This is a genomic window from Kitasatospora sp. NPDC001527, assembly GCF_040298605.1.
Classification (GTDB): domain Bacteria; phylum Actinomycetota; class Actinomycetes; order Streptomycetales; family Streptomycetaceae; genus Kitasatospora.
The window spans coordinates 57,215-113,277 of record NZ_JBEPAM010000017.1; the positions used below are offsets into that span (position 1 = coordinate 57,215).

The following is a 56,063-nucleotide window of genomic DNA, read 5'->3' on the forward strand; positions in this document are numbered from 1 at the left end:
GCGCACCGTGTCGATGCTCGGGTTGGGCTCGACGTAGTCGACGACCCGCACCTCGACCGGCTCCCGGCGCCGGTCCAGCACACCGCGGATCCGCTCCAGGTGGCCGATCGCCACCATGGTGTGGTCGGTGACCACGACGACCCGGTGGGCGCCCGGCATGCTCGCCAGGTACTTGACGGAGTTGCGCTCGAAGAAGATCTTCGGCGGGACCTTGAACCACTGCATGTTGGTGTTGCGCCGCCCGATCCGCTTGATGTTCACCAGGTTCAGCGCCGAGACGTTGCCGGCCACCGAGTTGTGCCCGTAGCTGCCGCAGCCCAGGGTCAGCGAGGGCGTGAAGGCGTTGTAGACGTCGCCGATGCCGCCCTGCGAGCTGGGCGCGTTCCAGATGATCCGGCAGGCCTTGACGGCGTGTCCGAACTCCTCGGTGAACGCCGCGTCCTCGGTGTGCACCGCCGCCGAGTGCCCCAGCCCGTCGAACTCCACCATGGCGGCGGCCAGTTCGACGCCCTCCCGGCGGGAGCCCGCGGTCAGCACGGCGAGTACCGGGCAGAGCTTCTCCCGGGTGAGCGGTTCGGCCGGGCCGACCCGCTCGCAGTCGGCCAGGATCACCGAGGTGTCGGCCGGCACCTCGAAGCCGGCCGCCGTGGCGATCTCGGCGGCGGTGCGGCCCACCACCTCGGCGTTCAGCTTCGCACCCGCGCACGAGGCCCCGTCGCCCACGCCGAACAGGTAGCGCTCCAGCAGCGCCTTCTCCTCGGCGCTCGCGTGGTGCGCCTTCAGCCCGCGGAACTCGGCGAGCGCCGCGTCGCGGATCTCCGCGTCCAGGATCACCGCCTGCTCGGAGGCGCAGATCATGCCGTTGTCGAAGGTCTTCGACAGCACGATGTCGTTGACCGCCCGCCGCAGGTCCGCGCTGCGCTCGACGTACGCCGGCACGTTGCCCGCGCCGACGCCCAGCGCGGGCTTGCCGCAGCTGTAGGCCGCCCGCACCATCGCGTTGCCGCCGGTGGCCAGGATCGTCGCCACCCCCGGATGGCGCATCAGCGCGTCGGTGGCCGCCATCGACGGCTCCTCGATCCACTGGACGCAGTGCGCCGGCGCACCGGCCGCCACCGCCGCGTCGCGCACGATCCGGGCCGCCTCGGCCGAGCAGCGCTGGGCCGCCGGGTGGAAGGCGAAGACGATCGGGTTGCGGGTCTTCAGCGCGAGCAGCGCCTTGAAGATCGTGGTGGAGGTGGGGTTGGTGACCGGGGTGATGCCGGCGACCACGCCGACCGGCTCGGCGATCTCCACGATGCCGTCGATCTCGTCCCGGCGCACCACCCCGACGGTCTTCGTCCTGGCCATCACATGGGTGACGTTCTCGCAGGCGAAGACGTTCTTGACGGCCTTGTCCTCGAACAGGCCCCGCCCGGTCTCCTCCACCGCCAGCACCGCGAGCCCGGTGTGCTGGGCCAGCGCGGCCAGCGAGGCCTTCCTGACGATGTGGTCGACCTGCTCCTGGGTGAAGGAGCCGTACTCCTCCAGGGCGTCGAGGGCGGCGGCGACCAGCCGGTCGACGCTGTCGGGCGGGGCGGGAAGGGCGCTCGTGGTCGACGGCTGCGCGTCGTGCTTCGGGCGGGAGGTCATGCTGGACTGCCTTTCCGGTCGTCGTCCGACATCGGGCGCCTCGGGCGCCTTCGGTTCCAGACTCCTCGCCCGGGGGCCGGCGGGGATCCGCCCAACGGGACCTGTCCGCGGTCCGAAGGTCCCTGCCGCGGCGGGTGGTTGGTCCCGGTGCCAGGAGGGGGCCGAGCGGCGGGCCGCGGCGCTCAGGCGCCCGCGACCAGCGCGCCGAGGGCGGTGCGCCGGTGGGTGACCGAGCGGCCCGTGCGGGTCGTCGTCGCCATGCCCGCTGCCCGCAGCGCCGCCGCGTGGGAGGAGGCCGTCGCGTTGCTGACGCGCAGGGCGCGGGCCAGGGAGGTCGTGGTGTGGGGTTCGGCGAGCAGGCGCAGGGTGTCCAGCCGGGTGCGGCCCAGGACGGCGGCCAGGGACTCGGCGGGGACGACCGGGTGCCCCGCGGCAGGCGGGAGCCCGGGACCGGCCGGGTACGTCAGGACCGCGGGACGGCCCGGGACGTCCTGGAGGAGCGGGCCCGCCGGGTGGTGGAAGGTGGGCAGCAGGACCAGGCCGCGCCCGTCGAGGCGGACCTCGCGGTCCGGCGCCGCGCCGGGCCATTCCCACACGTCCTCGTGGAGCCGGCTGCCGGGGGTCAGGCCGGTCAGTGCGGCGGCCGTGCCGTGCTCGGCGACGGTCAGGGCGTAGCGGGTGAACTCCTCGCGGTGCAGGTCCTGGACGGCGGACCAGACCGGGGCGAGGACCGCCTCGTACGCGGCCCGCTGGGCGCGGCGCAGGGTGCGCCAGGCCGTCCCGTCGCCCGCGTGCAGACCGCGGATCCAGTGCGGGGCGGGCACCGCCCCGTGGACCCGCTCCAGCTCGGAGCGGACGAGAGCGGGGCGGGCGGCGCGGATCTGTTCGAAGCCCTCGGCCATGGTGTCGCCGAGGACGTCGAGGAAGGAGGGCGGGCGGCCGGCCGGGACCAGGTCGGCGAGCGGGTCGGCCGCGGCGGGGAGGGAGCGCAGGACACGGCCGCGCCACGGCGCGAACAGCGGCCCGCCGCGCCGGGTCACGGCCGTCGTCAGGGCGGCGTGCAGCTCCTGGAGCGGCGCCGGGCGGGGGGCGAAGCGGATCCGGGCGAAGTCCCGCGCGGTGAAGTGGATCCGCAGCACCCTCGCAGCTCCTCGTCCCGGGCCGGCCTTTCGGTCAGAGCCTGAACCTTCGCATCGTGACGGCCCCCGCCCCAAGGATGTTCGTATGACTTCTCGACGCGCTCTTCTGAAGGGCACCCTACTCGGAACCGCCGCCGCCCTGCTGCCCACGGCTGCGTCCGCCGCCGCCGGCCCGGTCCTCCGGCTGCCCGCGCCCACCGGCCCCTACCCCGTGGGCCTGCGGACGGTCCATCTGACGGACCCGGCCCGGACCGACCCGTGGGTGGGCGGCGTCCGGGAGCTGATGCTGACCGTCCTGTACCCGGCCCGGTCGGTACGCGGCTTCTCCCGGGCCCCGCAGCTCACCCCGGCCGAGGCCGCGGTGTTCGCCGAGTACGCCCCGGGCCGCCACCCCGGGCTGCCGGAGCCCGGAGCGGTGGACTGGGGCGCGGTCCTCACCCACGGATACGTGGGCGCGCCGCCGCTGCCCGGGCGGCGGCCGGTGCTGGTGTACTCACCGGGCGGCGGTGACTCCCGCACGCTCGGCACGACCCTCGCCGAGGACCTGGCGAGCCACGGCCGGGTGGTCGTCCTCGTCGACCACCCCGGTGACGCCTCCCAGGTGGAACTGCCGACCGGGCTGCGGACGACCGTCCTGATCGGGCCGCCGGACCCGGCGACCTTCCGCACGATGGTGGACACCCGGATCGCGGACCTCCGGCTGGTCCTGGACGGGCTCGGCGACCTGCCGCTCGCACCGGTCGTGGACCCCGGCCGGATCGGTCTGTACGGGCACTCCGCGGGCGGCACGGCGGCGGTGTACGCGGCCCGCGGCGACCACCGGGTCGGTGCGGTGGCGAACCTGGAGGGCTATCTCGACCTGTACCCGGCACCGGCCGAAGCCGGCCGGCCGCTGCTGCTGCTGCGCACCGACGGATTCGAGGGCGCGGCCCGTGTCGAGTCCTCCTGGGCGGGCCTTCCCGGCCGCCGCGTGCTGCTCGCCGACGCGAACCACTGGGCGTTCACCGACTACGGCCCGCTCGTCGCGCGCCTTCAGGCCGCCGGCCTGGTGACGGCGACGACGCGGGCCGCGCTCGTCGGCGCCGGCGACCCGGCGGTGACCCTCGCCGAGGTCCGGCGCCGGGTGGGGGCCTTCTTCGTCCGCCACCTGTCGTAGCCGGACGGCGAGGAGGCGGCCGGTGGTTTCAGTGGTGCGGCACGACGGCGACCGGGGCGTGCGCGTGGTGGAGCACCGACTGGACCACCGGCCCGAGGTGGGGCCCCGTCAGCGGGTGCCGGGCGGTGCGTCGGCCGAGCACCACCAGCGAGGCGCTGCGGGAGGCCTCCACCAGCACCCGGCCCGCGCTCCAGGGGCACACCTCGGCCTCGACCCGGACCTGCGGGAACTTCTCCCGCCAGCGGGCCAGCGCGTCCCGCAGCCGCACCTGCTCGGCGGCGGCCAGCGACTCCCTGATCTCGGCCTGCTCGACCGGGGCCTGCGTGGTGTAGACGTCGTGGGAGGTGGTCCGGCTCTCCACCGCCCGCAGCCGGGCGCCGCGGTCGGCCGCCTGCTGGAAGGCGAACTCCAGGACGGCGTCGCACGGCCGGTCGCCCTCCACACCGACCACGACGTCGCCCGGCGCGTCGATCCGGTCGGCTGCGGCTTCCGCTTCGGTCTCGGCTTCGGTCTCGGCCCGCACCAGCACGACGGGGGAGAGCGACCGGGCGGCGGTCCGCAGCCCGACGGAGCCGACCAGCAGGCCGGTGAATCCGCCGAGGCCGCGCGATCCCAGCACCAGCAGCTCGGCCCGACCGCTCGCCGCGGCCAGGGTGTACGCCGGGTGCCCGGGCTGGACCTCGCAGGTGACGTCCAGTTCGGGCCACCCGGCGGCGATCCCGTCGCAGATCTCGGCCACCCGCCCGGGCAGCGCCCGCCCACCGCCCAGGTCGCGCTCCAGGGCGTCGGCCTCGGTGCCCGCCACGTGGATCATCCGCAGCGCGAGCCCGCGCCGGTGTGCCTCGCGGGCGGCCCACTCGGCCGCCGCCGCGCTCTGCACCGAACCGTCGATGCCCACCGTCACGTTGTGCGTCATGTCCGCGACCTCCCCGGTCCCCGGCGGTCCGCGTCACCGGTGCGCGCGATCCCGTCAGGCCTCAGCCTCCCGCCGGGACGGGGGCCGGCCCCAGGGTCCGAGCAGCCCCATCCGCCTGCCGAAGGTCCCGGGCGCAGAGCGCCTTCCGGGCCGTGCCGCCGCGCGTGCCGGGTGATGGCCGGAGCTGTGAGGCCGCCCTTGCGCATTCACCGCGATCTGTCACAATCGCGCGGGCGGCGGACACGAGGAGAGCTCTGTGAGCAGCGAGACGGTGCGGTCGAGGATCCCGCAGCTTCGGCTGGACGAGTTGCTGGAGGAGTTGCAGGCCCGCATCGACGCGGCCCGCGGCACCCGGGACCGGGTGCACAGTCTGCTGGAGGCGGTGCTGTCGGTCGGCCGCGAGCTGGACCTCACCCAGGTGCTGCGCCGGATCGTCGAGGCCGCCGCCGTCCTGGTCGACGCCCGGTACGCGGCGCTCGGGGTGATCGGAGCCGACGGCGAGACGCTCTCCCAGTTCCTGACGGTCGGTCTGTCGGAGGAGGAGATCGCGCGGATCGGGCCGTACCCGACCGGGCGGGGCCTGCTCGGCGAACTGATCCGCAACCCGGCGGCGCTGCGGCTGGAGGACCTCTCGCAGCACCCCTCCTCGGTGGGCTGCCCCGCCCACCACCCGGTGATGCGGCGCTTCCTGGGCGTCCCGGTGCGGGTGCGCGAGGAGGTCTTCGGGAACCTCTACCTGACCGACAAGCGCAACGGCGAGGAGTTCGACGCCGACGACGAGGCGGTGATCTCCACGCTGGCGGTGGCCGCCGGGGTGGCGATCGACAACGCCCGGCTGTTCGAGGAGGCGCAGCGCCAGCAGCGCTGGCTGAGCGCCAGCGCGGAGATCACCCGCGCCCTGCTGTCCGGCGGCTCCCGCTCGGAGGTGCTGGCGCTGATCGCGCAGCGCTCGCGGGAGATCACCGGCGCGGATCTGGCCGACGTCTGCGTCCCGGTGGACGGGACCGGCACGGTGCGCGTCGAGCTCGCCTCGGGCGGGGACGCCCCGGGCCGGGAGGGCCTGGCGGTCCCGCTGGAGGGGTCGCTGGCCGGCGAGGCCTGCGCCTCGGGGGTGCCGGTCATCACGGCGGACCTCGCGGGCGACCCCCGGCGGGCGGCGGGGACGGGGCGTTTCGCCGGGCTCGGTCCGGCGGTCGCGGTGCCGCTCGGACGGGACACCGGCCGGATCGACGGCGTGCTGATGCTGGCCAGGACGGCCGGTGCGGCGGAGTTCACCGACCGGGAGACCGGCCCGCTGCTGGGCTTCGCCGACCAGGCCGCCCTGGCCCTGGAGGTGGCCGAACGGCGGCGTGACGCCGACCAGTTGGCGATGCTGGAGGACCGCGACCGGATCGCCCGGGACCTGCACGACCTGGCCATTCAGCGGCTGTTCGCCACCGGGATGACCCTGCAGAGCGCCGCCCGGCTGATCGACCATCCGGGCGCCTCGGACCGGGTGCTGCGCGCGGTGGGGGACCTCGACGAGACCATCAAGATCATCAGGTCGACGATCTTCGGCCTGCGGGCCCGCGAGGAGGCCGTCGGCCACGGGCTGCGGGCCCGGGCGGTCAAGGTCGTGGAACAGGCCCAGGCGGTGCTCGGCTTCGCGCCCCGGCTGAGCATGGAGGGGCTGCTGGACACCGACGTACCGGCCGAGGTGGCCGGGCACGTGCTGGCCGTGCTCGGCGAGGCGCTGAGCAATGCCGCCCGCCACGCCGCGGCGAGCCGGGTCGAGGTCGCGCTGCGGGCCGCGGGCGGGCAGGTGGTGCTGACCGTCGCGGACGACGGCGTCGGGGTGCCCGAGCAGGGGCGGCGCAGCGGTCTGCGCAACCTGGCGGAGCGGGCCGGCTCGCTCGGCGGGGCGTTCGCGCTGGAGCGCCCGGCGGAGGGCGGCACCCGGCTGGTCTGGTCGGCGCCGCTGCCGGTCTGAGCCGTCCGCGGGGCGGGCCGTCGCGCGGGCCGGGCCGTCCGGCGGGACGGTCGGACGTCAGCGCGGGGTGTCCGGCAGCAGCCGGCCGGTGACGAGTTCGGGCCGGATCCGGATCGATACCCGGCCCGGGCGGGCGTCCGCCGGGCGGGCGTCCGGGGGCGGGCCGTCCGGGGAGACGTCGGCCCGGCCGAGCACGGTCACGCTCCAGCCGGCCCCGTCGGCCTCGTCGACCTCGCCCGCCTCGAACGCCACCAGCGCGCCGGACACCGCCCGCGCCAGCTCGGAGCGGGCGGCGGCGCTGAGCAGCACGCTGCCGTCCCGCCCGAGCCGGTAGCGGACCGGCAGGACGGCCGGCAGCGCGCCGACCGTGTAGACCACCCGGCCGACCGAGGACCCTGCCAGCAGGCGCCGGCAGTGCCGCTCGTCCAACGGGGCGTGCGCGGTGGGGATGCGGTCGGATTCCATGGGCTCGATGGTCGGCTTCCCCGGGCGCATGGGAGAAGGGTCGTTCGGTCCCCCACCGCCCGGCCGGACGCCCCCCTCGGCAACCGCCAGGGACCCTCGGGACGTCCGCACCGGGACCGGTGGCGCCCGCGAGGGGGTCCTCCGGCCCTGCCCCCGGTGTCCCGGCCCCCGGAGGATCGGTGCCACGAACACGGCGACCAGGTCGGCGTGTTCGGCTCCCGGCGCCTTCAGGAAAGGACGTTCAGATGAACCCGCTGCAGAGCCTCCCGGCCGTCGAGATCAGTGTGACGACCCGTGGTGAGGTCTCCCTGGCCGCGCCCGACTACGCCCGCGCCAAGCTGGAGGCGGTGCTCCGCCGGATCCACGAACCCGTCCTCGCGGTGCGGGTGAAGCTCACCCAGGAGCCGCACCACTCGGTGGTCCGCCCCTCCGTCGCCCAGGCCGTCGTGGACCTGAACGGCCGCCCGGTCCGCGCCCAAGTCGCGGCCGCCACCATGCAGGAGGCCGTCGACCGGCTCCAGGACCGCCTGTCCGCCAAGTGCGCCAAGGTGGGCCGGCGTCACCACACGAGCGCCTGGGTCGAGCGGCACGGCGAGGAGCACAGCCCGCAGCACGTCGAACGGGCGGCCGCGGAGCGGGAGATCGTGCGGCACAAGACCTACGGCCTGGCCCGGCAGAGCGCCTGGGCGGCCGTGCTCGACCTGGAGGCGATGGACTACGCCTTCCACCTGTTCACCGACGCCCGCAGCGCCGCCGACAGCGTGGTCTACCGCGACGACCGCACCGGCGCCCACCGGGTCGCCTCGGCCGGCGCCCCCGCCGAGCCCGTCCCCGGCCTGACCGTGAGCACCGCCGACGTACCGGAACTGACGGTGGGCGGGGCGGTGGAGCGCCTGGACCTCTCGGGCCTGCCGTTCGTCTTCTTCACCGACGCGGCCACCGGGCGCGGCAACGTCCTCTACCACCGCTACGACGGCCACTACGGCCTGATCACCCCCGCCCAGGACTGAGCGGGTCCCCGGCCATGGCGGGCCGGTCACGGAGGCGTGGGGGTACCGTGCCACAGCATGTCCTGCCCGGCCGTACGGGGCCACGGCAGGGCGGCGTCGGGATCGGGGCAGCGGGGGCCGTACGGCACCGCCTGGTGGACCCCGCCGCCCGGCAGCGACGTCCTGGTGGTCTCGGGCGGCATCGGACTCGCCCCCCTGCGGCCGGTGATCGAGGAGGTCCTCGCCCGCCGCGACGCGTACGGCACCGTCACGGTGCTCAGCGGGTACCGCGCTCCGGGTGGGCAGCTGTTCCTCGGGCAGCTCGCCCGCTGGCGCTCGCGCGCCGACGTCCGGGCATCCGGGCCGGGTCCACCGGCTCACCCTGCACCCGGCGCCGCCGGAGCAGCCACTGGACACCGCGACGGCGGTCGGCACGCACGGGCTGGGCCTGGGCCAGGGCACCGCGCTGGCCGCCGAGCTCGGCAGACTGCCCGGGGAACTCGTGGTGGTCGCGGTGGAGGGCGGCGACTTCACCATCGGCCAGGGCCTCGGCCCCGCCGTCGCCGCCGCCGTGCCGAGGGCCGCCGAGGAGGTCCGCGCGGTGCTCGCCGCCCACCGGGACCGCCCGGCGGGGCAGTGACCGGCCGAGCCGCGTGTCCGGCCGGGGTGGGCCGGACGGCCCTGCCCGTGGCCCGCGCGGTGGCGGACCATGGAGGCGGAGGCACCAGATGACCGCACGCAACCGCTTCCCGGTCCGGCACCCGACACGGAGGGCGAAGCCGGGCCCGCCGCCCGCCCCTCCGAAGCCCGCCGGCCGGGAACCGGGACGGCCGCCCGCGGGCCTGCGGCGGTGGCTGCTGCCGGTCGTCGTCGCGGTGCTCCTGATCCTCGTCCTGCTGACCCGGATGCCGTCGGGGACGGCCGACCGGTACTCCTACTCGGACTTCACCGGCCGGGTCGGCGCGGGCCAGGTCAAGACGGTCGAGATCACCGACAAGGGCGCCGTCAGCGGCACGCTGAAGGACGGCACGAAGTTCACCACGCAGATCCCGACCGCGCTGGACAGCAGCGGGCTCACCCGGCAACTGCAGGCGCAGCAGGTCGAGATCACGGCGAAGCCGACCGGCGGCGGCTCGGTGCTGACCACCCTGTTCGTCTTCCTGCCGCTGATCGTCCTGGTGGGGCTGTTCCTCTGGTCGGGGCGGGCGGCGACCAGGGCGATGACCGGCGGCCTCAGCGCGATCGGGCGGTCCCGGGCGAAGATCATCGAGGCCGAGCGGCCGCACACCCGGTTCGCCGACATCGCGGGCTACGAGGGGGTGAAGCAGGAGGTGAGCGAGGTCGTCGAGTACCTGCGCAGCCCCGGGCGGTACGCCGCCGCCGGCGCGAAGGGCCCACGCGGGGTGATCATGGTCGGCCCGCCCGGCACGGGAAAGACCCTGCTGGCGCGTGCGGTCGCCGGTGAGGCCGAGGTGCCGTTCCTCTCGGTGACCGGGTCGGCCTTCGTGGAGATGTTCGTGGGGGTCGGGGCCTCCCGGGTCCGCGACCTGTTCGAGGAGGCGCGCAAGAGGGCGCCGTCGATCATCTTCATCGACGAGATCGACGCCGTCGGCGCCCGGCGCGGCGGGGGAGCGCGCCTCGGCGGGAACGACGAGCGGGAACAGACCCTCAACCAACTGCTCGCCGAGATGGACGGCTTCGACCAGAGCGTCGGCATCGTGGTGCTCGCCGCGACCAACCGTCCCGACGCCCTCGATCCGGCCCTGCTGCGGCCCGGCCGCTTCGACCGGCAGGTCACGGTCCCGCTGCCGAACCAGGCGGAGCGGGCGGCCGTCCTCGCCGTCCACGCGCGGGGCAAGACGCTGGCCGGGGACGTCGACCTGGACCGTACCGCCCGGGCCACACCCGGGTTCTCCGGGGCGGACCTCGCCAACCTGGTGAACGAGGCCGCCATCAACGCCGTGCGCGCCGGCCGCACCGTCATCACGGCACAGGATCTGGACACCGCACGGGACCGGGTCCTGCTCGGCCGCCGGGAGTCCTCCAACGCCCTGCTCCCGGAGGAACGCCGAGCGGTCGCCGTGCACGAGTCCGGCCACGCCCTGATGGCCGCGCTCTGCGAGCACGCCGACCCGGTCGCCAAGGTCACCATCCTGCCGGCCGGCATGGCCCTCGGCGCGACCCAGCAGCTGCCCGAAGCCGAACGGCACCTCTACAGCCAGGGGTACCTGGAGGACCTGCTGGCCGTCCAGCTCGGCGGCCGGGCGGCGGAGCTGGTCGTCCTCGGCGAGGGCTCCAGCGGCGCCGCCGACGACCTCGCCAACGCCACCGTGGTCGCCACCCGCATGGTCCGCGAGTTCGGCCTCTCCGACGCCCTGGGCCCCGTCGGTTATGCCTCCGGCACACCCCAGTACCTCGGCGAGAGCGCCGAGGACCGGCTGCGCCGTCCCTACTCCGAGCAGACCCAGCACGCGGTGGACGAGGAGGTGGCACGACTGCTGCGGCGGGCGGAGCAGCGCGCCGTCGAGCTGCTGCGCGGCCACCGCCGGCAGCTGGACGAACTGGCCGGGCGGCTGATGGCGGAGGAGACGGTCGACGGGAAGGCCGTGCTCGCCATCCTCGGCGCCGAGCAGCCGCCGCCCATGTCGCTCCGCAAGCCGCGGGACCCCGGGGAGCGGGAATGACCACGGCGGGCCGGGGCGGTGTCGTCACCCGTGAGCGGATCGGCCGGGCGGGCACGCGCGTGCTCCGTCCGCCGGTCAGGCGCCGTGGTGGAGGCGGTCGGGGCCCGCCAGGGCGATTCCGTCCAGGGCCGCTTCGGCACGCAGGCCGGGAGTGAAGCCGGCTCCGCTGTAGCAGGCCGGCCGAGCGCGGCTCACGTCCGTGCCGCTCGCGCCGGGGCGCCGGATCGTGCAGGGCCGGTCGGTCCACCGTTCCGGTCCGACCGGGCGGGCCCGGCTCACCCGCTCCGCTCGGCGGCGGCCACGGCCCGCTTCACCGCGGCGAAGCTGTCCGGGCTGACGGAGATCGAGTCGATCCCGGCCGCGACCAGGAAGCGGGTGAAGTCCGGGTCGTTGCTGGGACGCTGTCCGCAGAGGCCGACGTGGTGGCCGGCCGCGTGGGCGGCGGCGATCAGGGACTCGATGCCGCGGGTGACGGCGGGGTCGCGCTCGTCGAAGAGGCGGGCGAGCAGGCCGGAGTCGCGGTCGACCCCGAGGGTGAGCTGGGTGAGGTCGTTGCTGCCGATCGAGAACCCGTCGAACCGCTCGGCGAACCGCTCCGCGAGCAGGATGTTCGCCGGGATCTCGGCCATGACGAAGACACGCAGGCCGTTCGCACCCCGGGTGAGCCCGTTGTCGGCCATCACCGCGAGGACCCTGGTCGGCCTCCCGGGGGTGCGGCAGAACGGGATCATCACCATGACGTTGGTCAGCCCGAGTTCGTCGCGGGCCCGGCGCAGCGCCCGGCACTCCAGGGCGAAGCCCTCGCGGTACCCGGGGTCGTAGTAGCGGCTCGCGCCGCGCCAGCCGATCATCGGGTTGGCCTCGTCCGGTTCGAACGGGCTGCCGCCGATCAGCCGGGCGTACTCGTTCGTCTTGAAGTCGCTGGTGCGCACCACCACCGGGTCCGGCCAGCGGGACGCGGCGATCCTGGCCACGCCGTGGGCGAGCCGGTCCACGAAGTACTCGGTGCGGTCCGGGTAGTCGAACGTCAGCTCGTCGACGCGCCGGCGGTCCCCGGCACAGAGCCGTTCGGGATGGACCAGGGCCATCGGGTGGATCCGCACCTGGTGCGCGACCACGAACTCGGTCCGGGCCAGCCCCACGCCGTCCGCCCCCCGCTGATCCCGTCCTTGGCCCACTCCAGATCCATCGGGCACCGGCGCCCGCGAGGTCGGAGCGGACCATCAGCTGGACGCCGACCGACAGCGCCACGGAGAGGTGGTCGAAGCCCATCCGCTCCCGGTAGTCGATCGCCCGGTCGGTGAACAGCGAGGCGAAGCAGCGCCGGCAGGCGTCCAGCAGCGCTCCGGCGCCCCGGACGTTGAGGAAGGTCTCCTGCCGGCCCGCGAAACTGGCCCCGGGCAGGTCCTCGGCGGTGGCGCTGCTGCGCACGGCGACGTCGGGATCCTCGCGGCCCGCCTCCCGGGCGAGCCGCCGGTACGCCTCGGTGATCTCCTCGGCCGTCTCCGGGGGCAGCGGCGCGGCCAGGACGGCGGACCGGATCGCGGCGCCGGCCTCCGCCAGCGGCACGCCCCGGTGCAGGCGCTCGACCTGCCGCGCGATCACCTCGCGCAGGCCTCCGGCGTCCAGCAGCTCCCGGTAGGCGTCGGCCGTGGTGGCGAAGCCGTCGGGGACCCGTACGCCGAGGGGGCCGAGCGCGGTGATCAGCTCACCGGGCGAGGCGTTCTTGCCTCCCACCACGCCGGTGTCCGCCCGGCGGAGTTCGCGGAAACGGATGACACGGCGCATGGCTGCCCCCGGTGTCTCGCCGAGTGCCCCGGACCGCACGGGGGCTCCGTTCCCTCCACGGTGCGCCACCGGACGGCCCGACGCCAGGGACCGCCGGCCCGGGACCCTGGCCCGCCGGGACCCGCCGCGCAGGGCCGTTCGGCCCCGTGCGCCCCGGCCGCGGGCGCGCCAGGGTGGGGGAGCGGCAGCCCGGTACGCGATGCCGTCGCGCGGGAACCATGGAACGGCGCTCACCACGGGAGGTGGAACATGTCCGCTGCGGGCACGGCGGTGATCGAACTCAGATCGCTGACCAAACGGTACGGCCGGAGCGTCGGCGTCGACGGCCTGGACCTCGACATCGGAGCCGGCGAGGTGTTCGGCCTGCTCGGGCCGAACGGCGCGGGGAAGACCACGACCCTGCGCTGCCTGGTCGGCCTGCTCAAGCCGAGCGCCGGCGCGGTCCGCGTCCTCGGCCGGGACCCGGTGGCCGACCACCGCCGGGTGGCGCCCTCCATCGGCTACCTCCCGGGCGAGCTGCGGCTCTACCCCGAACTCACCGGGCGCCAGACCCTCGACCTGCTGGCGAACCTCCAGGGCGCCCCCGCCCCGCGGCAGGCCGAGCTCTGCGCCCGGCTGAGCCTGTCCCGGGCGGACCTGGACAAGACGGTCGGCGCGTACTCGCGCGGCATGAAGCAGAAGCTGGGCCTCGTCCAGGCCCTGCAGCACCGGCCGGCCCTGACCGTGCTCGACGAACCCACCGAGGGGCTGGACCCGCTGGTCCAGGAGGTGTTCTTCGAACTCCTCGCCGAGGAGACCGGGGCCGGCCGCACGGTGCTGCTCTCCAGCGACGTGCTGCCCGAGGTGCAGCGGGCCTGCGGCCGGGTGGCGATCATCCGCGGCGGGCGGCTGGTGGCCGTCCAGTCGGTCTCCGCGCTGCGCCGGGCCCGCGCCCGGCGGATCCGGCTGGTGCTGGCCGACGGGCTCGGCACGCGGCCGCTCGGCGCGGCGGAGCAGTGGTCGCCGCGCTGGGACGGCGACCGGGTGGAACTCCTGGTGCCCCCGGACGACCTCGTGGCGGCGGTGCGCGACCTGCTCGCCGCCCTGCCGGTCGGGGACCTCACCGTCGAGGAGGCCGGTCTGGACGAGGCGTTCCTCGACCTCTACCGGACCGGCGACGGGGCTTCCCCCGAGTCCGGGGCCAGCTCCGGCGACGGCCACGCCCCGGAGCAGCGGTCATGAGCCGGGCCACCGTCAGCCGACGGCTCCCGTTGCTCTGGCTGGCCCTGCACCGGCGCCGCCGGATGCTGCTCTCGCTGGTGCTCGGCATGGTCGTCTTCGAGGCGCTGATCGTCGTGATCACCGGCACCGTGCCGCCCACGGACCTGTTCGGCGGCACGGCGAACCCGCCCGACGCCTTCAAGGCGTTCAGCGGCTCCAACGGGGACGTCTCCATCGCCAGCTACCCCGGTCTGCTCGGCGCCGGGCTCACCCATCCCTTCTGGATCGCGCTCCAGCTGACCGCCATCGGCGCGCTGGGCGCGGCCGCGGTCGCCGCCGACGTCGAGTCCGGCACCATCGAGCTGCTGATGACCCGTCCGGTCTCCCGCCGCCGGCTGCTCGCCGAGCGGACCGCCGCGCTCGCCGCCGCGTCCGTCCTGCTGAACGCCGCGGCCACCGCCACGGTGGCGCTCGGTGTCGCCCTCTCACCCGACCTGCGGGCCGCCGTCCCGGTCGGCGGGGTGCTCGCCGCCGGGCTGCTGGGCTGCGGCTTCACGCTCTGCCTGACCGGGCCCGTGCTGGCCGTCTCGGCCGTCAGCCGCCGCCGGGCCCATGTGGTCGGCGCCGCGGTCGCCCTCGGCGCGGTCGGCTTCGCGCTCAACTTCGTGGCCCTCGCCTGGGCCCCCGCCGCGCCGCTGCGCTACCTCAGCCCCTTCCACTACTACACGCCCGGCGACGCCCTGGCCCACGGCAGCGTCCCGTGGGCCTCGCTGGCGGTCCTGTGCGCCGTCGGCCTGGCCGGCCTGGCGGCCGCCTTCGCCCTGCTGGAGCGCCGCGACCTGGCGATCTGACGCGACCCGGCGCTCCGGGCGGACGGCGCGGGTGGCGGATCGCCCCGGTGCCGCCCGTGGCCGGCGGCGATCCGCCCGGCGTGCGCGACCAGCTCCGCGGCCGCCCGTTCGCCGACCCCGAGGGCTTCGTCGAGGCGCCGGGCGCTCCAGCCGTGGCGGGCCAGGAGGACGGGCAGGCCGTGGTGTCCTGGCTCCCCGGCGGGGACCGGCACGGGGACCGGCGCCGTCACCGGCGCGGGGCGGTGACGGCGTACGGTGGCGCGGCGCAGCTCGTCCGCACCCCAGACCAGGAAGGGGAACGGTGCCACGGTCAGCAGCTGTGCCGGGGAGAGCGCGGCCGTGCCGAACACCCCGTGCAGTGCGGGCAGGTAGACGATCGCCGCGGCGAAGGCGAGCGAGAAGCCGATGCCGCCCAGCAGCCGGCGGTTGCCGAGCACACCGACCGACCGCAGCGAGGCCCGGTCGGTGCGGGCCGCGAAGGCGGTGCCGATCTGGCAGGCGACGATGCCCAGCCAGGCGACCGTGGTGGCCTGGCGGTAGACCTCGTGCAACGGCGTACCGGGACCGGTCGGGTCGCCGGGGTGCCAGCCGCCGCGGCCCAGGGTCAGCAGGAACCCGCCCATGACGAGGGCGGCGGAGATCAGGCCGAGGAACCCCCAGGCACGGGCGAGCATGCCCGGCCGGATCACCCGCTCCGCGCGGGGCCGCGGCGGCCGGTCCATGAGCCCGGGCTCGGCGCGTTCCCGGCCGAGGGCGAGAGCCGGAAGGGTGTCCGTGCCCAGGTCGACGGCGAGGATCTGCAGGCGCGCGTCCGCCGGGATCCGGTCGCCCTCCTCGACGACCAGCACGTCACCGGGAACCAGGTCGCGGGCCGGCACCCGCCCGCGCCGGCCGTCGCGCACCACCGACGACAGGTCGGGCAGGAACCCGGACAGGGCCTCCACCGCGCGTTCCGCCTGGCGCTCCTGCGCGAAGGCCAGCAGGGCGTTGAGCAGGATCACCGCCGCGATCGCCACCGCCAGGGCGGGGGAGGAGCTGACGGCGGCCAGCGCCAGCAGCACCGCGAGCGGATGGGTGAACTGCTGGACCAGTTCCCCGGGCCACCGCCGCCGCTCGTGCCGGGCGAGGACGTTGGGGCCGTGCACCACCAGACGGTGACCGGCCTCGCGCGCGGTCAGGCCGTCGGGCGACGTCCGGAGGTCCCGCAGGAGCAGGGCGAGGGGTTCCCGGGGATCGGGCGCGGCCCGGTCCTCCGGGGGGCCGGGCCGCGCCGCGGCCGGTGTGCTGCCGGACACGCCGCGTCGGCGCTCAGCCGTCGTCGCGGGGCTCGTTAGCCGCGGCGTCGGTGCGGCCGGCGTGCAGCAACTGCTGCCCGAGGTCGATCAGGGCCCGGGCGGCCGCGTACTCGTCGCCGATCTCCGGCACCGGCGGGTCCTGCGGGTTGCGGTGCGCCTCGGTGCGGCTGTGCAGGGTGGTGTCCCCGGTGTCGAGGACGGCGTGGACCTTGGTCACGTCGCCTTCCTCGAACAGGTCGAGCCGAAGGGCCCAGCGCTTGGTGCGCATCGGCGTCGTGGTGGCGTTGGCGGTCATGGCCGTTCGGTCCTTTCGAACGCGGGGGTGCGGCGGGCGGAGGGCGGGCCGGGGAAGGGACGCGGGCCCGTCGCGCGCCCGGTGGTCGCCGTCAGACGAGGCCGGCGCCCCAGGCGCGGGCGCGGTCCAGTTCGCCCGCGCGCAGCGGGCCGTCGGCGCCCTCGACGACGAAGCCCTCGGGCTCGGCGACGATGTCGTAGTGGTGGTGTTCGAGGCGGTGGGCGATGCCCGGTGCGGCGCCGCCGCTGCCGGTGCCGGCGCCCCGGGTGTCGAAGGCGGCGGCGTAGGTGCCGGGCTCGGTGTCGGGCAGGTGGCGGAACCAGGTGCGCAGGCCCTCGCCCTCGGCGGTGTCGTGGGCCTCCCGGGCGGCTTCCTCGTGGCCTTCCTTCTTCGCCTCCGCACTGGCGGCCATCCGGCGGCTGAGGCCGGAGGACATGCCGCGCATGTGGGTCGGTCCGCCGACCACCAGCAGGTCCGCGGACCGGGCGAGTTCGGCGGAGGCCCGGGCCACCGGCAGGCAGTCGACGGCCGCGCCGGGGTCGGCTTCGTGGACGCCCTCGGCGATCGCCTCGGCGATCTCGCGGGTGTTGCCGTACATGCTCTCGTACACGATCACGGTGTGCATGGCTGTCACCTCTCGTCGGTGTCGCACCGGTCGTCACCTCCAGGCTGGCCCCGTGACCGGTGCCGGGGGTTGGGCCGTTCGGTCCGGAGCGGCCGCCGAACGGCCCGGCTGCGGCGGCCCGGTGGTCAGTCGTACGGGACGACGGCCACCGGGCAGCCGACGTGGTGGACGGCGGCGTGCGCCACCGGCCCCAGGTGCGGGCCGAACGGCCGGCGCCGCACGCGGCGTCCCACCACGACCAGGCCGGCCGTCGCCGAGGCGTCGACCAGGGCGTCGGCGGCCGCGGCGTGCACCAGCTCGGCCGTCGCGTCCACCTGGGGGAATCGGTCGCGCCAGGGGGCCGCCAGGGCGTCCAGCAGGTCCCGGTCGACCGCCGACAGGTCCCGCTCGGTGCCCTCGACCGCCGTGGCGGAGAGGTACTCGCTGCCGAGCGGCGGCTGCCAGCCGTGGACGATCCGCAGCCGGGCCGAGCGCAGGGCGGCGGCCTCGAAGGCGAAGGCGAGGAGTCCGTCGCACGGGTGCGCCAGGCCGACGCCGACGACGACGTCCCGCACGGCCTTCCCGTCAGGTTCGGCCCCGCCGGCGCGCACCAGCACCACCGGGCAGGCGGCCCTGCGCAGCACCTGCTGGCTCACCGAGCCGACCAGGAAGCCGTGCACGGTACCCAGCCCCCGGGAGCCGAGCGCCAGCACGGTGGCGTCCCGCCCGGCCGCCGTGAGGGCCTCGACGGGGTCCTCGGGGACGTGCGCGGAGCCGACCTCGGTCCCGGCGAGTTCGGCCCGCAGCTCCGCCTCGCGGGCCGCGAGCCGCTGCCGGCTCCAGCGGATCGCCTCGTCGGTGCCGAGCACGTCGGTCTTCGGCCAGGGCCAGGCCTGGAGCAGTTCGAGCGGCAACTCGCGCCGCCGCGCCTCGCGCGCCGCCCAGTCGGTGGCGGCCAGGCTCTCGGGCGAGCCGTCGAATCCGACGACGACGGGTCCGTTCACGGTGCTCTCCCAGGAATGATCGGCCAGGGGTCAGCCGGCCTCGTCGGACGGCAGCGGGACGGTGACGACGGGGCAGCGGGCGCGGCGGAGCAGCCCGTGCGGCACGGAGCCCAGCCGCATGCCGGTGAACCCGCCGGAGCCCCGCCGTCCGACCACCACGGCGAGCGCGTGCTCGGACGCCCGTGCCAGTTCCTCGACGGGATGGCCGTGCGGCACCTCGTGGGTGAGGTGCGGTCCGGGGTCCGTCGCCCGCAGGCCCGCGGTGGCCTCGGACAGGAGCCGCCGCGGCTCCGCCTCGGCCTCGTCCGGGGCGGTCCGGCCGCCGAGCGGGCCGCTGCTGCGGACCAGGACGGCGCGCAGATCGGCGCCGCGCCGGTCGGCGAGGCCGTGTGCGAAGCGGACGGCGGCGGCCGAGGTCGGACTGCCGTCCACGCCGACCACGACGTAGGGCCGTTCCTGGGTGACGTGCTCCGGGCCGGGCACCACGACCACCGGGCAGTGGGCCTGGGCGCTCACCGGGACGGTCACCGAGGCGAGGCTCAGCACCTCCTCGACCCGGCTCAGCCGCCGGGTGCCGAGGACGACCAGCGAGGCGTGCGCCGACTCCCGGCACAGCGCCGGCGCCGGCACGTCCTCGGCGACCACGGTGGTGACCGTCAGCCCCGGGTGCCGGGCGCGGGCCGCCGCGGCGGCCCGTCCGAGCGCCCGGTCGGCGCGCTCGCGCAGCGCCTTGTGGTAGCGGCCCTCGTCGAACGGCCGGAACTCGCGGACCACCGAGGGGACCGCGTGGACCAGCCGCAGCGGCAGTCCGCGGCGGTGGGCCTCGTCGGCGGCCCAGGCGGTGGCCATCGGCCCGGGGTCGGTGTCCACCCCGAGAACGACCGGGGCGCTTCCGTGGCCGGGGGTCGTGGCTGTCATGGTTCCTCCACATCGTCGGGCTCACCACCGGACGGTGGCGCCGTCGGGCCGCGTTCCCATGCCGCGCGGGGCGTCGTGCGGCCGGGAGGGGCCGGCGGGCACCGGCCCGCGGATCCGCTCCTCGATACCGCGGCGGACCGCGGCGGTGTACCGGCGCAGCCGGTCGGACGGCGTGGCCGCGGGAGCCCGCGGCGCGACGATCCGCCGGGCCGCCGCGGGCAGTCCGGCGAGGTCCGCCTCGAACACGGCCCGCGCCCCGGCGAGCGTCGGCGGCGGGCCGGTCCGCTCGCCGTGCGCCATGACCGTCCGCAGCAGCGGCGCGGTGTCCGGCGGCGCCGGCTCGTCGGCGAGCGCGACGGTGTCGGTGAATCCGGGGCCCCGGTGGACCTGCTTGGCGCCGGGGGCGCTGATCTTTCCGGTCGAGAGCTTCATCATCGGCCGCCCGTCGTAGGCCACCAGTTTGTACGCCGCGTCCAGGTACGGCGCGTCGGCCGACACCCCCACCAGGGTGCCGACCGCGAAGGTGTCGATCGGCGCCCGGTCGCGCACCAGCCGCTCGATCGCGTACTCGCCCAGCCCGCCGCTGGCGGTGACGGCCACCCGGACCAGCCCGGCCTCGTCCAGGATCCGCCGGGCCGTGACCGCGAGCGCGCCCAGGTCGCCGCTGTCGAGCCGGACCGCGCAGCCCTCCTGCAGCCCCAGCTCGCGCAGCACCCGCGCGGCCGTCGCGACCCCGCCGGCGGTGTCGTAGGTGTCGACCAGGAGGGTGAGCGGCCCCGGGTGGGCGCGGGCGAAGGCCCGGAACGCGGCCGCCTCGTCGCCGAAGGCCTCGACGTACGAGTGCGCCATGGTGCCGACCGCCCTCAGCCCGTGCGCGCGGGCCGCCGCCACGTTGCTCGTCCCGGCGAACCCGACCAGGGCGCCCAGCCGGGCGGCCCGGTCGGCGGCCGACACGCCGTGGGTGCGCCGCAACGAGAAGTCGACCACCGGACGCCCCCGCGCGGCCAGGACGCACCGCGCTGCCTTCGAGGCCACCGCCCGGCGGGCCCCGGGGCGTCCGTGGCCGCGCCGGAAGACTGGGCTTGAGGCCGGCGGAACCGCGGGCCCCGCCCCGAGGAGGTGCGTCATGGCCGCGCAGCAGCACCGTCCGGTCGCGCACACGCCGCTCCGTTCCCGGCTTCGCCGCGCCTCCGGTCTGGACCACAATCCACTGTGCCGACCGGTCGACCGGGCCCGAAGCCGCCTGGTGCTGGCCCTGCCGGTCGTCCTCGCCGCGCTGCTCGCCGTGAGCGCGGCGGTCGCCGTCCTGGTGTTCCGGGCGGAGACCCGCAGCGAGCGGGAGGCGGCCCGCCATCGGCACGCCGTCGTGGCGACGACGGTCGGCCCGGCCGTGCCGGACGACCTGAGGACCGGAAGCTCCGGGGCGCGCGCCCCCGCCCGGTGGAGCTACCCGACCGGCCCCGGTGGCGGCACCGTCCGGGTGAGCACCGGAACGCCGGTCGGGACGGCGGTACCGATCCACGTGGACGACAACGGCGCCCCGACTGCGGGGGCCCGCGACACCACCGCGATCCTCGCGGACGCGGGGATCCTCGGCCTCGGGACGGCGGCCGGCCTCACCTCGCTCGCCGTCCTCGGCTGCACCGTGCACCGCCGGGCACTGGACCGGCGGGCCGAACGGAGCTGGGAGCCCGAATGGGAGCGGGTGGAACCGCTGTGGACGCAGCGCCGCTGAGCCGTTCCGGTGACCCGGGCCGCAGGTGACCCCGGCGGCAGGGCGCCGGTTCAGAGCCGGAACACCGCGACCCCGCCGGGCCGCAGGGTCGCCGTGGTCCCGCGGCAGCGGACCCGGACCGGGTCGGCGCCGTCCTCGCGCAGGCGCACCGTGGCCGTGTGCCGGTCGACCGTGATCACCATGCCCTGGTGGCCCCGGTAGCGCAGTTCCAGTTCCAGCCGGCCGAGCGCCGACGGCAGGTGCGGGTCCAGCCGCAGCGCGTCCTCGCCGATCTCCAGCCCGGTGTAGCAGCGCTGCAGCAGGTCGACGGCCCCGGCCATGGCGCCGAGGTGGACGCCCTCCGCCGTCGTGCCGTGCTGACTGTCCCGGATATCGGCCACCAGGGCGTCGCGGAAGTACCGCCAGGAGGCCCGGCGGTCGGCGCGGGTGAGCACCCAGGCGTGGACGACCGAGCTGAGCGTCGAGCCGTGCACGGTGCGCCGCAGGTAGTAGGCCGTGGTGCGGCGGAACAGCTCGTGCGGGGCCGGGTGGCCCAGGTGCCGGAGCAGGTCGCGGACCTCGCGGGCGGAGAACAGGTACCAGAGCATCAGCGCGTCCGCCTGCTTCGAGGCCTGGTACCGGTTGACGGTGTCGCCCTCGGCCTCCAGGATCCGGTCGAGCCGGCGCAGGTCGGTGTAGCGCTGCCGGTAGGCCGCCCAGTCGAGTTCGGCGAGCCGCTCGTAGCCGTCGAACTGGCTCAGCACACCCCGGTGGAAGGGGACGTGCAGCCGCCGGCCGATCTCCTGCCAGCGGTCGAGCTCCAGGGCGTCCAGGGCGAGCCGTTCACGCAGTTCGCCGCACCGGTACCCGGGCAGCACCCGCAGGGTGTCGGCGGCCCGGGCCAGCACCCAGGAGGCCAGGACGTTGGTGTAGGCGTTGTCGTCCAGCCCGGGGCGGTCGGCGCCGGGGTAGGCGTCGTGGTACTCGTCGGGCCCGAGCACGCCCCGGATCGACCAGCGCCCCCGGTCGCGGTCGTACGCCGCCGCGGACGACCAGAAGCGGGCGATCTCCAGCAGCGTCTCGGCGCCCGCCGAGGAGAGGAACTCCAGGTCGCCGGTGGCCTCGTAGTACTTCCAGATGTTGTAGGCCACCGCCGAGCCGACGTGCCGCTGCAGGTGGCTGTGGTCCGGCAGCCAGCGGCCGGACAGCGGGTTGAGGTGGAGCTGCTGGGACTCCTCACGGCCGTCGCTCGCGCTCTGCCACGGGTACATCGCGCCGTGGAAGCCGGCCTCGTGCGCGGCCCGCCGGGCGGCGTCCAGGCGGCGGTGGCGGTAGCGCAGCACCGAGCGGGCCAGCTCCGGGAGGCGAAGGTCCAGCAGCCGGAGCACGAACAGCTCGTCCCAGAAGACGTGCCCCCGGTACGCCTCGCCGTGCAGACCGCGCGCCGGGACGCCGACGTCCAGGTCCACCGAGTGCTCCGAGTAGCTCTGCAACAGGTGGAACAGGGCCAGGTGCAGCGGTCCGGCGCCGTCGAAGTCCGCCTCGATCCGGCAGTGGCGCCACAGCTCCGTCCAGCGCCGCGCGTGCTCGGCGAGCAGCTCGGCGAAGCTCCCGGCCCCGGCGGCGAGCATCAGGGAGGCGGCCAGTGGGGTCTCGATCGCCGGGTCGCGGGAGGTGTGCACGGCCACCACCTTCTCGACCGCGACCGGGCGGCCTCGGCGCAGCTCCAGCATCCGCAGCTCGGCCGCCCGGCCGTCCCCGTGCTCGTGCGTGACGGCGAGGGTGCCGCGCGGCGCCCTGGTCCGGGCGGCCAGGGCGATCCGCAGCGGCGCGTCGGGCGCCGCGACCTCCACCCAGCACAGCCCGTCCCCGTCCACGCCCTGCCCGGCCGGGAGGAGGTGGCGGTCGGCCAGCCCCCGGTAGCGGGCGACGCCCCGGTTGGCGACCACGCCGTCCAGCGCCGAGCGGACCTCCAGCGGCCCGGACCAGTTCTCCGCCGTGAACGTGCTCTTCAGCGCGACCAGGTGCGGTGAGGCCTGACTGGCGAACCGCCGCTGCACCAGTTCGGTCCGCCGCCCCCGCCCGTCCACCACGAGGGCGGTGCGGGTCAGCACGCCCCGGCGCAGGTCCAGCTCCAGGGTCTGCCCGGCCGGAGGACCGGCGAACCACGCGTCCCCCGGGGCCCGGAAGGTCAGCGGCAGCCAGTTCGGGGCGTTGACCAGGTCCTCGTTGGTGACCGACCGGCCCGCCACGGTCGAGACCGCGCGGTGGTAGCAGCCGGCCAGGTACGTCCCCGGGTAGTGCACGCCGTCGGCGACCGCCTCCGGCGCGGCACCGCGGGTCACCAGGTACCCGTTGCCGACCGCGCACAGGGCCTCCCGCAGCCCCTCCTCGGCGGGGTCGAAGCCCTCGTAACGCAGGACCCACGGGTCCGGCATCACCGGGCGCCCCGCGGGCGGGCGTGCTTCCACGGGGGATCACCTCCCTGCCGAGCGGTCGTCTCCCAGTCTGCGCACCGCCCGCCCGCCCCGCCCGCCGGGGCCGGTCGGCCCTGGCCGGAACGGGAGGGTCCGGGGACGCTGGAAGGGTCCGGCCGGGAGCGCGGCGAAGCGCCCGGCAGCGCCCGGCGAACGGGCCGAGGAGGCTCCCATGTCCACCGCCCCCGCTCCGCGCACCACCGTCGAGACGGCCCTGCTCACCGACGGAGCCACCGTCGAGATCCGCCCGGTCACCGCCGCGGACCGGCGGGCCGTCCTGGACCTGCACACCACCGGGATGTCGGAGGAGAGCCGTCGGCTGCGCTTCTTCGGCGCCAGCCGCACCGCGCCGCGGCTCGCCGCCGACCGCCTGTGCGGCCCGCACGGCCCGGGCCTGCTGGCGCTGGGCGCGTGGGCCGGGGGCGCCCTCGTCGGCGAGGCCGACTGCGAACTGCTGGACGAACCCCCGGGGACCGCCGAGCTGGCCCTCGTGGTCGCCGACCGCTGGCACCACCGGGGCGTGGCCACGCTGCTGCTGGAACACCTGATCCACGCCGCGCGGGGCCGGGGCGTGCGCTTCTTCGAGGCCGACACCCTGACCGGCAACCGCGCGGTGCACAAGGTCTTCGCCGGGCTCGGCCTGCCGGTGCACCGCCGCTTCGAGCGGGGCGAGGTGCGGGTCCGGGTGCCGCTGGAGGAAGCCGACGAGCACTACCGCGAGGCGGTCGACGAGCGGGCCCGCCGCGCCGACGTGGCCAGCCTGACGGCACTGCTGCGCCCGGCCTCGGTCGCGGTGGTCGGCGCCTCCCGGCGGGAGGGCTCGGTCGGCGGGACCGTCCTCGCCCGGATCCGGCGGGGCGGCTTCACCGGCCCGCTGTGGGCGGTCAACCCGTCCGCCGGAGCCGTGGGCGGAGTCCCCTCGTACCCGTCCGTCGGCGCACTGCCCGCGGTGCCGGACCTCGCCGTGCTCGCCGTCCCGGCCGCCGCCGTGCCGGATGTCGCCGAGGAGTGCGGGCGGGCCGGGGTCCGCGCCCTGGTGGTGCTCGCCTCCGGCCTCGGCCCGGAGCAGGCCCGCAACCTGCTGCGCACCTGCCGCCGGCACAGCATGCGCCTGGTCGGGCCGAACAGCCTGGGCATCGCGCACACCGATCCCGCCGTCCGGCTGGACGCCGAGTTCGGTGGGGCGTTCCCGCTGCCCGGCACCGCCGGGGTGGCCGTGCAGAGCGGCGGGGTCGGCATCGCCCTGCTGGAGCGGCTGGCCTGGCTGGGGGTCGGCGTGTCCGGCTTCGTCTCGCTCGGCGACAAGTACGACGTCAGCGGCAACGACCTGCTCCAGTGGTGGGAGCAGGACGGCCGCACCGACCTCGCCCTGCTCCACCTGGAGTCCTTCGGCGATCCGCGCGCCTTCGCCCGCACCGCCCGCCGGGTCACCCGGCGGATGCCGGTGCTCACCGTCGACGCGGGCCGCTCGGAGGCGGGCCGGCGGGGCGCGGCCTCCCACACCGCGGCCGCCGCCACGCCCACCGTCACCCGGGAGGCGCTGTTCCGCCAGGCGGGCATCACCGCCACCCGCAGCATCGACGAACTCGTCGCGACCGCGGGCCTGTTGCACGTCCAGCCGCTCCCGGCGCCGCGCGGCGCGGTCGCCGTGGTCTCCAACGCGGGCGGGATCGGCGTCCTCGCCGCCGACGCCTGCGCGGAGGCGGGCCTGTCGCTGCCCGAGCCCGGGCCCGGGCTCGCCCCGCTGCTCCCGCCGGGCGCCTCCGCCCGCAACCCGGTGGACACCACCGCGGCGGTCGGGCCGCAGGACCTCGCGCGCTGCCTGGACGCCCTGGAACGGGACCGGAGCATCGATGCCGTGCTGCTCTGCCTGGTCCCGACCGCGCTCGCCACCACCGCCGACCGCGATCCGCTGCGCGCCCTGCTGGACGGTCCCGCCCGGCGCCGCGTCCCGTTCGCCGCCGTGCTGCTCGACCAGCAGGTGCCGATCAGCTATCTGACCTGCGCCGACGGCGGCCGGATCCCGGCCTACTCGGACACCGTCGCCGCCGCCCGCGCGCTCGCCCACGCCCGGGACCGCGCCCGCCGGCTCGCCGAACCGCCGTCCCCCGAGGCCGACGCCCCGGGCTGCGACGTGCGCACCGCCCGCAGCCTCGTCGACGGCCACCTCGCCGCCCACCCCGGCGGTGGCTGGCTCGACCCGCTCACCACCGCCGACCTGCTGGAGAGCTACGGCCTGCCGCTGGTCACCTCGGTCTGGGCGCGCGACGAGCACACCGCCGCCGTCACCGCGGCGGCACTGGCCCGGCTCGGGCACGAGGGCAAGGTCGCCCTCAAGGCGTACTGGCCCGGCCAGGTGCACAAGAGCGCGGCGGGCGCGGTCCGTACCGGGCTCGCCGGGGAGGGCGACGTCCGTGCCGCCTACCGGGAGTTCACCGCCGCCTTCGGGGCCGGGCTGGCCGGCGCCGTGGTGCAGCCGATGGCCGCTCCCGGCGTCGAGCTGCTCGCGGGCGTGGTCCAGGACCGCGTCTTCGGCCCGCTGGTGGTGTTCGGCCTGGGCGGTACCGCGACCGAGGTCCTGGACGACCGCACGACCAGGCTGGCCCCGCTCACCGAACGCGACCTCACCACCATGGTCGACGACCTGCGCGCCGCACCGCTGCTGTCCGGCCACGGCGGGACGCCCCCGGCCGACCTGGACGCCGTCCGGTCCGTACTGGCCCGGCTCTCCCGGCTGGCCGCCGACCTCCCCGAACTCGTCGAGGCCGACCTCAACCCGGTCATCGCCCGCCCCGACGGCGCCGTCTGCGTCGACGCCCGGGTCCGCCTGGAACCCCGCCCCTCCTTCGACCCCTACCTGCGCCGCCTGCGCCGCCCGGCGTCCGCGGAGGACGGGTGAGGGCGGGAGGCCTTGCCGGCCCGTGACACGAGCCCCCGGTCCCGGAACGCGGGACCCCACGACGGGAAGCGGCTGGTGGGAGGGGCGGATGCGTCGCCGTCGCGGAGACGCGCGCCCTGATCACCCTCGATCACCGTCTCGAAACCGCGGCGCCATATTCCGGCCGGTGTTCCCGCAAATCCCTCCGGAGCCAGAACCGAGAGTGCGGACAACGTCGGGGCGGCCGACCGGACATCGAGTACGGACTGGGCGATTCGGGGCCCATGTCCGCGATCCAGGCGCGGCAGTTCTTTGCGGGCCGGAATCCGCACCGGTCTGCCGCACCGAGAACGGTTCGAATGTTCTCGTAGAAGACGTCCCGTTTGGCGAGTTGTGCCAGGGCCCCGGTTCTGGCCGGTACGACGTACTGGACGGCCTTCTTCGGCGGGCTGATGGCATCGAGCAGGACTTCACGGCCGGCCACGAGGTTCGCGAGCTTCACCGCCATGGGGCGGCGGGCTCACGGGTGCTCCTCGGACGGTCGTCGCCAAGGCGGTGGCGGTTGTGCTCCGGGCGCCCCGTACCCGCCGCCGCCCGGTGTGCGGATCTCCAGCGCGTCCCCCGCCGCCACGTCGGTGCCGCCGCAGCCGGGCAGTTCCTCCACGCTGCCGTCGGCGCGCAGGACGCGGTTGGCGCCGAGCGCGCCGGGGGAGCCGCCGGCGAGGCCGTACGGTGCGACCCGGCGGTGGCCGGAGAGCAGGCTGACCGTCATCGGCTCGCGGAACCGCAGGCGGCGCAGCGCGCCGTCGCCGCCGTGCCGGCGGCCGGTGCCGCCGCTGCCGGGGCGCACGGCGAACTCCTCGACGAGGACCGGGAAGCGCCACTCCAGGACCTCCGGGTCGGTGAGGCGGGAGTTGGTCATGTGGGTCTGGACGGCGTCCGCCCCGTCGAAGTCCGGGCCCGCGCCGGAGCCGGAGGCGATGGTCTCGTAGTACTGGTGCTCCGCGTTGCCGAAGGTGAGGTTGTTCATCGTGCCCGAGCCCTCCGCCTGCGCGCCGAGGGCCGCGTAGAGCGCGCCGACGACGGCCTGCGAGGTCTCGACGTTGCCCGCGGCGACGGCGGCGGGGTACTCGGGCGCGAGCATCGAGCCGGACGGCACGACGATCCGCAGGGGGCGCAGGCAGCCGTCGTTGAGCGGGATGTCGTCGGCGACGAGGGTGCGGAAGACGTAGAGGACGGCGGCGGTGACGACGGCGGTGGGGGCGTTGAGGTTGCCGTCGAGCTGGGGCGACGTGCCGGTGAAGTCGATGGTCGCGCTGCGGTCCCGGTGGTCGACGCGCACGGAGACGGCGATCACCGCGCCGGAGTCGGTCTCGTAACGGCAGGAGCCGTCGGACAGGCCGCCGACGGCCCGGCGCACGGCGGCCTCGGCGTTGTCCTGGACGTGCCGCATGTAGGCCTGGACGACGGCGAGTCCGTACTGGTCGATCAGGGCGTTGGCCTCGTCGACGCCCTTGCGGTTGGCGGCGATCTGGGCCCGGAGGTCGGCGAGGTTGGTGTCCGGGTCGCGGGACGGGTGGCGCGCCCCGGTGAGCAGCCGGAGGGTCTCCTCCTCGCGCAGCCGCCCGTCCAGCACCAGGGGCCAGGTGTCGAACAGCACGCCCTCCTCGTGGATCTCGTGGCTGTCGGCGGGCATCGAGCCGGGGGTGGTGCCGCCGATCTCGGCGTGGTGGCCGCGGGAGGCGACGAAGAACAGGAGGTCGCGGCCGTCCTGGTCGAAGACCGGGGTGACCACGGTGATGTCGGGCAGGTGGGTGCCGCCGTGGTAGGGGTCGTTGACCGCGTAGGTGTCGCCGGGGCGCAGCCGCGGGCCCCGCCGGCGGATCACCTGTTTGACGGTGGTGCCCATCGAGCCGAGGTGGACGGGGATGTGCGGGGCATTGGCGACGAGGTTGCCGTCCGGGTCGAAGAGCGCGCAGGAGAAGTCGAGCCGCTCCTTGATGTTGACCGACTGGGCGGTGGACTCCAGCCGGGCGCCCATCTGCTGGGCGACCGCCATGAAGAGGTTGTTGAAGACCTCCAGCAGGACGGGGTCGGCGGTGGTGGTGACGGCCTGCTCGGTGCGCGTCCCCGTGCGTTCGAGCGACAGGTGGCCGCCGGGGGTGACGGTGGCCCTCCAGCCGTCGTCCACGACGGTGGTGGAGTCGGGCTCGGTGATCAGGGCCGGGCCGGTGACCGTGTCGCCCGCGCGCATCGACCGGCGTTCGAGCAGCGGGGCCCGGCGCCACTCGCCGCCGCTGCGCAGCGTGACGGTGGCGGGCTCCGGGGGCTCCCCGGGGGGAGGGGCGGGGGAGAGGGCGTCGAGCCGCGGCTGCTCGGTGAGTCCGGTGCCCTCGACGGTGAGGGCCTCGATCACCAGCGGGCGGTCCATCAGGAAGGAGTAGGCGGCCCGGTGCCGCTCCTCGAACTCGGCCGTCATCTCGCCCGGCCCGCCCAGCGGGACGCCGATCGCGGTGTCGGTGCCCCGGTAGCGCAGTCGGGCCCGGTGGACCAGGCGGATGCGCTCGCGCGGGACGTCCTGGTCGAGCAGCTGCTCGGTGGCGTCCGCCGCGAGCTCCTGCGCGAGGTCCCGGACGGCGGCCATCTCCTCCCGCGCCAGCGGCCGTTCGACGGCCCGCTCGTGCAGGACGGTGGTGTCGGCCAGCCCGATGCCGAGGGCGGACAGCACCCCCGCCATCGGCGGGACCAGGACGGTGCGGATCCCCAGGGCGTCGGCCACCGGGCAGGCGACCTGGCCGCCCGCGCCGCCGAAGGTGGTCAGCGTGTAGCGGGTGACGTCGTGGCCCTGCTGGACGGAGATCCGTTTGATCGCGTTGGCGATGTGGCCGACCGCGATCCGCAGGAATCCGTCGGCCGCCTCCTCGGCGGTGCGGTCGCCGATCTCCTCGGCCAGTTCGGCGAACCGTCGTCTCGTCAGGTCGAGGTCGAGCGGCTGGTCGCCGTCCGGTCCGAAGACGCGGGGGAAGTGCCCGGCCTGGATGCGGCCGAGCAGCAGATTGGCGTCGGTGACGGTCAGCGGCCCGCCGTTGCGGTAGCAGGCGGGGCCGGGGTCGGCGCCGGCCGAGTCCGGCCCGACCCGGAGGCGTTCGCCGTCGAACCGCAGCACCGAGCCGCCGCCGGCGGCGACGGTGTGGATGGCGAGCATCGGCGCCCGCAGCCGCACCCCGGCGACCCGGGTGGTCACCACCCGCTCGTACTCGCCGGCGTAGTGCGAGACGTCGGTGGAGGTGCCGCCCATGTCGAAGCCGATCACCCGCCGGTGGCCGGCGAGCTCCGACATCCGCACCATGCCGACGATGCCGCCGGCCGGGCCGGAGAGGATCGCGTCCTTGCCCCGGAAGTGCCCGGCCTCGGCCAGGCCGCCGTTGGACTGCATGAACATCAGCCGGACACCGGCCAGTTCGTCCGCCACCTGCCGGACGTAGCGGCGCAGACCGGGGTTGAGGTAGGCGTCGACCACGGCGGTGTCCCCGCGCGGCACCAGCTTCATCAGCGGGCTCGCCTCGCTGGACAACGACACCTGGTCGAAGCCGAGCCGTTCGGCGAGCCCTCCGATCTCGCGCTCGTGGGCGGGGTGCAGGTAGCTGTGCAGGCAGACCACGGCGATCGACCGCAGGCCGTCACGCAGACAGGCGCGCAGGTCCCCGGCGAGCCGGTCGAGGTCGGGCGGGCGCAGCACCCGGCCGTCGGCGTCGATCCGCTCGTCCACCTCGACCACCCGGGCGTAGAGCGGCTCGGGCAGGACGATCCCGCGCGCGAAGATCCGCGGCCGGTTCTGGTAGCCGATGCGCAGCGCGTCGGCGAAGCCGCGGGTGACGCACAGGACGGTCGGTTCGCCGGTGCGCTCCAGCAGCGCGTTGGTCGCCACCGTGGTGCCCATCCGGACGGACGCGATGTCCGCCCCGGGGGGCAGCAGGGCCCGGATCCCCGCCACCGCCGGGTCGCGGTGGCGGGCGGGGTCGTGCGAGAGCAGCTTGTGGGTGAGCAGCCGGCCGTCCGGAGCCAGCGCGACCACGTCGGTGAAGGTCCCGCCCCGGTCCACCCAGAACTGCCAGCCCCTGGAAGCCATGACGGGTTCCCTCCGCCGTACCGCGCGGCGTCCTGTGCCGGCGCGGCCCCGTGCGTGAGCGGTTCTGTCCACGAGTATCCGACCGGGCGAACCGTTCGGGCAAACGGAACATACTGGGCATGACGGGCGGATGCGGGAGGCGGCGATGACGGCCACGACGGTGGGGGTGCTGCGGGAGACCGTCCCGGGCGAGCGCCGGGTGGCCCTCGTGCCCGACCTGGTGCGGGCCGTCGGCCGCCTCGGTGCGACGGTCCTGGTCGAATCCGGCGCCGGCGCCCGGGCGGGCCACCACGACGCCGGCTACCGTGCCGCGGGGGCCGTCGTCACCGGGCGCGGCGAACTGCTGGGCCGCGCGGACGTGCTGCTCGGGATCCACCCGCCCAACGCCGACCCGACGCGCGAGCTGCGTCCCGGGCAGGTGCTGGCCGCACTGGTACGACCGGAGCGGATCCCGTACCTGGTCCGGATCTGGGCGGACCGGGGGGTGACGGTGATCGGCCTGGACCTGGCACCCGACCTTCCCGCCGCGTACCCGCTGGACGCCGGGGCCTCGCAGGCCCGGGTGGCGGGGTACCGGGCGGTGCTGATCGCCGCCGCGCGGCTGGAGCGCTGCCTGCCGCCCTGGGGTACTCCGGACGGGCTGTTCGACCCGGTCCGGGTGCTGGTGGTCGGCGCCGGCCACGCGGGCCTGCAGGCGGTCGACACCGCCCGCCGCCTGGGCGCGCCGGTCGACGCCGTCGAACCGCGGCTCCGTGAGCGGACGGCGGTTGCCGCGCTGGGGGCCGGGCTGCTGGACCTGCCCGGTCTGCGCACGGTGGGGGACGGCCGGGAGCTGGCGCGGTCCCTGGACCGCCACCGTCCGGCGTGGGTGGCCGGGCTCGCCGCGGCCGCCGTCCGGTACCCCCTCGTGGTGTCGGCCCTCGCCCCGCCGGGCCGTACGCCCCCGGTCCTGCTCCACACGGCGACGGTGGCGCGGATGCGGCCCGGCTCGGTGCTGGTGGATCTGACGGCCGGTCCGGAGGGCGGCACCGTCGAGGGCGTGCTGCCGGACACCACGACCGAGGTCGGCGACGGGGTCACGGTGATCGGCGCCGGGGAACTCGCGGCGCAGGCGGCGGGGACCGCCTCGCGCGCGTTCGCCCACAACGCGCTGGCGCTGCTCGACCGGCTCGCGCACACCGGTGCCCCGGCACAGGACCCGGTCCTCGGCCCCATGCTGGTGACCGACCGGGGCGCCGTGCGGCACGGACCCACCGTCGGGCTGCTGACGCGAGCGACCGCCGCGGCGGGGTTTCCCTAGGCTCAGGGGCGTGCGAACAGCGCGGCGTGCCGGGCGACCGCCCCGGCACGGTCGGCGCACTGCTGGTAGCAGCAGGCCAGCACCACGAGGTCCACGAGATCGACGGCGTCCACCGGGTCCGTTCCCTCCCCGCCCCGCAGCAGCCCGTACAGCAGCCGCTGCCGCCGGGCGACTTCGTGCAGGGCGGCCGGAACGTCGGCGACGCCCTCGGGCGCGCCGGTCTCCAGGATGTCGGCGCACCGCGCGACCAGGTCCAGCGCCGCACCGGCGAGCCCGCGCAGCGGAGTCCGCAGCCGCCCGTCGAACGGTTCCCGCTCCCGACGGGCCCAGGCGGCCTCCAGCAGCCGCTGGGCGAGCCGCCCGAGCGTCTCCACCTCGCACCCCACGTGGACGGCGACGACGGTCCCGGCCCGCCCGCCGGGCGCCACGGCGGCGTCCTCCTCGATCCGGGACAGCAGATCGGCCAGAGCCTTCTCCGCGGCCGGGATCCCGTCGCCGCCGTCGGCCGGATCCGTGAGGACGGCCGTCGCGCCGGCCAGCGCGGCGTGCGCGAGCCGTACCAGCGCGGCCAGCTCGTCGACCAGTGCGCGGTACCCGGTGTCGGCGCCGTCGGACATCCGGTTCACTCCTGTCGTCCGGTCCCCTCGACCAGTCTCGCTCCACCACCGGCGGCACCGCAGCCGCACCGGGCCCGCGACCGCGGTCGCCCCCCGGGACGGTGGCCCGCCGGGCCGGTCGGCGGACCAGGACCCGCTCGCCGGAGCGGGGGACCACGGCCGTCCAGCCGAGCTCGCGGTCGATCCGGTCGCGCAGGGCGGCCGAGCCCTCGGGCTCGCCGTGGACGAGGTACACCGCGCTCGGTTCGGGAGCCCCGCGCAGCCAGTCGACGGCCTCGGCGGCGTCGGCGTGCGCGGAGAACGCCGGGACGTGGACCACCTCGGCGCGCACCGGCACGTACGTGCCGTACATCTTCAGCGTGCGCGCCCCGTCCACCAGATCACGGGCCCGGGTGCCCTCGGCGGCGTAACCGACCACCACGACGGTGTTGCGGGGATCGGGCAGCGGGTGGCGCAGGTGGTGGACGACGCGGCCGCCGGTGGCCATCCCGGAGGCCGAGACGATCACCGCCGGACCGTGGGCCCGGTCCAGGGCGAGCGAGTCCTGGAGCGAGTGCACGAGGGTGAACGGCTCCGGGTCCAGCGCGGCCGCGCCCCGGGCCAGGACGTCGGGGCGCAGCTGGTCGGAGCCGGCCGCGAAGGCCTCCCGGTAGATCTGCAGGGTCGCCAGCGCCATCGGACTGTCCACGTACACCGGGACGCCGGCCGGGAGCCGGCCCGAGCGGCGCAACTCGGTCAGCCGGTGCAGCACGACCTCGGTCCGGTCCACCGCGAAGGAGGGGATCACCGTGGTGTCCAGCGGGACGGGGTCGAACATCCGCAGGGCGTTCTCGACGTCCTCGTCGTCGTAGAGCGGCTCGGCCGGCCGGTGCTTCGACCAGCCGTACCGGTTGGCGTGGTCGGCCTCCTCCCGCAGCAGGTGGGCGCTGTCGCGCAGGATCAGTTCGGCGATCCGGGCGGTGTCCGGGGTGGTGAGCACCGGGCCGCGGAAGCCGTCCCGGACGAGGCGGGGCAGGTAGCCGCAGTGGTCCAGGTGGGCGTGGGTGAGCACCACCGCCCGGACGTCGGCCGGGTCGAGCGGCAGCGGGCGCCGGTTGCGGCGGCGCAGCTCGGCGTGGCCCTGGAACAGGCCGCAGTCGATCATCAGCCGGGCGTGGTCGGTCTCCACCAGGAACTCGCTGCCGGTGACGGTGCCCACGCCGCCGAGGAAGGTCAGCAGGCCCGGCCGGGCCGGCGCCGGGGGAGCGCCGGGGTCCGGCGCTCCCCCGGTCCGTGGTCATGGCCGCCTCCAGCGGAATCGGGGTCCCGGGTCCTCCCATCGTGGCGGCAGGCCGGTCCGCTGTCCCGGGGCGGACCGGCCCTGCCGGCAGGGACCGTCCGGCCCTGGGCGGCGTCCCGCGGGCGGCGGACAGTGGAGTCGGGACCGGCCGACCGCGGCCGTCGGTGCGCGGTGGTCCCGCCCCGACGCGCAGACCCGCCCCGAGGAGGAGTGAGGACGATGCAGCACCGCAGCGTCAACGACGTGATGACCCCCGAGGTCGTCACCGCCCGGCCCGACACGCCGTTCAAGGAGATCGCGGCGCTGTTCCACCGCAACGACATCACCGCGATCCCGGTCGTCGACGACCAGGACCGGCCGCTCGGCATCGTGTCCGAGGCCGACCTGATCCGCAAGGCGGCCGTGCTGCCCGACCCCGAGGGCCGCTACCCGGGCCGCTGGCTGGACGGCCCGGACCGTGCGCGGGCCGAGGCCGAGACGGCCGGCGGTCTGATGACCAGCCCGGCCGTCACCGCCCGCCCGGCGTGGACGGTCGCCGAGGCCGCCCGGGTGATGGACAAGCACCGCGTCAAGCGCCTGGCGGTCGTCGACGAGGCCGGCCGCCTGGTCGGCATCGTGAGCCGCAGCGACCTGCTGGAGGTGTTCCTGCGGCACGACACGGAGATCCGTGAGGAGATCGTCGACGAGGTGCTCGGGCGGACCCTGCGGCTCGCCCCCGACGCCGTTCGGGTGACCGTCGAGGACGGGATCGTCACCCTGACCGGACGGCTGCCGCGGCGCAGCCAGATCCCGGTCACCGAGCGGCTCTGCCGCGCCGTGGACGGCGTGGTGGCCGTGCACCGCGAGCTCGACTGGACCGAGGACGACACCGAACCCCGGCTCGAACACCCCCGCGCCTACCGCGCGGCGTCGTAGGAGGCCGTCATGACGGGCACCCCGAACACCGTCGCCGACGTCATGACCCACGGGGTCGTCGCCGTCGGCCGTGACGCGGACTTCCGCGAGGTCGCCGAGACCCTGCAGCGCTGGCAGGTCAGCGCCCTCCCGGTGCTGACCGGTGACGGCCGGGTCATCGGCGTGGTCTCCGAGGCCGACCTGCTCACCGCCCGGGACCGGGACGGCGAACGCGCCGACACCCTGACGGCCGGGCGGATGATGTCCGTCCCCGCCGTCACCGTGCACCCGGGCAGCCCGCTCAACGAGGCCGCCCGGGCGATGGCCCGCGGCCACCTCAAGCGCCTCCCGGTGGTCGACGCGGAGGACTTCCTGGTCGGCATCGTCAGCCGGGGCGACCTGCTGAAGGTGTACCTGGCCGAGGACCGGGAGCTCGCCGACCGGGTCCGCTTCGAACTGGTCGCCACCCTGGGCCCGGCCGGCCCGACGGCCGTGGACGTCCGGGCGCGGGAGGGCCGGATCACCCTGTCCGGCACCCTGCCCGACACGGTCCCCCTCCCGGTGCTGGAACGGCTGGTCCGGTCCGTCCCCGGAGTCGTCGCCGTCGAGGTCCGGCTCAGCGCCCCGGCCTGACCGCACGAGTTCCCTGGTGCGCCGGGCGGTCCCCGCGCGCAGAATCGGTCACATGACCGGCCCGGTGACCCAGGGAGCAGCGATGGACGCGACCGAACCCGCCGCGGCCGAGCGGCGCGTGCGGGTGTTCCTGTTGGACGACCACGAGGTGGTCCGCCGCGGGGTGCGCGACCTGCTGGACGGCGAGCCGGACCTGGAGGTCGTCGGCGAGGCGGGCAGCTGCGCCGAGGCCCTCGCCCGGGTGCCCGCGCTGCGCCCGGACGTGGCGGTCCTCGACGTCCGGCTGCCGGACGGCGACGGCGTCACCGTCTGCCGGGAACTGCGCGACCGCATGCCGCACCTGGTCTGCCTGATGCTGACCTCGTTCGACGACGACGACGCCCTGCTCGACGCGATCATGGCCGGGGCGGCCGGCTACGTGCTGAAGCAGGTCAAGGGCGGCGACCTGGTCGGCGCGGTCCGGACGGTCGCCTCGGGCCAGTCCATGCTGGACCCGGCGACCACCCGCAAGCTGATGGAGAGCCTGCGCCACCACGACCAGACCCCGACCGAGGCCGCCCTGGCCCAGCTGACCCCGCGGGAGCGGGAGATCCTCGCCCTGGTGGGGGAGGGGAAGACCAACCGGCAGATCGGCCGGGAGCTGTACCTCGCGGAGAAGACGGTCAAGAACCACGTCTCGCGGCTGCTCGCCAAGCTCGGCGTCGAACGCCGCCTCCAGGCCGCCGTCCTCGCGGCGCACGCCGATCCGGAGGCCGGGCACCACCCGCACCCGCACTGACCACGGGGCCGGTCGGGCCCGGCAAGGGGCCCGACCGGCCCAAGCGGCCCGCCGCGGCCCCGGCGCAGGGTGGACGTGGGGCAACCCGCCCGCGCACCCCCTTGGAGGCGGCCATGTCCATCCTCGCCCTCGACGCCGCCGCGCTGGAGAGCCTCGTCTCCGCGGCGGTCGCCGCGCCCTCGCTCCACAACAGCCAGCCGTGGCGCTTCCGGCTCCGGCCGGAGACCTCCACCCTGGAGGTCCGGGCCGCCCGGGCACGGGCCCTGCCCGTGATGGACCCCGCGGGGCGGGCCCTGCACATCTCGGTCGGCGCGGCCGTGCTGAACCTGCGGGTCGCGGCCCGCCACCTCGGCTGGGCCCCCGAGGTCCGGCTGCTGCCCGACCCGGCCGATCCCGACCTGCTGGCCGCCGTGCAGCTGGACACCGCCGCACCGGTGCGGCCGTCCCTCACCGAGGCGCTCTACACGGCGATCTGGCACCGCCACTCGATCCGCACGCCGTTCACCGGCGAGCCCGTCCCGCCGGCCGTCCTCGACGAACTCGCGACGGCCGCCCGGGCCGAGGACGCCCACCTCGAACTCCCGGACCACGAGGAGACCGTCCGGCTCCTGGAGCTCACCGCCGAGGCCGAACGGCGCAGTACCACCGACCCGGGGCGGAGCACCGAGAGCCGCGCCTGGATCCACAGCGGAGACCTGTTGCCCTACGGCATCCCGGCCCGTGCGCTCGGACCGCAGGACCGCGACGGGCACCTGCCCGTGCGCGACTTCACCGCCCTGCGGCCCGCCGGGCACCGCACGCCCGCCACCTTCGAGCGCGAACCGCGGATCGCCCTGATCGTCACCGGCCGGGACCGGCGCGCGGACTGGCTGCGCGCCGGCCTCGCCCTGGAGCACGTCCTGCTCACGGCCACCGTGCACGGGGTCCGCGCCTCCCTGCTCCACCAGGCGATGGAGTGGCCCTCCCTGCGCTGGGCCGCCCGCGAGCCGCACCTCGGTCCCGGCCACGTCCAGATGCTGATCCGCCTCGGCTACGGCCCGGAGGGCGCCCCCACACCGCGCCTGGCCGCCCGCGACGTCCTGGACCCCCGGTCCTAGGCGTCCGGCAACGGGACCCGCCAGAGCAGTTCGGTGCCGCCCTCGGGGCGGGCGCCCGCGGTGAAGGTCCCGCCCAGGGCGGCGGCCCGTTCGGCGAGGTTGGCCAGGCCGCTGCGGCGCCCGCCCTCCGGCAGGCCGACGCCGTCGTCCGTGACGGTGAGCGTGAGGTCCGCCCCGGCGGTGAGGGAGACCTGGACGGCGCGGGCACTCGCGTGCCGGGCGGCGTTGGACAGCGCCAGCAGTTCGTCCAGGCGCAGCTTCGGCACGGGGGCGAAGCTCTCGGGATCGCTGTCCATGGCATCCTCCACGGCCTCGCCCGACGCCCCTGACCAGCGTAGTCGCGCGGTGGCGCCCGCCGCCGCGGACCGGGGCCGAACGGCCCACCCCGTCCACCCGGCGGACCCAAGCCGGGAGCCCGACGCGGCGGAACGCTGGAAGGGGGGAGCGGGGGCGGCGCCGCCGCTCCGCAGCCCGAGAGGAGTGACCGGGAGATGAAGGCACTGACCTACCACGGACCGGGCCGCCGGACCTGGGGCACGGTCCCCGACCCCGCCGTCCAGGACCCCGAGGACGCGATCGTGCGCGTCGACGCGGTCACCATCTGCGGCACCGACCTGCACATCCTGAAGGGTGACGTCCCCGAAGTCGCCGAAGGACGCGTCCTCGGCCACGAGGCCGTCGGCACGGTCACCGAGACCGGCCCGGGCGTGCGCACCGTCGGCGTGGGCGAGCGCGTCCTCGTCTCGTGCATCTCCGCCTGCGGCCGCTGCGCCTACTGCCGCACCGCGACGTACGGCCAGTGCACCGGCGGAGGCGGCTGGATCCTCGGCCACCTGGTCGACGGCTGCCAGGCCGAGTACGTCCGCACCCCCTTCGCCGACACCTCCCTGCACCGGCTGCCCGGCGGAGTCACCGACGAGCACGCGCTCTTGCTCGCCGACATCCTGCCCACCTCCTACGAGGTCGGGGTCCGCAACGGCCGGGTCGGTCCCGGCGACACCGTGGTGATCGTCGGCGCCGGGCCGATCGGACTCGCCGCGATCCTCACCGCCCGGCTCTACAGCCCGGCCCGCACCGTGGTGATCGACCTGGCCCGCGGCCGCCTCGACGCCGCGAAGCGGTTCGGAGCCGACATCGTGCTCACCGTCGACGAGGCCACCCCCGAGGCGGTGCGCGCGCTGGGCCGGGACGGTCTGGGCGCCGACGTCGCGATCGAGGCGGTCGGCGTCCCCGAGTCCTTCGAGCTGTGCACCCGGGTGGTGCGCCCCGGCGGGCGGGTCGCCAACGTCGGCGTCCACGGCCGGCCGGCCGTGCTGCACCTGGAGGACCTCTGGATCCGCGACGTCACCGTCACCACCGGCCTGGTCGACACCCGCAGCACCCCGATGCTGCTCGACATGCTGGCCGCCGGCCGCCTGGACGTCTCCGGCCTGGTCACCCACCGCTTCGGCCTGGACGAGATGCAGGAGGCCTACGACGTCTTCGCCGCCGCCGGGGAGAACGGCGCCCTCAAGGTCGCCCTCTTCCGCACCTGACGCCACCGGTACCGGCCGGCCGGGGCCCCGCGGCGACCACGGCGGTTCCGGCGAGTGCGGCGTGCAGGTTCGCGCCGTCGCGGGGTAGACGCCGGGCCGACGGGAGGTGGGCGGCGATGGGCGCTGACGACGCGGTGCTGGGCGGTGTGCTGGCCCGGCTGCTGGCCCGCTCCCGGGCGCACGGTCCGGCGGAGCTGCCCGGCCTAGTGCGGGAGGCGGCCCGCGGGCTGGGCGCGGACGGGGCCTGGATCCTGCTCGCCGACGTACAGCAGCGGCACCTGGTGCCGCTGCCCGGGACGGGGGACGGCGAGATCGACGTCGAGGGGACGCTCGGCGGCCGCGCCTACCGGCTGCAGTGCGCCCAGTTCTCCACCGGCCCGCCCCCGGTCGGCTGGTACCCGCTGGTCGACGGGGTCGAGCGGATCGGTGTCCTGCGGATCGAGGGCGGGCCCCGGGACGAGGACATGACCGCTCGCTACGAGGCGCTGGCCTCCCTGGTCGCCCTGCTGGCGGTGTCGAAGAGCACGTACAGCGACGTCATGGTCGAGGTCGGGCGCCGGCAGCCGATGAGCCTGCAGGCCGAGCTGCTGTGGGCGTTCCTGCCGCCGCGCACCATCGGGACCCGCGACGTCACCTCCAGCGCCGTCCTGGAGCCGGCCTACGACGTGGGCGGGGACGCCTTCGACCACTCGGTGGCGCACGGGCGCCTGCACGTGTCCGTGTTCGACGCGATGGGCCACGACCTCGCCTCCGGCGGCGCCAGCTCGGTCGCCCTGGCCGCCTGCCGCTCCACCCGGCGGGCCGGCGGCGGGCCGGCCGACATCGTGCGGGCCATCGACCGCACGCTGGCCCGGTGGATCCCGGACCGGCTGCTGACCGCGGTGGTCGCCGACCTCGACACGGCCACCGGCGAGCTGTCCTGGGTCAACTGCGGCCACCCGCCGCCGCTGCTCGTCCGGGACCGCCGGGTCGTGTCGGACGCCCTGCTCCGGCGCGCCGAGCTGCCCCTCGGCCTCGGCTTCCACGAGAGCGGGCCGCAGCCCGTGCACCACGCCCGGCTGCAGCCCGGCGACCGGTTGCTGCTCCACACCGACGGGGTGACCGAGGCCCGCTCGGCCTCCGGCGAGCTCTTCGGGGAGCGCCGCCTGGCCGACACCCTGGTCCAGCACATGGCCGGCGGGGAGCCCGCCCCCGAGGCCCTGCGCCAGCTGATCCACGCCCTGGTCACCCACCAGGACCACCAGCTGCGCGACGACGCCACCATCCTGCTGGCGGAGTGGCACCCGCACCGGCCCGGCCAGTGAGGAGACGGGCGTCCGGCCTCGGCCGTACCGGGCAATTTCCGCCGCGTCCCGCGCCCGGGCGCCTCGGTCACCCTGATCGCGCCCGACGGCACCCCGGCCCCCGAACCCTTCGGCAACGGCGGCCTGTTCCTGCCCTGGGGCATCGCCGTCGACGGGGAGGACGCGGTCTGGGTCGCCAACTTCGGCGGCCACCGCGTCGCCCGGCTGTGCGGCACCGACCCCAACGTCTGGCTGGTCAACAACTGGCGTACCGCCCCCCTCCAGGCGAATCCCGGCGGTCATGAGCTGGTGGTCCTGGTCGGCGCCGCCGCGCCCGTCCCGGCCCCGCGGCTCGGCGGGCCCGGGCGGCCCTGACCGGGCGCCCGGTCAGGGCCGTCCGGGGGAACAGGGCCGAACAGCCCAGGCCCCTCGCCGACCGGGCCCCGGCCGGGCGATCCTGCGAAGGGGAGAGCACCAGCCGAGGAGCCGAACCGTGAACCGCATCCCCGACCTCGACGCCGTCCGGCGGGCCGACCCCGCCGAGGTGGCCCGCCGGATCACCGAGCGCCGTGACCGGCTCGGTCTGGACGACGACCGGGACCTGGCCCACCGGGCGGGCATGGCGCCCGCCTACTTCCGTCACCTGCTGACGGCCGGCCCGGCCTTCGACCCGGCCGGCTTCGTCCGGATCGCGGCCGCCCTCCGGATGACCTGGACGGAACTGCTGGACGACCGCTCGGACGCCCCGCCGGGGCAGTCGCAGCCCTCGCCGCAGGCGCCGCGGCCGCTGCTGATGCCGCTGTCCGAACCGGAGTGCTGGGTGCTGGTCGGCACCCACGGGGTCGGCCGGGTGGGCCTGCCCGGCACCCCGGCCCCGGTCGTCCTGCCGGTGAACTACCTGGTCGACGGCCGGACGATCGTCTACCACACCTCGCCCCGGAGCGCCGCCGCGGCGGCGGACGGGTCCCCGGTCTCCTTCCAGGCCGACCACATCGACGACCGGCTGAGCGAGGGCTGGAGCGTGCTCATGCTCGGCGCGGCGCACCGCATCGACGACGCCGGGGAGGAGCGGCGGCTGGCCCGGCTGCCGGGCGCGACCCCCTGGGCGGGCGGCGACCGCCCGCTCTGGCTGCGCATCCGGCCCGACGAGGTGACCGGCCGCCGCCTCGGTACGGACTGAGGCGGCGGCCGGTCACGCGCTCAGACGCCCAGGGCCTGGAGGATCGGGTGGCCCAGGGTGCCGAGCCAGCCGGCCAGCGCCGAGATCGGCCCGATCAGGGCGGTGCCGGCGGTCACCAGCGCGCCCGCCGAGGTGAGCAGGTGGGTGACCCGGCTGAGCCGGCCCGCCACCGCTTCGCGGTCCGGCTCCGGGCGGGCGACCTCGGTGTCCAGTGCCTCGATCTCGGACCGGACCTCGGGGGCCACCGCCGCCGGCAGCGGGGTCTGTTCCACGGCCGTGCGCAGTTCGCCGACCAGCTCCCGCACGTCCCGTCCGTCCGCCGTGAGGCGGCCGCGCTGGCCGCCGTGCACGGTCTGGTTCCCGGCGACGTTGTTGATGACGCCGCCCTGCTGGCTCCCGATGTGGAAGACCATGACGGTCCCTTCGCCAGGGGCCCGCGCCGCCTCAGCCGGACGGCGACGGGTCCGGGTTCAGTCGGCGCTCCTCCTCCTTCTCGTACCGGCGCTGCCGGATGACGGATCTGATCAGTACGGCGCCGCCGACGACCAGCAGCACCGCGCCGGCCACCCCCACCATGACGCTGGCGGTGTGCGCGATGCTCTGCACCCGGCCGTCGAGCACGTCCTGGTTGCCCTCCCAGCCGAGGAAGGCGCTGCCCAGCAGGGCGAGCACGAGACCGGTCACCATGAGGTGCCGAGCGATCGTCCTGGCGGTGGCGAGCTTGCGGAAGAAGGTCTCGCGGCGGGCGAGTTCGAGGTGGTCGTCCCGGTAGGTGTAGTTGTACTGGTTCCCGTTGACGTTGCTGAGGTTGCCCATCGCCCGCTGCTGGTCGACGTCGAAGCGGCCCGCCCCCTGCCGCGGTGCCGCCGGCGGCGGGACGTCCAGCCGGGGCAGCTGCGCCTGAACGGCCGACACGACGCCGCGGGGCGGATGGGAGCCCGGCGGCGCGGACGGCCTCGGCGGGGCGCCGGGCGTGCCGGGCGGGGAATCCTCCCGTTCGGGCTTCTCCGGCCGGGCCCGCTCCAGTGGGGCGGGCCCGGCCGGGGCCGCCGCCAGGCGGGCGGGTACCGCGACGGGCGCACCGCCGCGCGGGTGCGGGGGAGCCGCCGGCGCCCCGTCGGTGAGGAGCGTCGGCGGCTCCGGCCCTTCGGCCGCGCCGCTCGGCCCGGCGATCGCGGTCGCCGCCTCGGCGGGCTCCTCGTAGTGCACCTCCAGCGGGCCGAAGCTCAGGACGTCCCCCGTGTGCAGGATCCGCTGGCCCAGCAGCCGGTGACCGTTCAGCCGGGTGCCGTTGGTGGAGCTGAGGTCCTCGACGGTGGTGTGGCCGTCGGCCGACCGCACCACGGCGTGGCGCCGGCTGAGCAGCGGGTCCACCAGCTGGAGCCGGCAGGTGGAGTCCCGGCCGACCAGTAACGGCTCGTAGCCGAGCTCGTACACCTGGCCGCGGATCCGGTCGGGGTTGTCGACGATCAGACGAGGTAAGACCTGATCCTGCGAGGACGGGCTCATGGCGCGGCCTCCTCCCGAGTGGCACGGGTGCAACCGGTGGGCCGCCGTGGCGGTGAAACGCTTCGCCGCCCGTCGGCTCGGATGCGTTCACTTCCAGTAAAGGCCACTTCCGGCCTGTCGCACAGCCCCGTCCGGCTGTCGGGTCGTCGGAACTCCCGCCCGCTCACCACCCGTGCGCGGACCCTCACCGTCCGGTGCCCCAGGGGCGTGTCCGGCGATTCCCGCCGGGCGCGCGACGCCAGGGCGCGCGCCTCGCCGCGTGGACCGATGGCGGGGGCCAACTCGTCTGAAGCGCGGGAGAGTTGCCGTTCACCTTGCGTCGCCGGGCGGTGGGCGGACAGTCGTCCCGCGCGCACCCGGCCGTGATCGTCGCCCACGGCTTCGTCCCGATCGGCGGCCGCGGTTTCGTCCGCACCGGCCGACCGGTTGCGCCCCGTCGCCGAGCCGGAGCCCGCGCCGGGTCGGTGACGCGGCGGTAGCATGCAGGCACCCTACGTGGTGACCGGGAGGCCCCTGATGAGTGTGACGAACCGGTACCGGGAGGCCTGGGAGGGCTTCTGGCGCGAGGCGCCCGAGAGCCAGGGCTCGGTGATCTGGGACGCGGGACCGGCCCTCACCGCCGCCCGCCACCTCGCGCTGTTCGAACCGTACCTCGCCGACCCCGCGCTGCCGCTCGTCGACCTCGGCTGCGGCAACGGCACCCAGACCCGCTTCCTTGCCGGCCGCTTCGCCCGCGTGCTCGGCGCCGACCTGTCCGCCGCCGCCGTCGCCCTCGCCCGGCGCTGCGACCCGGCGGAGCTGGCCTCGTACGTCCAGCTGGACGCCACCGACCCGGCGGCGGTCCGGGCCCTGCACGAGCGCCTCGGCGACGCCAACGTGTACGTGCGCGGCGTGATCCACCAGAGCGAGCCCGCCGACCGCCGGCCGGTCGCCGAGGCCGTTGCCACGCTGCTCGGCGCACACGGCCGGGCCTTCCTTGTCGAGCTCTCCGAGGCGGCCAAGCACGTCCTGGGCGGCCTCGCCCGCGACCCGGCCGGCCCGCCCCCGAAGCTGCGTCCGGTGTTCTCCCACGGCCTGGCCCCCGCCGAGCTCCCCGACGCGGCCTTCGGCGAGCTGCTGCCCACCGCCGGGCTCGCCGTCCTCGCCTCCGGTGAACTGCCGCTGTCCACCACCGAGTTCACCCCGGCGGGCGAGCGGATCGAGCTGCCGGCGCACTGGGTGGCGGTGGCCCCGGCCGGTGCGCGTCCGGCCTGAGGCGTCCGGTGACCGGAGCCGGGTGAAGCCTCTGCGGTGAACCGAGCGGTGGCCGGCGCGCGTCACTCCTGGTGTGACCGATCTGCAGCTCGTCCCACCGCTCCGCACCCCCACGGCGCCCGCCGGCGCCGCGATACCCGGCGCCCCGGCCCGGCGGTGCGGGTGACGGCCGCGCGCCCGGGCGCCCCCGGCGGGCGCGCCGGGTACGCGGCGGTCGCGATCGCGGTGGTGGCCGCCGTGGCGGCGGGGCTGCTGTGGTGGAAGCCCTGGGCCGCCGAGGCGCCCAAGCCCCTGGCGTTCACCACGGCCCCGGGCGGCTCCGCGCGGTTCGGCACCGGGGAGCACCTGTACCGGTACAAGGTGCGGGCCGAGGACGGCCTGAAGGTGAGCCCGCAGGAGTTCGCCGCCGAGGTGGACCGGATCCTAGGGGACGTCCGGCGCGGCTGGGCGGCGAGCGGCACCTGGTCCTTCCAGCGGGAGGCCGCCGACCCGGTGGACTTCACGGTCTACCTGGCCACCCCGGAGTCCACCGACCGGATCTGCGGCCAGTACGGGCTGGACACCGGCGGCTGGGTGAACTGCGCGGCCAACCGCCAGGTCGTCATCAACCTCAAGCGCTGGACCGAGCTGTCCGAGTTCTACGCCGGGCAGCCCGAGGCCTACCACGCCCTCGCCGTCAACCACGAGGTCGGGCACATCCTCGGCCAGGGCCACGTCGACTGCCCCGGCCCGGGCGCGCCCGCGCCGGTGATGATGCAGCAGATCAAGGGGCTGCACGGCTGCGTGCCCAACGGCCGGCCGTACGGCGAGGACGGCACCCTGCTCACCGGCCCGCCGCTCCCGCCGGCCGCGCCCTCGCCCTGACGGTCCGCCGGGTCGGTGCCCCACCCGGCGGACCGTTCGCGCGGTGCCGGTACACCTGGTCCCGCTACACCCCGGCCCGGTCGCCGACCGGCGCCGCGCCCCGCGGCAGCCCGTCGTCCAGCGCGCGCAGGATGGACTCCACGCTCTGCTTGGCGTCGCCGAACAGCATGGCGCTGTTCTCCCGGAAGAACAGCGGGTTCTGCACCCCCGCGTAGCCGGAGGCCATCGACCGCTTGAACACGATCACCCGCTCGGCCTCCCAGACCCGCAGCACCGGCATGCCCGCGATCGGACTGGCCGGGTCGTCCATGGCGGCCGGGTTGACGGTGTCGTTGGCGCCGATGACCAGGACGACACCGGTGGCGGCGAAGTCGTCGTTGATCTCGTCCATCTCCAGGACGATGTCGTAGGGCACCTTCGCCTCGGCGAGCAGCACGTTCATGTGGCCGGGCAGCCGCCCGGCGACCGGGTGGACGCCGAACCGCACCTCCACACCGCGCTCGCGCAGCCGCCGGGTCAGCTCCGCGACCGGGTGCTGCGCCTGCGCCACCGCCATGCCGTAGCCGGGGGTGATGATCACCGACTTGGCCTGTGCCAGCTGCCGGGCCGCCTCCTCGGCACGGACCTCCCGGTGCTCGCCCTGCTCCTCGCCGCCGCCCGCCGCGGCCTCGATGCCGAAACCGCCCGCGATGACGGACAGGAAGGAGCGGTTCATCGCCCGGCACATGATGTACGACAGGTACGCACCCGAGGAGCCGACCAGCGCACCGGTGACGATCAGCAGGTTGTTGTCGAGCAGGAACCCGGCGGCCGCCGCGGCCCAGCCGGAGTAGCTGTTGAGCATGGAGACGACCACGGGCATGTCGCCGCCGCCGATCGAGGCGACCAGGTGCCAGCCCAGCGCGAGCGCGAGCACGGTCACCGCGATCATCAGCCCGAGGCCCGGGCTGACCGTGAACCAGACCGTCAGCGCCACGAACGCGCCCAGCGCGCCGGTGTTCAGCGCGTTCTTGCCGGGCAGCGTCAGCGGGCGCGAGGCGATCCGCCCGGACAGCTTGAGGAAGGCGACGATCGAGCCGGTGAAGGTGACGGCGCCGATGAAGACGCCGATGAACACCTCGGCGTGGTGGATGCCCAGCAGGTCGGCGGTGACGGCGCTCTGGGCCGTGCCGTGCGCCTCGACCTCCAGGTAGCTGTTCCAGCCGACCAGCACCGCGGCGAGGCCGACGAAGCTGTGCAGCACGGCGATGAGCTCGGGCATCTGGGTCATCTCGACCTGCCGCGCCCGCCACAGGCCGATCGCCCCGCCCAGCGCCATCGCGAGCACGATCAGGGCGACGGCGCCGGCGGTGATGCTCTGCGCCGCCACCACGACGGTGGCGACCAGGGCGAGGGCCATGCCGGCGATGCCGTAGACGACGCCGGCCCGGGAGGTGCGGTGCTGGGAGAGCCCGGCCAGGCTGAGGATGAACAGCAGGGCGGCGACCAGGTCCGCGGCGTGGGCTGCCGTTGTGGAGGTCATCGGGCCTCAGCGCCTTTCGGGGGAGGTCGAGAACATGCTCAGCATGCGGCGGGTGACGGCGAAGCCGCCGAAGACGTTGACGCTGGTCAGCAGGATCGCCACGAAGGACAGCACGGTGACGAGCGTGCGCTCGTGCCCGATCTGCAGCAGGGCGCCGACCACCACGATCCCGGAGATCGCGTTGGTGACGGACATCAGCGGGGTGTGCAGGGCGTGGTGCACCTTGCCGATCACGTAGTAGCCGATCACCACGGCGAGCGCGAACACCGTGAAGTTCTCGGCGAGTTGGGTCGGGGCGAAGGCGACCAGCAGGAACATCGCCAGCATCCCGGCGCCGATCAGGCCGAACCGGGCCGCCGGGGTGAGCCGGGCCTTCGGCTCCGCGGCCGCCGCACCGGCCGGGGCGGGAGCGGCGGGAGCTGCGGCGGCGGGAGCGGCGGAGACCGCGACGGGCGGCGGCGGCCAGGTGACCTCGCCCGCGCGGGCCACGGTCACCGCCCGCTGCACCACGTCCTCGAAGTCCAGCACCAGCCGCCCGTCCCCGCCCGGCGTCAGTAGCTTCAGCAGGTTCACCAGGTTGGTGCCGAACAGCTGCGAGGCCTGGGCCGGCAGCCGCGAGGCGAGGTCGGTGTAGCCGATGATGGTGACCCCGTTGCCGGTGACCACCGTCCGGCCGGCGACCGTGCCCTCGACGTTGCCGCCCTGCGCGGCGGCCATGTCGACGATGACGCTGCCCGCTTTCATCGCCGCCACGTCCGCCGCAGTGAGCAGCCGGGGCGCCGGCCGGCCGGGGATCAGCGCGGTGGTGACCACGATGTCCACGTCCCGCGCCTGCGCGTGGTAGAGCTCGGCCGCCGCCCGGTCGTAGTCGGCCGAGGTCGCCTTGGCGTAGCCGTCGCTGCTCGCCTCCTGGGCGACGTCCACCGCCAGGTACTCGCCGCCCAGTGACCGGACCTGGTCGGCGACCTCGGGTCGCGGGTCGGTCGCCCGGACGACGGCGCCCAGGCTGGAGGCGGCGCCGATCGCGGCCAGCCCGGCCACCCCGGCCCCGGCCACCAGCACCTTCGCCGGGGGCACCTTGCCGGCGGCGGTCACCTGGCCGGTGAAGAACCGTCCGAACACGTGGGCGGCCTCGATCACCGCCCGGTACCCGGCGATGTTCGCCATCGAGCTGAGCACGTCCATCGACTGGGCGCGCGAGATCCGGGGCACCGCGTCCAGCGCGAGCGCGGTGACCGGGCGCGCCGCCAGCGCCGCCAGCAGCTCGGGCCGCTGCGCCGGGGCCAGCAGGCCGATCAGGGTCGCGCCGTCGCGCAGCCGGGCGAGCTCGGCGGCCGAGGGGGCGTTGACCTTGAGGACGACGTCGGCGGCCCAGGCGTCGCCGGTCTCCGCGCCGGCCTCGGTGTAGGCCTCGTCGGTGAAACCGGAGGCCTCGCCCGCGCCGGACTCGACCACGACCCGGTAGCCGAGGGCGAGGATGCCCCGGACCGTCGACGGTGTGGCGGCGACCCGGGTCTCCCCGGTGGTCGACTCGGCGACCACGCCGATGCGCTGCGGTGGGTGGTGCGTGGAGCCCTGTGCGGTCATCACTCGTGCCTCTCTCGTCGGAGGAGCCGTTTGACGGCGGGATCCGCCTTCCAGGGAGTCTCGCTCCCTTGGAGGCAGGAACCTACCCGCCACGGCCGCACGAGGCGACGGGGCGTCACGGTGACGTGCTTCACCGGTCGCGGTGAACGCTGCCCGCCGGTTGCGGTGAACGCTGCCCGCCGGGTCCGGCTCCCGGCGGGGCCCGGGGGTCTCAGAAGCCGTGGACGGCGGCCCCGTCGCGCAGCAGGGCGAAGGCCGTGGCGGCCTCGGCGGCGGCCGAGCGGCCGGCCTCCTCGGGGCTCTGCCCCTCGGTGAGCCGGGTCCAGACGGCGCGGGCGAGCACCTGGCGGACGGCCACGTACTGGGCGGCGACCAGGCGGGCGGCCAGGCCGCCGTCCGGGTCCAGGGCCTCGGTGAGCGCGCGGGCGTCGGCCTCCAGGTAGTCCATCAGATGGGCGGAGAGGCTGGGCGTCTCGTAGACCAGCCGGAGGAAGGCGAGCACCTCGGGGTCGGCGGTGAGCCCGGTACTGGGGTCGCGGGCCGCCAGCCGTTCCAGGTGGTGGCGCTCCAGCGCGTCCAGCGGGGCGACGCCGGCGGGCCGGGCGCGCACCACCCGTCCGGCCTCGCCGAGGTGGTCGGCGAAGCGGTGCAGGACCAGCTCCTCCTTGCTGGAGAAGTACCGGAACAGGGTGGGCTTGGAGACCTCGGCGGCGGCCGCGATCTCGGCCACCGAGACCTGGTCGAAGCCCCGGTCGAGGAAGAGGGCGATGGCCGCCTCGGCGATGGCCTGCCGGGTGCGCTGCTTCTTCAGGGTCCGCAGACCCGGATCCGGTTCGTTCGGGCTCATGGGGTGATCATAACCCGGATAAATTAGTTACCGAGTTGCATTCATTACTCGGTTGCAGTTCCATGAAGGCATCGACGGAGACACCGACGACCGGAAGGGGCGGACACATGACGACCGTGGTGATCGTGGGGGCGGGGCCGACCGGACTGACCCTGGCGTGCGGGCTGGCCCGGCAGGGCGTGGCGGTCCGGGTGATCGACCGGGTGGAGCGGTTCCCCACCGGCTCGCGCGGCAAGACGCTCAACCCGCGCAGCCTGGAGGTCCTGGCCGACCTCGGCCTCGGCGAGCGGCTGATGGCCGCGGGCCGCACCCACCTGCCGTTCCGCAAGTACTTCGAGGGCGCGTTCGTCGACGAGACCGAGCCGTTCGCCGGCGCCGTGCCCACCGCCACCGCCCCGTACCCGGCGAGCCTGTGGCTGCCGCAGACCCGGGTGGAGCGGCTGCTGCGCGAGCGGCTCGCCGAGCACGGGGTGCGGGTCGAGCGCGGCACCGAACTGGTGGACCTGCGGCAGGACGGCTCCGGCGTGGAGGTCCGGCTCGCCGACGGCGGGCGGATCGCCGCGGGGTACCTGGTCGCCTGCGACGGCGGGCGCTCCACGGTGCGCAAGCTGCTCGGCATCCCGTTCGTCGGCGACGGCGACCCGGAGCCGGTGATGGTCTGCGGCGACGTCGAGGTCGACGGCCTGGACCCGTCCGCCTGGCACCAGTGGTTCGGCCCGCAGGGCGCGTTCATGCTCTGCCCGTTCCCCGGCACCCGCCGCTGGCAGCTCCAGGCCAGCCCGGAGACGGACGCCGACGGCCGGGCGCTCGCCCCGTCGCTGGAGGGCTTCCGGCGGCTGGCCGCCCGGCACACCGGGCGCGCCGACCTGAGGCTGTCCAACGCCACCTGGCTCTCCACCTGGCGGGTCAACGTCCGGGTGGCCGAGCGCTTCCGCGAGGGGCGGATCCTGCTGGCCGGCGACTGCGCGCACGTCCACCCGACGGCGGGCGGGCTCGGCATGAACACCGGGATCCAGGACGCCTGGAACCTCGCCTGGAAGCTCGGGTACGTGCTGCGCGGCCTCGCCGGCCCCGGCCTGCTGGACACCTACCAGGAGGAGCGGCTGCCGGTCGCCGCCTGGACGCTCGACGTCACCAGCGCCGGGATGGCGGCCGTCATGGACGGGATCGCCACCCCCGGGGTGGGCGTCGAGGCGGGCCGGGTGGGCGACCTCACCGGCCTCGCCCTGGGCTACCGGTGGAGCAGCCTGGCCGCCGACGGTCTCCCCGGCCCCGTCCGGGCGGGGGACCGGGCGCCCGACAGCCCCTGCGCCGGGCCCGACGGCGCACCGGCCCGGCTCTTCGAGCGGTTCGCCGGCGACCACTTCACCCTGCTCGGCTTCGGGGCGACCGCCCGCCCGGCCCTCGACGCCCTGCCCGCCCACGTCCACCCGGTGCCGCTCGACGACCCCGCCGGAACGGCCCGCCGGGCCTACGGCGTCACCGGCGACGCCCTGGTCCTGGTCCGGCCCGACAACCACATCGCGCTCGTCGCCCCGGCGGACGGGCGTGACACGGTGCTCGGCCACCTCGCGGCGCTAGGCCGGTAGCGGCCCGCGCGCGGGCGGGTGCTCAGGGGCGGGTGCTCAGGGGCGGGGGCGGACGGCCATGCCCGGGCGCCGCCGGTGGACCGTCAGGTAGACGGCGCCCTCCGGCCCCGCCGACACCGCGCGCGCCGCGCCGCGCGGCAGCAGGCGCAGCGCGCCCGGCTCCAGGGAGTGCTCGACGCCGCCGCAGCGCAGCGTGCCCCGGCCGGCGATGCCCAGCACCAGCACGTCCAGGTCCGGCTCCACGTGCTCGGCGACGGACGCCTCCGGGCGCAGCCGCACCACGTTCGCGTCCAGCTGGCGCTCCGCCCCGGTCAGCCGCCACAGCGCCCCGGCCCCGTCGGAGGCCGCCTCCCGCAGCAGCTCGTCCAGGACCACGCCCTCGCCGAGGGCCTCCGCATCCGTCATGCCGGACATCATCCCACCGGAGCGCGCGTCTGCCGCCCGGCCGCCTCCGGGGTGTCCAGGGTGACGGGCAGGCCGGCCTCGATCCGCCGCAGCAGACGGCCCCCGTGCACGCCCGGCGCGTCGAAGCCGCGCAGTGCGCCGGGGTCGTCCCCGGCCCCGGTGCGCAGGACCTCGGGCACCAGGACGGTCTCGGGGGCGACCGGCGGCGCCTGCGGGTCGGGCGCCAGGTAGGGCGGCGCGAGCACCGGTCCGTGCAGCGTGCCGCCGATCAGGTCCGGCTCGAACTCCGAGGAGAGTACGGTGACTTCGGCGTGCAGGTCGCCGTTGATCATCACCAGCTTGTCGGTCGTGTGGCCGACGAAGGCGCCGACCCGGACGTCCCCGCGCACCAGGAGCTTGGCGTCGCCCTCCAGGTAGACGGCCGCGGCCCGCAGGTCGCCCAGCACGATCAGCGCGGGGCAGCCGTCGTCGGTGTTCAGGACCGCCCCGCCGACGGTGAGGTCCCCGTCGACGATGTAGCCGGTGCCGTCCGGCTCCGCCGCGTCCAGGTCGAGGTGGCCCTCGACCGCCAGGTCGCCGGTGTGGACGTCGTACTCCTCCTCGTAGAGGTTCTCGTAGGAGTCCTCGGGCAGTCCGCGCCGCTCGAAGAGCGCCACGGACTCGTCCCAACTGTGCGGTGTGGTCGTGATGTTCATGGGCGGAACTGTGCCACGCGGCACTGTCGGCCGCCCCCGCCGGGGCGCCCCGGCGGGGGCGGGGGCGCTACGGGCGCGGCTGGTTGATGTTGACCAGCCAGGTGATGCCGAAGCGGTCCGTGCACATGCCGAAGACGTCGCCCCACATCTGGCGCTCCATCGGGACCAGGGTGGTGCCGTCGGCGGACAGCTTCTCCCAGTAGCCGCGCAGCTCGGCCTCGTCCTCGCCGCTGACGGACACCGACATGTTGGTGCCGGCCGTGTACGGCATGCCGGGCGGTGTGTCGGCGGCCATCAGCGTGAAGCCGGCGGTGGTCGTCAGCATGCCGTGCATGATCCGGTCGGCGCCCGGGCCGTCCCCGGCGCCGAACTCGCCGTAGGTGTTGAGCTTCAACTCGCCACCGAAGACGTCCCGGTAGAACTCCAGGGCCTGCCGGGCGTCGCCGGTGTAGTTGATGTACGGATTGAGGATGGAGGGCATGAATGGTCCCTTTCCTGGGGGAATGTCCGATCCGTAGCGTAGGAAACGGCGCGCCGAAGGGCGGGCCGACGCCCCGGCGCGAACCCGTGGAACCCGTGGAGTCCGGCACGAGCTGCCCGGACCGCACGGCACCCTGCCCGGAAGGCCCTTCCGTTCACCGGGCGGGTCTGACAGCATCGTCCGCTATTCGATGACCAAGGGCCGGTGACCGGTGCGCCGGACGCCCGGGGAGGAGCAGGATGCGGGACCGCGACGTGCCCGGTCGCCGGGGCGACGCCCACCGGCCGGCGGCCTGGGTGCGCACACGGCTGCGCTCGGCGCGGGCGGCCGCCCTGCTCACCGCCGTGCTCACGCTGGCCACCGTCTTCACCGCGGCCGCGCTGCCCAGGGCCGCCGACCGGGGCGCGGACAGCGCGGTGGCCAGGTTCGTCCTCGACCGCGGCGTCGGGGCCACCAGCCTGCACCTCACCGCCCGCCCGCGCCCCGGCACCCGGGCCGCCGACCTCGACACCCTGCGCGAACGGCTCGTGGCGCGGATCGGCGCCGACCTCCCGCTCACCCGCGACGGCGAGCACCACGGCACCCGCGCCCTGACCGCCCGCCCGATCCTCGGCGACGGCTACGACCGGCCCGGTGGGATCGCCCCGCAACTGCACCTGACGTACCTCCAGGGCCTCGCCGGGCACGCGACCCTGACCGAGGGCAGCTGGCCCGGCCCCGCCCTGCCGGGGGAGCCGCTGCCGATCGTCGTCAGCGCGCGGGCCGCCGAGAGCGTCCGGCTGAAGGTCGGCGACCTCCTCGACGGCGGCTCCGACAACGGCGCCGACGCCGGTGCCCCGCTCCGCGCCCGGATCGTCGGCCTCTACCGCGCCGACGCCCCCCGCGAGCGCTACTGGCAGGAACTGCCCTGCCCCGACCGCGCCTGCCTGAAGACCCTCGACGGCGGCGGCGTCCGCTGGGAGACCGGCGGCTTCGTCGGCCCGGACGCCCTCGCCGCCCTGCTCGCCTGGGGCGGAGGAGGCGAGGACTTCTGGCGCCTGCCGCTCGACCCGCACGCCCTGCGCGCCGACCGGCTCGCCGAGCTCCGCTCCGGCCTCGGCTCCCACCTGGCCGGGCCCGGCGCCGTCCGGGCCGCCGAGGAGACCGCCCGGCCCGACCTGAGCGTCTCCACCCTGCTGCCCGAGGTGCTCGCCGACGCCACCGCCCGCCACCGGGCCACCGCCCCGCTGGCGGCGATCGGCCCGGCCGGGGTCGCGGGAACCGCCGCCGTGGTGCTCTGCCTGGCCGCCGCCCTCGCCGCCGACCGGCGCGCCGCCGAGCTGCGGCTGCTGCGGGCCCGCGGCGCCTCGCGCACCGGCATCCTGCTGCGCCTGCTGGGCGAGTACGCGGTCACCGTCCTGCCGGCCGCCGCCGCCGGCACCGCGCTCGCCGTCCTCCTGCTGCCCGCCCCGCGCTGGACGGCGTCCGCCCTCGCGGCCGGCGCCACCGCGCTGTTCGCCCTGCTGGCCTTCCCGCTGCGCGCCACCCTGCTGCCGCCCCGGCCCCCGGGGACCACGCGGACCCGGCGCCGCCTCGTCGGTGAACTCCTCACCCTGACCGTCACGGCCGCCGCCGTGGCCGAGGTCCGCCGCCGGGGCGCGGCCCCGCCCGGCGACGCACCGGACCCGCTCCTGGTCACCGCCCCGCTGCTGGTCGCCCTCACCGGGGGCCTGCTGCTGGCCCGCGTCCAGCCCTGGCTGGTCGGCCGGCTCGCCGCCGGTGCCCGCCGCGGACGCGGCCTGATCGGCTTCCTCGGCCTCGCCCGGACCGCCCGGGACACCGCCGGCCGCCACCGGCCGGCCGTGCTGCCCACCCTCGCCCTGCTGCTCGCCGTCACCACCGCCGGCTTCGGGGCCACCGTGCTCGACACCACCGACGGCGCCCGGCTCCGCGCGGCCCGCACGGCGATCGGCGGCGACGCCGCCGTCCTGGTCCCGCCCGAAGCACCGCTGCCCGAGCCGTTCCTCACGGCCGCCGCCGCCCTGCCCGGCGTCCGCGCCGCCAGTCCCGTCCGGATCGAGCGCCAGACCTACGTCCTCGGCGTCGGCCGGCTCGCCGTCCAGGCCACCGCGGTGATCGTCGAACCGCGCGCCTACGCCGAGATCGCCCGCACCGTCGGCGCCGGCCCCTTCGACCCCGACACCCTGGCCGCGCCGCCCGGCGGCCCCGACACCCCGGTGCCCGCGCTGGTCAGCCCCGGCCTCGCCGAGCGGCTCCCGCCCGGCCCGCAGCGGTTGCGCACCCCCGGCGGCGAACTGCTCGCCACCGCCGCCGGAACCCTCGCCGCCACCCCCGCCCTGCCCGAGGCGATCCGCGAGTTCCTCGTGCTCCCGGTCGGCCCCGCCTCGGCGCGGCTGCCGGATCTCGCCCGCGCCGACGCCTGGCTGGCCGTCGGCGAGGTGGACGGGGAGCGGCTGCGCTCGCTCTTCGTGCACAGCGGCCTGGCCGACGCGACGGGCCTGGCCGAACTCCTGCGCGAGGAGGCCCGCGAGGTCAGCCGGGAACCGGACGGCATCCCCGACGGCTACCGGGTGCGCACCAGCCGCGAGGTGGACGCCCGGCTGGCCGCCGACCCCCTCCAGGCCTCCACCGTGCGGCTGTTCCGGACGGCGGCCGCCGCCGGCGCCGGATTCGCCCTGCTCGCCGTCCTGCTGACGGTCCTGCGGGCCTCGCCCGAGCGCGCGGCGCTGCTCGCCCGGCTGCGCACCATGGGCCTGCGGCCCCGCCAGGGCCTGGCGCTGATCCTCGCCGAGACCGTCCCGCAGGCCCTGGCCGCGGTGGCCGCCGGCGCCGCGGTCGCCGCGGCGGCCGTCGCCCTGCTCGGACCGGCGTTCGACCTCTCACCGCTGGTCGGCGCGACGGTGGACGACGCCCTGAGCCCGCTCGCGCTGCCGGTGCTGCGCCCCGCCGCGGCCCTGGCCCTGCTGGTCTGCGCCGCGGTGGCGCTGGAGGCGCTGGTGTCCGGCCGCCGCCAGGTCGCCACCGAGCTGCGGGCGGGCGAGCGGAACTGAGGCGGCGCCCGGACGCTCCCCGTCCGGGCGCGCCGCGCGGTCGGTCAAGGATCCGGCCGCCGTGCCGGCGCAGCTCGTGGGCGCGCTCGCCGGTGGCGGTCAGGATGTGCTCGACGCCCGGAACCGGTCGACGGTCCCGGTGGTCTCGTCGATCTTCGGCGCCCCCGGGTGGTCCTGATCGCTTGCCGGCGCCGCGGTCGTCCTAAGCCGCGGCTTCCCGCGGTACGCCGGCTGCGGCGCGGCCTTCCGCATCCGACCGGCACGCACCGGAGCCCCGGCCGGACGGCGGTCCCACCACCGCCGGCCGGCCGGGGCCCGGACCGGGTGCGGCCGTCAGGCGGCCACGAACTCCACGAGGTCCTTGGTGAACTCGGCCTCGTAGGCGCCGACCAGGCCGTGCGACCCGCCCGGGTAGACCTTCAGGACGCCCTGGGGGAGCAGCTTGACGGCCTTCTCGGCGGAGGCGGCGATCGGGACGATCTGGTCGTCGTCACCGTGCGCGACCAGCACCGGGACGTCGATCTTCTTGAGGTCCTCGGTGAAGTCGGTCTCCGAGAACGCCTCGATGCAGTCCAGCGCGTTCTTCAGACCGGCCTGCATGCCCTGCAGCCAGAACTCGCGGCGCTTGCCCTCGGAGACGGCGGCGCCGGGGCGGTTGAAGCCGTAGAAGGCCTCGCTCAGGTCGTAGTAGAACTGCGACCGGTCGGCGGCCACGCCGGCCCGGATGGCGTCGAAGGCCGAGAGCGGGGTGCCCTCGGGGTTGGCGTCGGTGCGCAGCATGAGCGGCGGCACGGCGCCCAGCAGCACGGCCCTGCGCACCCGCGCGGTGCCGTGCCGGCCCAGGTAGCGGGCGACCTCGCCGCCGCCGGTGGAGTGGCCGACCAGCACCGCCTCGGTGAGGTCGAGCTGGTCGAGCAGCTCGGCGAGGTCGTCGGCGTACTGGTCCATGTGGTTGCCGTCCCACGTCTGGGTGGAGCGGCCGTGGCCGCGCCGGTCGTGGGCGATGACCCGGAAGCCGGCCGAGGCGAGGGCCACGGCCTGGTACTCCCAGGCGTCGGCGTTCAGCGGCCAGCCGTGCGACAGGACGACGGGCCGGCCGCTGCCCCAGTCCTTGTAGAACTTCTGGGAACCGTCGGACAGGGTGATGAAGGGCATGGCGGCCTTTCGGGTCGTGCTCGGGGAGGAGCGGGGAGAGGTCGGGCCGGTGCGCTCTCGTGGGCGCTCCGGCCGGCTGGTTCCCAGCATGGCCGCCCCAGGGCCCGGGGGCACGGCCGCGGCGGGTCCTGTGCACCGTCGGTCAAACGCCGTGCGGTCCGGAGCACGTTCGGGCCCTCCACGCGGCGGGTGCGAACCCCCGGAGACGTTCCTAGGCTGGGGACATGGGTGAGTTCGACGCCTTCACGGCCCTGCTCGACTACCCGGTGTACGTGGTCACCGCGCCCGGGCCGCCGCCGGCCGGGTGCCTGGTCGGGTTCGCGGGGCAGTGCTCGATCGACCCCGTGCGGTTCGTGGTGTGGATCTCCAAGGCGAACCACACCCATGACGCCGCGCTCGCGGCCGA

At 76.0% G+C, this 56,063-nt stretch carries 45 protein-coding genes and 4 pseudogenes (2 of these 49 running past the window's edge); 23 read left to right on the plus strand and 26 right to left on the minus strand.

What is annotated here, in order from left to right:
- Both adhE and ABT238_RS18265 read right to left on the minus strand, forming a co-directional pair.
- Positions 1 to 1,632 carry the 5' portion of a bifunctional acetaldehyde-CoA/alcohol dehydrogenase gene (adhE, locus tag ABT238_RS18260; RefSeq protein ID WP_350764550.1) on the minus strand. 1,017 nt of this gene lie to the left of the window's left edge, so only the first 1,632 of its 2,649 coding nucleotides appear in the window; the start codon lies at positions 1,630 to 1,632; its stop codon lies off the left edge, out of view.
- A 182-nt stretch (positions 1,633 to 1,814) separates the two neighbouring features.
- On the minus strand, positions 1,815 to 2,771 hold the full coding sequence (locus ABT238_RS18265) for an ArsR family transcriptional regulator (protein ID WP_350565182.1): 957 nt from the start codon (positions 2,769 to 2,771) through the stop codon (positions 1,815 to 1,817).
- Positions 2,772 to 2,856: 85 nt separating this feature from the next.
- Between ABT238_RS18265 and ABT238_RS18270 the strand changes: the two genes are divergently transcribed.
- Positions 2,857 to 3,927 carry an alpha/beta hydrolase family protein gene (locus ABT238_RS18270; RefSeq protein WP_350764558.1) on the plus strand — a complete coding sequence of 357 codons (1,071 nt, stop codon included), beginning with the start codon at positions 2,857 to 2,859 and terminating at the stop codon, positions 3,925 to 3,927.
- 28 nt (positions 3,928 to 3,955) lie between these two features.
- On the opposite strand, the gene ABT238_RS18275 is transcribed toward ABT238_RS18270, so the two are convergent.
- The gene (locus ABT238_RS18275) at positions 3,956 to 4,843 is read right to left on the minus strand and encodes a universal stress protein (RefSeq protein WP_350565179.1); all 888 of its coding nucleotides are present in this window, start codon (positions 4,841 to 4,843) and stop codon (positions 3,956 to 3,958) included.
- A 256-nt stretch (positions 4,844 to 5,099) separates the two neighbouring features.
- Between ABT238_RS18275 and ABT238_RS18280 the strand changes: the two genes are divergently transcribed.
- Positions 5,100 to 6,812 carry a GAF domain-containing sensor histidine kinase gene (locus ABT238_RS18280; RefSeq protein WP_350565177.1) on the plus strand — a complete coding sequence of 571 codons (1,713 nt, stop codon included), beginning with the start codon at positions 5,100 to 5,102 and terminating at the stop codon, positions 6,810 to 6,812.
- A gap of 57 nt (positions 6,813 to 6,869) precedes the next feature.
- Here ABT238_RS18280 and ABT238_RS18285 read toward each other — a convergent pair whose 3' ends face one another.
- A complete protein-coding gene (locus tag ABT238_RS18285; RefSeq protein ID WP_350565175.1) occupies positions 6,870 to 7,277 on the minus strand; it encodes a pyridoxamine 5'-phosphate oxidase family protein in 408 nt (135 codons plus the stop codon).
- Between the two features lie 245 nt (positions 7,278 to 7,522).
- Between ABT238_RS18285 and ABT238_RS18290 the strand changes: the two genes are divergently transcribed.
- The 3 genes from ABT238_RS18290 to ftsH all read left to right on the plus strand — a co-directional run bounded on the left by ABT238_RS18290 (position 7,523) and on the right by ftsH (position 10,950).
- Positions 7,523 to 8,287: a ribosome hibernation promotion factor gene (locus tag ABT238_RS18290; RefSeq protein ID WP_350565173.1), complete on the plus strand. Its 765-nt coding sequence runs from the start codon at positions 7,523 to 7,525 to the stop codon at positions 8,285 to 8,287.
- Between the two features lie 277 nt (positions 8,288 to 8,564).
- A complete protein-coding gene (locus ABT238_RS18295; protein ID WP_350764587.1) occupies positions 8,565 to 8,906 on the plus strand; it encodes a hypothetical protein in 342 nt (113 codons plus the stop codon).
- Positions 8,907 to 8,994: 88 nt separating this feature from the next.
- A complete protein-coding gene (ftsH, locus tag ABT238_RS18300; RefSeq protein ID WP_350565169.1) occupies positions 8,995 to 10,950 on the plus strand; it encodes an ATP-dependent zinc metalloprotease FtsH in 1,956 nt (651 codons plus the stop codon).
- A 275-nt stretch (positions 10,951 to 11,225) separates the two neighbouring features.
- On the opposite strand, the gene ABT238_RS38800 is transcribed toward ftsH, so the two are convergent.
- Both ABT238_RS38800 and ABT238_RS38805 read right to left on the minus strand, forming a co-directional pair.
- Positions 11,226 to 12,092 carry a putative PEP-binding protein gene (locus ABT238_RS38800; RefSeq protein WP_502891446.1) on the minus strand — a complete coding sequence of 289 codons (867 nt, stop codon included), beginning with the start codon at positions 12,090 to 12,092 and terminating at the stop codon, positions 11,226 to 11,228.
- A gap of 118 nt (positions 12,093 to 12,210) precedes the next feature.
- Positions 12,211 to 12,738: pseudogene (locus ABT238_RS38805) on the minus strand (PEP/pyruvate-binding domain-containing protein); the annotation flags it as partial.
- A gap of 249 nt (positions 12,739 to 12,987) precedes the next feature.
- Here ABT238_RS38805 and ABT238_RS18310 point away from each other — a divergent pair.
- On the plus strand, positions 12,988 to 13,959 hold the full coding sequence (locus tag ABT238_RS18310; RefSeq protein WP_350764612.1) for an ABC transporter ATP-binding protein: 972 nt from the start codon (positions 12,988 to 12,990) through the stop codon (positions 13,957 to 13,959).
- Complete coding sequence (locus ABT238_RS18315) at positions 13,956 to 14,789, plus strand: ABC transporter permease subunit (protein ID WP_350565165.1); 834 nt, start codon at positions 13,956 to 13,958, stop codon at positions 14,787 to 14,789. Before ABT238_RS18310 ends, ABT238_RS18315 begins: the two co-directional genes overlap by 4 nt.
- Before the next feature lie 272 nt (positions 14,790 to 15,061).
- Here ABT238_RS18315 and ABT238_RS18320 read toward each other — a convergent pair.
- The 6 genes and pseudogenes from ABT238_RS18320 to ABT238_RS18345 form a co-directional block, all read right to left on the minus strand.
- Positions 15,062 to 16,084, minus strand: a pseudogene (locus tag ABT238_RS18320) (cation-translocating P-type ATPase C-terminal domain-containing protein); the annotation flags it as partial.
- A gap of 13 nt (positions 16,085 to 16,097) precedes the next feature.
- A complete protein-coding gene (locus ABT238_RS18325; RefSeq protein WP_350565162.1) occupies positions 16,098 to 16,379 on the minus strand; it encodes a dsRBD fold-containing protein in 282 nt (93 codons plus the stop codon).
- A 91-nt stretch (positions 16,380 to 16,470) separates the two neighbouring features.
- Positions 16,471 to 17,004 carry a flavodoxin family protein gene (locus tag ABT238_RS18330; RefSeq protein ID WP_350565160.1) on the minus strand — a complete coding sequence of 178 codons (534 nt, stop codon included), beginning with the start codon at positions 17,002 to 17,004 and terminating at the stop codon, positions 16,471 to 16,473.
- A gap of 125 nt (positions 17,005 to 17,129) precedes the next feature.
- Positions 17,130 to 17,987, minus strand: a complete 858-nt coding sequence (locus ABT238_RS18335; protein WP_350764636.1) for a universal stress protein — start codon at positions 17,985 to 17,987, stop codon at positions 17,130 to 17,132.
- 30 nt (positions 17,988 to 18,017) lie between these two features.
- Entirely contained in the window at positions 18,018 to 18,905 is an 888-nt protein-coding gene (locus ABT238_RS18340; RefSeq protein WP_350764662.1) for a universal stress protein, read from the minus strand.
- 21 nt (positions 18,906 to 18,926) lie between these two features.
- Positions 18,927 to 19,940: pseudogene (locus tag ABT238_RS18345) on the minus strand (nicotinate phosphoribosyltransferase); the annotation flags it as partial.
- 91 nt (positions 19,941 to 20,031) lie between these two features.
- On the opposite strand from ABT238_RS18345, the gene ABT238_RS18350 reads away from it, so the two are divergent.
- Positions 20,032 to 20,640, plus strand: a complete 609-nt coding sequence (locus ABT238_RS18350) for an Rv1733c family protein (protein WP_350764771.1) — start codon at positions 20,032 to 20,034, stop codon at positions 20,638 to 20,640.
- A 50-nt stretch (positions 20,641 to 20,690) separates the two neighbouring features.
- Here the strand turns inward: ABT238_RS18350 and ABT238_RS18355 are convergent, their stop codons facing one another.
- Complete coding sequence (locus ABT238_RS18355; protein WP_350565152.1) at positions 20,691 to 23,090, minus strand: glycoside hydrolase family 65 protein; 2,400 nt, start codon at positions 23,088 to 23,090, stop codon at positions 20,691 to 20,693.
- Positions 23,091 to 23,268: 178 nt separating this feature from the next.
- Between ABT238_RS18355 and ABT238_RS18360 the strand changes: the two genes are divergently transcribed.
- A complete protein-coding gene (locus tag ABT238_RS18360; RefSeq protein WP_350565150.1) occupies positions 23,269 to 25,995 on the plus strand; it encodes a bifunctional acetate--CoA ligase family protein/GNAT family N-acetyltransferase in 2,727 nt (908 codons plus the stop codon).
- A gap of 499 nt (positions 25,996 to 26,494) precedes the next feature.
- On the opposite strand, the gene ABT238_RS18365 is transcribed toward ABT238_RS18360, so the two are convergent.
- Positions 26,495 to 30,103, minus strand: a complete 3,609-nt coding sequence (locus tag ABT238_RS18365) for a hydantoinase B/oxoprolinase family protein (RefSeq protein ID WP_350765191.1) — start codon at positions 30,101 to 30,103, stop codon at positions 26,495 to 26,497.
- A gap of 145 nt (positions 30,104 to 30,248) precedes the next feature.
- On the opposite strand from ABT238_RS18365, the gene ABT238_RS18370 reads away from it, so the two are divergent.
- A complete protein-coding gene (locus tag ABT238_RS18370; protein WP_350765220.1) occupies positions 30,249 to 31,403 on the plus strand; it encodes a Rossmann-fold NAD(P)-binding domain-containing protein in 1,155 nt (384 codons plus the stop codon).
- Positions 31,404 to 31,405: 2 nt separating this feature from the next.
- Here ABT238_RS18370 and ABT238_RS18375 read toward each other — a convergent pair whose 3' ends face one another.
- Complete coding sequence (locus ABT238_RS18375; protein WP_350765245.1) at positions 31,406 to 32,020, minus strand: hypothetical protein; 615 nt, start codon at positions 32,018 to 32,020, stop codon at positions 31,406 to 31,408.
- A gap of 160 nt (positions 32,021 to 32,180) precedes the next feature.
- Positions 32,181 to 33,218, minus strand: a pseudogene (locus tag ABT238_RS18380) (MBL fold metallo-hydrolase RNA specificity domain-containing protein); the annotation flags it as partial.
- Positions 33,219 to 33,518: 300 nt separating this feature from the next.
- Here ABT238_RS18380 and ABT238_RS18385 point away from each other — a divergent pair.
- The 4 genes from ABT238_RS18385 to ABT238_RS18400 all read left to right on the plus strand — a co-directional run bounded on the left by ABT238_RS18385 (position 33,519) and on the right by ABT238_RS18400 (position 36,701).
- A complete protein-coding gene (locus tag ABT238_RS18385; protein WP_350765269.1) occupies positions 33,519 to 34,214 on the plus strand; it encodes a CBS domain-containing protein in 696 nt (231 codons plus the stop codon).
- A gap of 9 nt (positions 34,215 to 34,223) precedes the next feature.
- Positions 34,224 to 34,826, plus strand: a complete 603-nt coding sequence (locus tag ABT238_RS18390) for a CBS domain-containing protein (protein WP_350565141.1) — start codon at positions 34,224 to 34,226, stop codon at positions 34,824 to 34,826.
- An 82-nt stretch (positions 34,827 to 34,908) separates the two neighbouring features.
- On the plus strand, positions 34,909 to 35,604 hold the full coding sequence (locus ABT238_RS18395) for a response regulator (protein ID WP_350565262.1): 696 nt from the start codon (positions 34,909 to 34,911) through the stop codon (positions 35,602 to 35,604).
- Between the two features lie 113 nt (positions 35,605 to 35,717).
- Positions 35,718 to 36,701 carry an Acg family FMN-binding oxidoreductase gene (locus ABT238_RS18400; RefSeq protein WP_350765341.1) on the plus strand — a complete coding sequence of 328 codons (984 nt, stop codon included), beginning with the start codon at positions 35,718 to 35,720 and terminating at the stop codon, positions 36,699 to 36,701.
- Here the strand turns inward: ABT238_RS18400 and ABT238_RS18405 are convergent.
- Complete coding sequence (locus tag ABT238_RS18405) at positions 36,698 to 36,997, minus strand: sensor histidine kinase (protein ID WP_502884245.1); 300 nt, start codon at positions 36,995 to 36,997, stop codon at positions 36,698 to 36,700. The genes ABT238_RS18400 and ABT238_RS18405 overlap by 4 nt on opposite strands.
- 195 nt (positions 36,998 to 37,192) lie before the next feature.
- Here ABT238_RS18405 and ABT238_RS18410 point away from each other — a divergent pair, with 195 nt between their 5' ends.
- From ABT238_RS18410 to ABT238_RS18425, 4 genes are all read left to right on the plus strand, one after another.
- Complete coding sequence (locus tag ABT238_RS18410) at positions 37,193 to 38,236, plus strand: zinc-dependent alcohol dehydrogenase family protein (RefSeq protein WP_350565137.1); 1,044 nt, start codon at positions 37,193 to 37,195, stop codon at positions 38,234 to 38,236.
- 116 nt (positions 38,237 to 38,352) lie between these two features.
- A complete protein-coding gene (locus ABT238_RS18415; protein WP_350765389.1) occupies positions 38,353 to 39,540 on the plus strand; it encodes a PP2C family protein-serine/threonine phosphatase in 1,188 nt (395 codons plus the stop codon).
- 129 nt (positions 39,541 to 39,669) lie between these two features.
- Positions 39,670 to 39,894, plus strand: coding sequence for a hypothetical protein (locus ABT238_RS18420; RefSeq protein WP_350766447.1), 225 nt, complete (start codon positions 39,670 to 39,672; stop codon positions 39,892 to 39,894).
- Positions 39,895 to 40,012: 118 nt separating this feature from the next.
- Positions 40,013 to 40,699: a pyridoxamine 5'-phosphate oxidase family protein gene (locus ABT238_RS18425; protein ID WP_350565134.1), complete on the plus strand. Its 687-nt coding sequence runs from the start codon at positions 40,013 to 40,015 to the stop codon at positions 40,697 to 40,699.
- A gap of 20 nt (positions 40,700 to 40,719) precedes the next feature.
- Here ABT238_RS18425 and ABT238_RS18430 read toward each other — a convergent pair whose 3' ends face one another.
- Positions 40,720 to 41,112, minus strand: a complete 393-nt coding sequence (locus ABT238_RS18430; protein ID WP_350565132.1) for a hypothetical protein — start codon at positions 41,110 to 41,112, stop codon at positions 40,720 to 40,722.
- Positions 41,113 to 41,143: 31 nt separating this feature from the next.
- Positions 41,144 to 42,208 (minus strand): FHA domain-containing protein, encoded by a 1,065-nt coding sequence (locus tag ABT238_RS18435; RefSeq protein ID WP_350765475.1) that lies wholly within the window; start codon positions 42,206 to 42,208, stop codon positions 41,144 to 41,146.
- Positions 42,209 to 42,724: 516 nt separating this feature from the next.
- Between ABT238_RS18435 and ABT238_RS18440 the strand changes: the two genes are divergently transcribed.
- Together ABT238_RS18440 and ABT238_RS18445 are read left to right on the plus strand one after the other, a co-directional pair.
- Entirely contained in the window at positions 42,725 to 43,462 is a 738-nt protein-coding gene (locus ABT238_RS18440; RefSeq protein WP_350565128.1) for a class I SAM-dependent methyltransferase, read from the plus strand.
- A 162-nt stretch (positions 43,463 to 43,624) separates the two neighbouring features.
- Positions 43,625 to 44,326, plus strand: a complete 702-nt coding sequence (locus ABT238_RS18445) for a DUF3152 domain-containing protein (RefSeq protein ID WP_350765532.1) — start codon at positions 43,625 to 43,627, stop codon at positions 44,324 to 44,326.
- Positions 44,327 to 44,390: 64 nt separating this feature from the next.
- Here the strand turns inward: ABT238_RS18445 and pntB are convergent, their stop codons facing one another.
- From pntB to ABT238_RS18460, 3 genes are all read right to left on the minus strand, one after another.
- A complete protein-coding gene (gene pntB, locus ABT238_RS18450) occupies positions 44,391 to 45,848 on the minus strand; it encodes a Re/Si-specific NAD(P)(+) transhydrogenase subunit beta (protein ID WP_350565124.1) in 1,458 nt (485 codons plus the stop codon).
- Positions 45,849 to 45,854: 6 nt separating this feature from the next.
- Positions 45,855 to 47,435 (minus strand): Re/Si-specific NAD(P)(+) transhydrogenase subunit alpha, encoded by a 1,581-nt coding sequence (locus ABT238_RS18455; RefSeq protein WP_350765608.1) that lies wholly within the window; start codon positions 47,433 to 47,435, stop codon positions 45,855 to 45,857.
- Positions 47,436 to 47,646: 211 nt separating this feature from the next.
- Positions 47,647 to 48,282 carry a TetR family transcriptional regulator gene (locus tag ABT238_RS18460; protein ID WP_350565121.1) on the minus strand — a complete coding sequence of 212 codons (636 nt, stop codon included), beginning with the start codon at positions 48,280 to 48,282 and terminating at the stop codon, positions 47,647 to 47,649.
- 107 nt (positions 48,283 to 48,389) lie between these two features.
- Here ABT238_RS18460 and ABT238_RS18465 point away from each other — a divergent pair, with 107 nt between their 5' ends.
- Positions 48,390 to 49,871, plus strand: a complete 1,482-nt coding sequence (locus tag ABT238_RS18465) for an FAD-dependent monooxygenase (RefSeq protein ID WP_350565119.1) — start codon at positions 48,390 to 48,392, stop codon at positions 49,869 to 49,871.
- A 36-nt stretch (positions 49,872 to 49,907) separates the two neighbouring features.
- On the opposite strand, the gene ABT238_RS18470 is transcribed toward ABT238_RS18465, so the two are convergent.
- From ABT238_RS18470 to ABT238_RS18480, 3 genes are all read right to left on the minus strand, one after another.
- A complete protein-coding gene (locus ABT238_RS18470; protein WP_350565117.1) occupies positions 49,908 to 50,276 on the minus strand; it encodes a cupin domain-containing protein in 369 nt (122 codons plus the stop codon).
- Between the two features lie 8 nt (positions 50,277 to 50,284).
- Positions 50,285 to 50,971 (minus strand): hypothetical protein, encoded by a 687-nt coding sequence (locus ABT238_RS18475; RefSeq protein WP_350765687.1) that lies wholly within the window; start codon positions 50,969 to 50,971, stop codon positions 50,285 to 50,287.
- A 67-nt stretch (positions 50,972 to 51,038) separates the two neighbouring features.
- On the minus strand, positions 51,039 to 51,452 hold the full coding sequence (locus ABT238_RS18480) for a VOC family protein (protein ID WP_350565113.1): 414 nt from the start codon (positions 51,450 to 51,452) through the stop codon (positions 51,039 to 51,041).
- Between the two features lie 239 nt (positions 51,453 to 51,691).
- On the opposite strand from ABT238_RS18480, the gene ABT238_RS18485 reads away from it, so the two are divergent.
- The gene (locus ABT238_RS18485; protein WP_350765736.1) at positions 51,692 to 54,502 is read left to right on the plus strand and encodes a hypothetical protein; all 2,811 of its coding nucleotides are present in this window, start codon (positions 51,692 to 51,694) and stop codon (positions 54,500 to 54,502) included.
- A gap of 333 nt (positions 54,503 to 54,835) precedes the next feature.
- On the opposite strand, the gene ABT238_RS18490 is transcribed toward ABT238_RS18485, so the two are convergent.
- A complete protein-coding gene (locus ABT238_RS18490; protein WP_350565109.1) occupies positions 54,836 to 55,657 on the minus strand; it encodes an alpha/beta fold hydrolase in 822 nt (273 codons plus the stop codon).
- A 224-nt stretch (positions 55,658 to 55,881) separates the two neighbouring features.
- On the opposite strand from ABT238_RS18490, the gene ABT238_RS18495 reads away from it, so the two are divergent.
- A protein-coding gene (locus ABT238_RS18495; protein ID WP_350565108.1) for a flavin reductase family protein crosses the window boundary here: on the plus strand, positions 55,882 to 56,063 show its 5' end (the start). It continues 298 nt past the right edge of the window; 182 of the gene's 480 nt are visible here — the first part of the coding sequence; its start codon is at positions 55,882 to 55,884; its stop codon lies beyond the right edge, outside the window.

Bases quoted from the DNA above. Each gene is read 5' to 3' on its own strand.
- ABT238_RS18270 (WP_350764558.1), top strand. From the start codon at position 2,857: ATGACTTCTCGACGCGCTCTTCTGAAGGGCACCCTACTCGGAACCGCC.
- ABT238_RS18275 (WP_350565179.1), bottom strand. From the start codon at position 4,843: ATGACGCACAACGTGACGGTGGGCATCGACGGTTCGGTGCAGAGCGCG.
- ABT238_RS18285 (WP_350565175.1), bottom strand. From the start codon at position 7,277: ATGGAATCCGACCGCATCCCCACCGCGCACGCCCCGTTGGACGAGCGG.
- ABT238_RS18290 (WP_350565173.1), top strand. From the start codon at position 7,523: ATGAACCCGCTGCAGAGCCTCCCGGCCGTCGAGATCAGTGTGACGACC.
- ftsH (WP_350565169.1), top strand. From the start codon at position 8,995: ATGACCGCACGCAACCGCTTCCCGGTCCGGCACCCGACACGGAGGGCG.
- ABT238_RS18310 (WP_350764612.1), top strand. From the start codon at position 12,988: ATGTCCGCTGCGGGCACGGCGGTGATCGAACTCAGATCGCTGACCAAA.
- ABT238_RS18315 (WP_350565165.1), top strand. From the start codon at position 13,956: ATGAGCCGGGCCACCGTCAGCCGACGGCTCCCGTTGCTCTGGCTGGCC.
- ABT238_RS18325 (WP_350565162.1), bottom strand. From the start codon at position 16,379: ATGACCGCCAACGCCACCACGACGCCGATGCGCACCAAGCGCTGGGCC.
- ABT238_RS18330 (WP_350565160.1), bottom strand. From the start codon at position 17,004: ATGCACACCGTGATCGTGTACGAGAGCATGTACGGCAACACCCGCGAG.
- ABT238_RS18340 (WP_350764662.1), bottom strand. From the start codon at position 18,905: ATGACAGCCACGACCCCCGGCCACGGAAGCGCCCCGGTCGTTCTCGGG.
- ABT238_RS18350 (WP_350764771.1), top strand. From the start codon at position 20,032: ATGGCCGCGCAGCAGCACCGTCCGGTCGCGCACACGCCGCTCCGTTCC.
- ABT238_RS18360 (WP_350565150.1), top strand. From the start codon at position 23,269: ATGTCCACCGCCCCCGCTCCGCGCACCACCGTCGAGACGGCCCTGCTC.
- ABT238_RS18365 (WP_350765191.1), bottom strand. From the start codon at position 30,103: ATGGCTTCCAGGGGCTGGCAGTTCTGGGTGGACCGGGGCGGGACCTTC.
- ABT238_RS18370 (WP_350765220.1), top strand. From the start codon at position 30,249: ATGACGGCCACGACGGTGGGGGTGCTGCGGGAGACCGTCCCGGGCGAG.
- ABT238_RS18375 (WP_350765245.1), bottom strand. From the start codon at position 32,020: ATGTCCGACGGCGCCGACACCGGGTACCGCGCACTGGTCGACGAGCTG.
- ABT238_RS18385 (WP_350765269.1), top strand. From the start codon at position 33,519: ATGCAGCACCGCAGCGTCAACGACGTGATGACCCCCGAGGTCGTCACC.
- ABT238_RS18390 (WP_350565141.1), top strand. From the start codon at position 34,224: ATGACGGGCACCCCGAACACCGTCGCCGACGTCATGACCCACGGGGTC.
- ABT238_RS18395 (WP_350565262.1), top strand. From the start codon at position 34,909: ATGGACGCGACCGAACCCGCCGCGGCCGAGCGGCGCGTGCGGGTGTTC.
- ABT238_RS18400 (WP_350765341.1), top strand. From the start codon at position 35,718: ATGTCCATCCTCGCCCTCGACGCCGCCGCGCTGGAGAGCCTCGTCTCC.
- ABT238_RS18405 (WP_502884245.1), bottom strand. From the start codon at position 36,997: ATGGACAGCGATCCCGAGAGCTTCGCCCCCGTGCCGAAGCTGCGCCTG.
- ABT238_RS18410 (WP_350565137.1), top strand. From the start codon at position 37,193: ATGAAGGCACTGACCTACCACGGACCGGGCCGCCGGACCTGGGGCACG.
- ABT238_RS18415 (WP_350765389.1), top strand. From the start codon at position 38,353: ATGGGCGCTGACGACGCGGTGCTGGGCGGTGTGCTGGCCCGGCTGCTG.
- ABT238_RS18430 (WP_350565132.1), bottom strand. From the start codon at position 41,112: ATGGTCTTCCACATCGGGAGCCAGCAGGGCGGCGTCATCAACAACGTC.
- ABT238_RS18435 (WP_350765475.1), bottom strand. From the start codon at position 42,208: ATGAGCCCGTCCTCGCAGGATCAGGTCTTACCTCGTCTGATCGTCGAC.
- ABT238_RS18440 (WP_350565128.1), top strand. From the start codon at position 42,725: ATGAGTGTGACGAACCGGTACCGGGAGGCCTGGGAGGGCTTCTGGCGC.
- pntB (WP_350565124.1), bottom strand. From the start codon at position 45,848: ATGACCTCCACAACGGCAGCCCACGCCGCGGACCTGGTCGCCGCCCTG.
- ABT238_RS18455 (WP_350765608.1), bottom strand. From the start codon at position 47,435: ATGACCGCACAGGGCTCCACGCACCACCCACCGCAGCGCATCGGCGTG.
- ABT238_RS18460 (WP_350565121.1), bottom strand. From the start codon at position 48,282: ATGAGCCCGAACGAACCGGATCCGGGTCTGCGGACCCTGAAGAAGCAG.
- ABT238_RS18465 (WP_350565119.1), top strand. From the start codon at position 48,390: ATGACGACCGTGGTGATCGTGGGGGCGGGGCCGACCGGACTGACCCTG.
- ABT238_RS18470 (WP_350565117.1), bottom strand. From the start codon at position 50,276: ATGACGGATGCGGAGGCCCTCGGCGAGGGCGTGGTCCTGGACGAGCTG.
- ABT238_RS18475 (WP_350765687.1), bottom strand. From the start codon at position 50,971: ATGAACATCACGACCACACCGCACAGTTGGGACGAGTCCGTGGCGCTC.
- ABT238_RS18480 (WP_350565113.1), bottom strand. From the start codon at position 51,452: ATGCCCTCCATCCTCAATCCGTACATCAACTACACCGGCGACGCCCGG.
- ABT238_RS18485 (WP_350765736.1), top strand. From the start codon at position 51,692: ATGCGGGACCGCGACGTGCCCGGTCGCCGGGGCGACGCCCACCGGCCG.
- ABT238_RS18490 (WP_350565109.1), bottom strand. From the start codon at position 55,657: ATGCCCTTCATCACCCTGTCCGACGGTTCCCAGAAGTTCTACAAGGAC.